The organism is Idiomarina xiamenensis 10-D-4, assembly GCF_000299895.1.
GTDB classification, from domain to species: domain Bacteria; phylum Pseudomonadota; class Gammaproteobacteria; order Enterobacterales; family Alteromonadaceae; genus Idiomarina; species Idiomarina xiamenensis.
In genome coordinates this window covers 57,336-115,006 of sequence record NZ_AMRG01000003.1, presented here as the reverse complement: position 1 = coordinate 115,006, position 57,671 = coordinate 57,336, and the positions used below count along the sequence as shown (strand labels likewise).

Sequence of the window (57,671 nt, the reverse complement as noted above, 5' to 3'; positions counted from 1 at the left end):
GAACGGGCAATGGGTTATGCTGGGTGATATCGCCGATATTGCTGTTAACAGTGGAGCCACCTTAATTAAAAGTGAAAACGCACAACCGGTGACGTATGTCTACATTGAGCCGCAAGCGGACATGACGGTGGCGGCTTATCAGGAGTTAGTACAACACCGCTTAGCGCAAATCGCACCCAGTAGCGGCGTGCGCTGGCAGTGGGCTGGGCAATATCAATATTTGCAGCGAGTCAGTAGCGATTTACAGCAATTACTGCCACTTATTTTACTGAGTATTGTGATGTTACTTTATGCCATTTTCCGAAGTTTAACGCAGTCGTTAATGGTGTTGCTGAGCTTGCCATTAGCGCTAGCGGGTAGTCTTTGGTTTATCAGCCTGCTGGACTTTCACTTGTCGCTAGCGGTAGCGGTGGGGTTAATCGCCTTAGCCGGCATTGCTGCTGAATTTGGCGTGGTCATGATGGTGTACTTAAATAACGCTTGGCAGGAAACCCGCGAGCGGAACCTCAGTGGCTTAAAAGCAGCAGTGATGCGCGGAGCGGTGGCACGCTTACGGCCGAAAGTCATGACGGTGTTGACGGTGGTGTTAGGGCTGTTACCGATACTGATTGGTGGTGCCACAGCCGACGACGTTATGCAGCGTATCGCCGCGCCCGTGGTTGGTGGCATGATACTGGCACCGTTAGTATCGATGCTGGTGATCCCGGTGCTGTTTTACTGGCAACAAGCGCGTCGGTTAAGACATCGCTAAATAGCGTTGGGTTATCAGCGTAATAAAAAAGGCGGACAACGTGAGGTTAATCACGTGTCCGCCGAAATACTGTGACCAGTATGTGTGCGACGATTAGTCACTAACTAGTCTGTTGCAGTGCGATCGTTTTTTGGAGAATTTTCCACACGCATTACCATTGCGTACATTAACGGCACAATAAGCAGTGTTAACAGTGTGGCAAAACCTAAGCCAAACATGATCACCACCGCCATACTGGCAAAAAAGTCGTCAAATAGTAGCGGTAACATACCCAGAATGGTAGTGGCTGCTGCCATGCCCACCGGTCTGACGCGGCTAACAGCGGCATCGACCACCGCGCGGTAAGGAGCTTTGCCTGCTTCGCGCTCTACCGCAATTTGTTCGAGCAAAACAATGCCGTTTTTCAGCAGCATGCCGGACAAACTGAGAAAGCCTAACAAAGCCATAAAACCAAAGGGTTTATTCATCACTAGCAAGCCCAAGGTGACACCTATAATCGAGAGCGGTACCGCGGTCCATAAGACCACCGCTAAACGCGCCGAGTTAAATAGCAGCACGGTAATAATCACCATCGCTAATACGCCCAACGGAATCGCGCCAAAGACGGCTTTTTCGGCTTTGCCCGCCGCCTCATGCTCGCCGCCCCAAGTTAACTGATAACCGAGTGGCAATTCGATGGCTTCGATGGCGCCGTGAACACGATCAAATAATTGCGCGGCGGTTTCGTCGCCTAAGGCGTCTGGATCGGCCATAACCGTTAGCGTGCGCTTACGATCACGACGTAGGATCAGGTTGTTTTCCCAGCGCAAGTCAACGGCATTGACCACTTGTGTGAGTGGTACATAAGCGGCTAATACGTCGCTAAAAACCTGCAAATCTTGCCAGTTATCGATATCTGCGCGCTCGCTTAACGGCGCCCGCACGATGATCGGCAATAACTGTGTACCGTCCCGATAAATGCCCACCGAACGACCGACAAAATTGGTCTTCAGAACATCACTGACATCCTCACGACTAATACCTAAACGACGTCCGGCGGCTTCGTTATAGCGTGGCTGCAACAATTTGGTACGCTGGCGCCAGTCATCACGAATATTGGTCGCACCGGGATCGGCGCGTAACACCGCTTTGGCTTGTTCGGCAAGCTGTCGCAGTACTAATGGATCAGCACCACTAAAGCGCGCTTCAATTTTGGCTGGCGTGGAAGGGCCTATCTCCATGCGCAATAATTTGTCTTCTACTTGAGGGTGGTGCTGATAGATATAGCGGCGAATGCGCGGTAACAGTGCTTCCATTTGTTCGCGGTCGCGCGCCCGGATGATCAACTGCGCATAGCTCTCATACGACTTCTCCACCATATAGGTCAAGGTAAAGCGAGGTGCGCCGCGGCCAATGGTGGTTGCCACTTGCTTCACCTCGGGCTGCTTTAGCACAAATTGCTCAATACGTTTAACGTCGGCGCTGGTGGTACGAATATCGGTGCCCTGCGGGTACCATAAATCGACATAAAACATCGGCGTCGTAGACGGTGGAAAAAAGGCCTGTTTGACTTGCCCGAAGCCCGCTACAGCGACCACCAATAGTCCCAATAACACTAGTCCGGTTAAGCCGCGATGATGTAATAGCCACTGCAACACGCGTCGATAACGCTGGTAAAAACCGGCGCGGTATACGTCGTCATCGTCGCTGACCGCGGCGCTGGTATCTTGGCGATACAAATAATGCCCTAAAAATGGCGTTAGGGTGATAGCCGTGAACCAGCTTAATAGTAAGCTAATAAACAACACCCAAAACAGACTACCGGCAAATTCACCCGAGGCATCTTTAGATAAACCGATTGGAGCAAAGGCGATGATGGCGATAACGGTGGCGCCAAACAGCGGCCATTTGTTTTGCTCGACCACTTGGCTTGCTGCTTTCGCTTTACTCATGCCACGGCGCATGCCGACCAACATACCTTCGGCGACCACAATAGCGTTATCAACCAGCATACCGAGTGCAATGATCAAGGCACCCAAAGATACCCGTTGCAGGTTAATGCCCATCACATACATAAAAATAAAGGTGCCCAGCACGGTCAGTAATAACACCATGCCAATTAACAAGCCGCTACGCAGGCCCATGGTTAAAAGTAGTGCGACAATCACAATGACAACCGCTTCAACGAGGTTTAGCAGGAAATTGCTGACCGAACTTTCCACTTCTTGCGGTTGGTTGTAGATAGCGTCTAATTGCATGCCTACAGGTTTGGCGTAATCCAGTTCGGCGAGTCGTTGTTGCAGACGCTGACCGACATCGACGACATTGACGTCTTTGGCGAATGACAGGCCTAACCAAAGTGCCGGTTTACCATCAAAATGCACCAGATGATCGGGGATTTCTTGATAATCGCGGTAAACCCGAGCGACGTCACGTAAGTAAATTCTCTCTTTGGCGCCGGGATTACTGACCACCAGGTTAGCCAATTCATCGACTGAGGAAAACTCTCCCGAGGTGCTGATGCGTAGGCGCTCGTCGTCGATGCGCAGACGGCCGGCATCGGCAATGGCATTCTGCGTGGTCAGCAGCTGCGCGATACGATCGGGAGGAATACCGTAATTAGCCATCTTATTACGTGATGCCTCGACCACCACTTGCTCTTGCTGAGTGCCCTCTAACACGACCTTGCCAACACCCGGGATAAGTACCAGTTCGCGGCGCAGATATTTTGCGAAATCTTCCAAATCTTGATAACCGTAACCGGGGCCGGTTAATGCCAATAACACACCGTAAACATCAGCAAAATCATCCTTCACTATAGGCGCATTGACGCCAGGCGGTAACTGGCTCTGCACATCATTAACTTTGCGTCTCAGTTCATCCCATATTTGTGGTAAATCGCCGCTGCGGTAGGTCGACTGCATCTCTACTGTGATTTGCGATAAGCCCGGTTGCGAAATCGATTTGATGTTATCGATGTAACTTAACGCTTGAATCGCATTCTCGATACGATAGGTGACTTCTTCCTCGACTTCTTGTGCCGACGCGCCCGGATAACTGGTGATCACCATGGCTTGTTTGATGGTGAACTCGGGATCTTCCAAACGGCCTAAGTTGAGTAAGGCAAAACTACCACCGAGCAGCAGCACCAGTAATAAAATCCAGCTACTGGTTTTGCGTTCAATGCTATAACGTGCGATATCCATTACAGCCCCCGCTCGCGGGTCCACGGACGCACCAGTTGCCCATCTTGTAATTGATTAACTCCGGCACTGACCACTTGATCGCCGGACTTCAAGCCAGCGGTAATGGCAATGCCGGCATTACTGATATCGGCAACGCTGACTTTCACTTTTTCTACTTGTCCACGCTCGTTGTCACCTTGATAACGCCATACATAATGCGCATCGCTGTCGCCATTATCGGCTGGCGTAAATACCGCAGAAGCGGGTACAAACAGGGCATCGGCATCGTATTGAATCACCGCGCTGGTATCGACTACCACGGTCGCCGACATGCCGGGTAAAATATTGAGGTCTCGTGGTTTTGCCATAGTGAAAACCACTTCATAGGTATTGGTGGCTGCATCAGCCTGACTATCCCACTCTTTTAATGAGGCTTTAAAGGCGCGCTTGGGATCCGCTTCAAATATCACATCGGGTTGGTAGTCAACGCGGCGCTGCACCCGTGCAAACAAATTCTCCGGCACCGAGATACTGATATCTATGGCATCGTTCATTTGCAACGTGGCAATCGGTTGCTTGGCCTGGATGTTTTCGTAGTTTTCAACATACAAGTGAGCGACTACGCCCGCAAACGGGGCTCTTAGTTCGGTGTAGTTAAGGTTGGCCTGAGCCGTTTCAAGATTGGCTTTGGCGACCCGCATTTGTGAGGTGATCTCATCAAATTGAGACGCCGACATCAGTCCCTGCTCGACCAAGTTTTGGCTACGAGTGTATTGCGATTCAGCCAGTTCATAACGGGCTTTGGCCTCGTCGACCACCAGTTGATAATCGCTTGGGTCGAGCTTCGCAATTAAGTCGCCACGCGCCACGGTAACCCCTGGACGACCGGGTAATTGGCTTAACTCACCAGCCACCCGAAATGTGAGTTCAGCAACATTGGCGGCCTCTACCACCGCAGGAAACTGACGTAAACGTGGTTCATTTCCAGCGCTGACCGTGGTCAATTTAACCGGTCTGGGCTGCGTGTCGACAGCGTTAGTCGTCGGCTCTGAACAGGCACTCAAGCCCAGTGTCAGTAGTAAGGGCAGGGTAACTGCGGCGGGCAACAGGCGAGACATCATGGCAGATCCTTGTGAGCATGATAGATGGATAGGTTTTGCACAGTGTAATTCAAGTCTAAATCCAGTAATATTTCAAAAAATAAGAAAACTTGTTCAATTTTACTGAATGGGTGGCGAGTGACCATACAGCAGCTGGAAATATTTTTAGCGATCGTCGAAAGTGGCAGTTTGCACGGTGCGGCGCGCCGACTTCACCGGACCCAATCGGCGTTAAGTATGGCGATAAAAAAGCTCGAGCAACATGCCGGTTTTGCGTTATTCGATCGACACCAATATCGTTTACGGTTAACACCGAAAGGGCAGTCGTTTTTACGCCAAGCCGAGGAGGTACTGCGGCAACAACAACGTCTGTTATCGTTGAGTGAACGGCTGCAGCATGGTGCCGAAGTGACGTTGCGTATTGATTACGACCGCACCTGTAACTTCAATGTGTTGGTGCCGGTGCTCAGGCGCTTACAGCAGCAGTTCCCGGCGACTGAATTAGTGGTAGGCTCTAATAGTCAGTTACGCACACTGCGTCGTATTATCGACGGCGACAGTGATGTTGGCTTATGTCCGTGGCTACCGACCTTTCATCAACATGCCGATGTCGAAACGTTGCCGGTGGCCGAATTGACCCTAGCTATTGTCGCCAGTCGCGATCTGCTGAACGAGTACGGCGGCATGCCGCGTAACCGTACTGAGTTGCTCAATCTGCCGTTACTACTGCCGCAAGATATGGACATTGGTATCAACTTCGACAGCATTTTACGCTTACCCAGTAGCCGCCGCATTCGTATGGACGATATTGCCGCCCAGCGAGATATGCTGGTTGCCGGATTAGGTTGGGGGATCATTCCTGAACATTTGGTTGCTGCCGAACTAGCCAGTGGTGTGTTACAAAATTTGTCGATAGCTGGGGTGGTGCATGCCGAGCGTATTCCTATTCATTTAGTGCGTGCTAGCCAGCGTATGCCGGGCGTAGCCGCTGCTGCGCTATGGCAGTCATTTTTATAATCGTTAATGCTGATGGGGACCGCTGACATAAACTTTTACAAGCTAAATCCCAACTTTTTCGAGTTTAGGCGTATCTTTAATGCTATCCGGTTCCCAACCCGCCGATGATAGTTATGAGTGCGCTATCGTCGGCTTTTTTCTCATTCACCAAATTTATGACAGCTATAGCGCCCGGTTAGCCCAGTAGCATAGGAATCCGATGCTAAAACCCTTATAATTGCGCGACTTTTATTTACCCCCCAGTCTTGTACCAAAAAGGCGCTTGGGGTCAACGCAATCATGAGGTATCCATAGTGCTACAAGCATACCGTAAGCATGTAGAAGAACGTGCCGCAGAAGGCATCCCACCGAAGCCGTTAACTGCCGAACAAGTTGCTGACTTGGTCGAGCTATTGAAAAATCCGCCGGCCGGCGAAGAAGCATTTTTGCTGAACCTGATTGCCAACCGCGTACCACCGGGCGTGGATGAGGCGGCTTACGTTAAAGCTGGCTTTTTAGCCGCTTTAGTACAAGGCGAAGCCAGTTCTCCCATTATTAGCAAAGCCGACGCGGTCAAGTTGCTGGGTAACATGCACGGTGGCTATAACATTGCCACGTTGATCGAACTGCTGGATGACGCTGAACTGGGTGCTCTGGCTGCGACCGAATTAAAACATACCCTGTTGATGTTTGACGCCTTCCACGACGTCGAAGAGAAAATGAAAGCAGGTAATGCCTTAGCTAAAGAAGTGATTGAATCTTGGGCGAATGCTGAGTGGTTTACCGCGCGCGACCAAATGCCTGAACAAATCAAAGCCTCGGTATTTAAAGTCACCGGCGAAACTAATACCGATGACTTATCACCAGCACCTGATGCTTGGTCACGTCCTGATATTCCATTACACGCTAAAGCCATGTACAAAATGCCGCGTGAGGGTGTAACCGATGCTGCGGCACAAATTGCCGAACTGAAAGAGCGTGGCCATCCGGTGGCGTTTGTTGGTGATGTTGTGGGTACGGGCTCGTCACGTAAGTCAGCAACTAACTCGGTATTGTGGTTCATCGGTGAAGATATGCCGGGTACGCCGAATAAGCGTGCGGGTGGTATTTGTATCGGTGGTAAAGTGGCACCGATCTTCTTTAATACCATGAAAGATGCCGGTGCTTTGGTGTTTGAAGCCGATGTTGAAAAAATGGACATGGGCGACGTCATCACCATTTATCCGTATCAGGGCAAAATTGAAAACCAAGCGGGCGAGATTATCGCCGAGTATGACTACGCCTCTCGCGTGATCCTTGATGAAGTGCGTGCGGGTGGTCGTATTAACCTGATCATCGGTCGTGGTTTGACTGAAAAGGCGCGTGAAGCATTGGGCTTGGCACCATCGGAAATGTTCTTAAAACCTGAGCAACCGACCGATACCGGTAAAGGTTATACGCTGGCGCAGAAAATGGTGGGTCGTGCTTGTGGTATCGATGGCGTGCGTCCTGGCACCTATTGTGAACCGAAGATGACTACGGTTGGTTCGCAAGATACTACCGGGCCAATGACTCGTGACGAGCTAAAAGATCTGGCGTGTTTAGGTTTTACCGCCGATTTAACCATGCAGTCGTTCTGCCACACTGCCGCTTATCCGAAGCCGGTTGACGTCGAAACTCAGCATACCTTGCCTGATTTCATTATGAACCGTGGTGGCGTCAGCTTACGTCCTGGCGACGGCATTATTCATAGCTGGTTAAACCGTATGTTGTTACCCGATACCGTCGGCACCGGTGGCGATTCTCATACACGCTTTCCGTTAGGTATTTCATTCCCAGCGGGTTCTGGTCTGGTGGCATTCGCCGCTGCTACCGGTGTTATGCCGCTAGATATGCCAGAGTCGGTGTTAGTGCGCTTTAAGGGTGAGATGCAGCCAGGCGTGACACTGCGTGATTTAGTACATGCTATCCCGTTGTTCGCGATCAAAGCTGGTTTATTGACGGTTGAAAAGCGCGGCAAGAAAAACGCCTTCTCGGGCCGTATTCTTGAAATCGAGGGCTTAGAAAACCTAACCGTCGAACAAGCATTTGAATTGTCAGATGCCTCGGCAGAGCGCTCGGCGGCAGGTTGTACCATCAAGCTGTCAGAGCAATCGATTGCCGAGTATCTGCGGTCTAACATCACCATGTTACGTTGGATGATCAACGAAGGTTATGGCGACGCGCGTACCCTTGAGCGCCGAGCCCGCAAGATGGAAGAGTGGTTGGCTAAACCTGAGTTGATGCAAGCCGATGCCGATGCCGAATACGCCGAAGTTATCGAAATCGACCTGAACGACATCAAAGAGCCGATCGTCTGCTGTCCAAATGATCCTGATGACGCGAAGTACTTAAGCGAAGTCGCTGGTGATAAGGTTGATGAAGTGTTCATCGGTTCGTGCATGACCAACATCGGTCACTTCCGTGCTGCGGGTAAGTTGTTGGAGAAAAACGCCGATCCGTTGAATACCCGGCTGTGGATTGCGCCACCGACCAAAATGGATCAGGCGCAGTTGCGTGAAGAGGGTTACTACGACATTTATGAACGCAATGGTGTTCGTACCGAAATGCCGGGTTGTTCATTATGTATGGGTAACCAAGCGCGAGTCGAAGCAAACAGTACCGTGTTGTCGACCTCGACGCGTAACTTCCCGAACCGCTTAGGTGACGGTGCTAATGTGTACTTAACCTCGGCAGAGCTTGCTGCTGTTGGCGCCATCGTCGGTAAATTACCGACGCCGGAAGAGTACTTAGCCTATGCCTCGGATATCAATGCGATGGCGGGTGAGGTTTATCAGTACTTAAACTTTGACCGTATGGATGATTTCCGTCAGGCCGAAGATGCCGCTAAGAAGAACATTATTCCGACCATTAATGTGGCGTGATCCTTGTTGTTAGAGCAAACATTAAAAAACCCCGTTATCATAACGGGGTTTTTTTTGCTTCACTCATCAGTGTGATACGCGTTAAACCGCAGTTTGTGCTTTAATCCACTGTCGGATTTGTTGCTCTAACACATCTAATGGAACGCTACCGTTTTTCAGTACGGCATCATGAAATTCGCGTAAGTCAAAATCGGCACCTAGCGCTGTTTCCGCCTCTTGACGTAGACGCTTGATGGTTAACTCGCCCAGTTTGTATGACAAGGCTTGCGCTGGCCAAGTAATATAGCGATCGATTTCGGTGGTGACGTTGTGCAGTGATAGCGCGGTGTTGCTAGCCATAAAGTCGATAGCTTGTTGACGGCTCCAACCCATCGCGTGCATACCGGTATCGACCACTAGCCGTGCAGCACGCCACATTTCATAACTAAGTCGACCAAATTCACTGTATGGGTCTTGGTAAAAGCCGGCTTCGATACCAAGGTACTCGGCATATAGCCCCCAGCCTTCGCCGAATGCCGAAATATAGGTGCTCCGGCGGTATTCCGGTAAATCATCCATTTCGTTGGCTAAGGCAATTTGCAAATGGTGGCCGGGTACGGCTTCGTGTAAGGTCAACGCTTCCATTTGATACAGAGGGCGGCGATCTAGGGCATAAGTGTTTACCCAATAGAATCCCGCTTGGTCATCACGACTTGAGCCAGAGTAACGGCCGGTTGTGTATTTCGGCGCAATCTCTGCTGGTACTGGTGCTACGCCGTATGGTTTACGTGGCAAAGTCTTAAACAAACCCGGTAATTTACCGTCCATTTTTTTGGCGATGAATGAGGCATAACGTAGCAGCTCATCCGCGCTTTTGGGATAAAACTGTGGGTCGTTACGAAGAAAGTCGGTGAATTCACTAAAACTACCGTCAAAACCGGTTTTAGCGATAACCGCATCCATTTCTGCGCGAATACGCTTAACCTCGGTTAAACCGAGCTCATGAATTTGCGCGGCGGTCATGTCGGTCGTGGTGTAGTGCTTGATGCGGTTGTTATAAAAAGCCTCACCATTAGGTAGCTCGCTGGCGCCTACGCTATCACGCGCATTAGGCAAATAACGGGTAACCATAAACTCAAAATAGTTTTGGTAAGCTGGCATCACTGCATCGTCAATCACGTTAGCCGCCTGTTGCTGCAGATTCGCCCATTCATCGGCACCGATAAACTCTGGCTTTTTCTGGAAAGGACGGTAATAAACGCTGTCTTCAGGTTGCTGTACAATATAGGCGTAAATACTCTCCTCAAAGCCGGCCATCGCGGCTGCCGGTTGCGTGTAACCCTCGCTCATGGCTTTGCGTAGCCAATCGGTTTGCTGCTCCATGTAGGTCGGAATGGCCGCTAGTCGGTCAAGATATGACTGATAGTCAGCTTTATCGCGAAATGGGTGGTAACTGGGTAAAAATGCGAGCGAGCTATGAAAACTACCCTCGGCCGTTAACGGCATGTAATGCGCGTTAAAGCGGTACTCGTCGACATCGTTTTTAATCCCGTAGACGAGCATGGCATGGTTAATCTGGTTTTGTTCATTTAACTGGCTAACGTCGACGGCTTGCAGTTGTTCCAGCCAGCCTTTTTGCTTTTCGTAGCGAGCTTTTACCGCTGCCGGTGACATGTCTTGTAGTTGCCCATCAAATTCGCGGTGATCGCGAGCCGATGCCGATACCGGGTTGAGTAATACTTGTTGCTGCCAAATATTATCTGCTAATTGTGTAAAGCGGCTATCGGCGTTGTTTTGTTGACGCTGCTGAGTTGCTGACGTAGTCGAGTTTGATGGCGTCGCGCAGCCTGTTAGTAGTGCGACAGCGACAAAAGCGATGAAAAGACGCATAGTCACTCCTGAATTCTATGTTAAATTATTGCAATCATTTTAAAGCGCAATCAAGGTTGCGCAATAAAAACACGATAACTCAACTGTTTACTGCGCTATTTGGTCCTCTAATTGATGAAGCAATAGACGACAGGCGCGAAACACCAAAAGCTGGCCATGAGCTGAATTAAGGACTGCAAGCGATGCAACAGCCGCAAACGGGTGTGTGTGCTGAACCCAATTTACACGGTCTGACCTTATTTTTAAACGTGATGACCGATGATACCGAGATGATGCGCCGCAAGCTGGCGCAGGTGCCGGCTATTTTACGTGAGCTTGATGAACGTTTTTCAGAGGCCATGCTGAATGGCTTTGTGGCGGTTGGTAACGATTACTGGGATATTGTTTATAACAAGTATCGGCCACTGCAGTTACAACCCTTTCCTGATTTACAAGACGGTGACCGTTATGCCCCGCGGCAACCCGTTGACTTGTTGCTGAGTGTGCGCTCAGACCGTTTTGACGCCAATTACTTAGCGGTGCGCGCGTTGATGGAATGGTTTGGACACGATGTTGAGTTGGTCGAACAAATCCGCACCTTCCGTTATTTAGACGGACGCGACTTGAATGGCTTTATTGAGGCACCGGATAACCCGCGCGCCATGCGCAAGCGCGCAGCGGCGCTGATAGATGACGAACAAGACAGCCGTTTCGCCGCCGGTAGCTACCTATTTTTGCAAAAGTTTAGACATGATTTAAGGCGCTGGGAGCTATTACCGAGTGAACAACAAGAACAGCTAATGGGGCGTCGTAAAGTCTCTGGAGAACGTTTGCCCGAGGCAGAAATACAACAAATCACTCACGCTGCTAAAGCGCGATTGTTTGACGCGCAAGAGCAGCCGCTATTGTTTTTACGGCAAAATATGCCATGGGGTGATTTGCGTGAACAAGGACTCTTAGCGTGCTACTTCAGTCAGCGACCGCGACAAGTGACTGAGTGGCTAAAGCAGCGCTACTACGCCGATGTCGAGGGCGATTACGACCCTTGGTTGGACTATACCCAAGCGCTCAGTAATGCGGCCTTTTTTGTGCCCTCAATCGACTTTTTAGAAAACAGCATTTAGGTTCTGCGCTTAGGCATTTTCAAATAGTTGTCGTACTTTATTTAGCGTAAAGTCGATATCAGCCACTTTGAGTGGCGCAATAAAAATCGTATCGTCGCCGGCGATAGTACCCAGCACGCCTTCTTGTTTACCAACAGAATCCAATAAGCGTGCGATCAATTGAGCGGCACCCGGGCTGGTGCGAATGATCACCATCACATCATTGTGCTGAATATCCAAAACAAGTTGTTTTAATGGCGCTCGGGTCGATGGGATACCCAATTCGGCCGGTAAACAGTACACCATTTCTTGTTTAGCATTTCGGGTACGCACCGCACCATACTTGCTTAACATGCGCGACACTTTAGACTGACTGATGTTGTCGAAGCCCTTATCTTTCAAGGCGTCGACGATAGCGCCTTGAGAACCGTAGCGTTCCTCATTAAGGAGTGCTTTGAACGCTTCTAACAGTGCATCTTGTTTTTGTTGTGCCATACTTTTCTGCATGCTTAATGGGACTGTGCTGGCAGTGTAACCGAAATGCGTCAGTGCGCCTAGCCATGCTGCGCTCAGTTGTAATTTAGGGTCTTATAGAGTAGAGTTTGAGCGCGTAAATTAACCCATCTGGTGTCTTTCTGACGCTATCCAAATGTAATGGAGTTCAAGATGAAAGTTGCTGTTTTAGGTGCTGCTGGCGGTATCGGTCAGGCGCTATCGTTGTTGCTGAAAACCCAACTACCAGCCGGTTCAGAATTGTCTTTATATGACGTTGCCCCCGTCGTTCCTGGTGTGGCAGTAGACTTAAGTCACATCCCAACCGACGTCAAAATTGCCGGTTTTGGTAAAGACGACCTAGCGGCAGCGTTAGTCGGTAGTGACGTTGTCTTGATCCCGGCAGGCGTACCGCGCAAGCCAGGTATGGATCGTTCAGATCTGTTCAACATGAATGCCGGTATCGTAAAAAATCTTGTCGAAGCGATTGCTGACAACTGTCCGGATGCTTGCGTGGGCATTATTACTAACCCGGTCAATACAACGGTCGCAATTGCCGCTGAAGTACTGAAAGCTAAAGGTGTATATAACAAGCACAAATTATTTGGTGTGACGACCTTAGACGTTATTCGTTCAGAGGCTTTCATTGCTGAATTACGTGGCTTGAACCCGGCTAATATCGACGTGCCAGTTATCGGTGGCCATAGCGGTACCACCATCTTGCCATTGTTATCTCAGGTTAAGGGTGTGAGCTTTAGCGACGACGAAATCAAATCGTTAACTCACCGTATTCAGAACGCCGGTACCGAAGTGGTCGAGGCGAAAGCGGGCGGTGGTTCAGCAACCTTGTCGATGGGCCAAGCCGCAGCACGCTTCTGTTTATCGTTGGTCAAAGCGCTGAATGGCGAGCACGTAACCGAGTATGCCTATGTCGAAGGCGACGGTAGCGATGCGCAGTTCTTCGCGCAAGCGGTTCGCTTAGGTCAGCAGGGCATCGAAGAGATCCTGCCCTATGGCGAGCTGAGTGCTTTTGAGCAACAGTGTAAAGCTGAAATGCTTGACGGCTTGAAGGGCGATATCCAAAAAGGTATTGACTTCGTTAAGGGCTAATGGCCAAAGTAGTAGCCCAATCAGGTATTGGGCTACTACCACTTCATGAAGCTAGCATATTATCGTCGCTTGACGGCGGCCCTATTAGAGGGCAATGGTCAGCATACGCTGCCCGGTAAAATCATCAATTACGCGCTAATGGCGCTGATATTTCTTAATGTCGCGGCTGTAATGGCCGAGTCTGTTGCCTCGATTTATCAAAGTTATCGCCACGCTTTTCAATTATTTGAAACCTTTTCCATCATCGTTTTTAGCATCGAATACGCTTTAAGAGTTTGGTCGATTGTAGAAATTCGTCGTTATCGACAGCAACCGCGCTGGCGCGCTCGCTTGCAATACGCGCTGTCGCCGATGGCGTTAGTTGACTTGTTTGCCATTTTACCTGGCTGGCTAAACATGGTGGTCACTATTGATTTACGCTTCCTGCGCGTACTGCGTTTGCTGCGACTCTTTAAGTTTACTCGCTATTCGCGAGCGTTCCGGATGTTACTGGCTGTTTTACACGATGAGCGTAAAAATTTATTCGCGGCTTTTAGTGTGTTGTTTGTGCTGATGATTTTAGCCTCTAGCGGCATCTATATTATTGAGTCTGATGTGCAACCCGATAAGTTTGCCAGTATTCCGGCGGCAATGTGGTGGGCAGTGACGACGCTAACTACCGTAGGGTATGGCGATGTCACACCGATTACGCCATTAGGACGTTTGTTTGGCGGCATGATCACCTTGATTGGTATGGGGATGGTGGCGTTACCGGCGGGTATTTTGGCGTCCGGTTTTTCTGAGCAATTAGCGCGCCGGCGTTCGCATTTCAAAATTCTAGCCGAGCATATACTGGCCGACGGTCAGTTTGATGCGGAAGATGCGGAAACTATGGAGCAATTGCGGCGCGCGCTGGATATCGATCGCCATACTGCAAGTTTGATCATTCGTCAGTTGATTAAGCATCAGCGTAACGACAATACGTGATCATCGTCAGCAGAATTAACTTAAGCGACGCGCTCGACCGCCTGTGCGGTTAATGTCAGCAGTGCTTGTTTATAATCAGAGTCGTCTAGAAAGTCGATAGCGGCGCGTGCTTTAGCGGCCTCTTCGAGCGCTTTCTCGCGAGTATAGTCAAGCGCGCCGGTACGCTGCATGACGTCGACAATACTGTCCAATTGGCCACGACCATCGCCGTTTTCTATGGCACTGGCAATTAGCTGACGTTCGTTATCGTCACCATGCCACATGGCATACAACAGCGGCAACGTTGGTTTACCCTCGGCCAGATCGTCGCCGGCTTGCTTACCCATGACATCACTGTCTGCGGTGTAATCCAGCAAGTCATCGACTAACTGAAAGGCGGTGCCTAAGTGACGGCCATAAGTCGCTAATTGTTGTTCGCTATGTGCGTCAACCTCGCTGAGTAAGCCACCTAGCTGGGTGGCGGCCTCGAACAGGCGAGCGGTTTTGCTATATATCACCGAAAAATAGCGTTCTTCGGTGGTGCTAGGGTCGTTGCAGTTCATTAACTGCATGACTTCGCCCTCGGCAATCACATTGGTGGCATCGGCCAGTATTTGCATGACCCGCATCGAGTCTAACGTCACCATTAACTGAAACGCGCGGGTATACAGAAAATCACCAACTAACACGCTAGCTTGATTACCAAAAACCGCATTGGCGGTTTCTCGGCCACGGCGTAGTTGGGACTCATCAACCACATCGTCATGCAGTAATGTGGCAGTGTGAATGAACTCAACGATGGTGGCTAGCGTCCAATGTTTATCACCTTGATAACCACAAGCGCGTGCAGCCAAAATGGCTAATAATGGACGTAAGCGTTTACCACCGCTATTCACAATGTATAAACCTAACTGATTGATCAACGCGACATCGGATTGAAGTTGCTTACTAATCAGTCGATCAACGCCCTGCATATCATTGGCGGTAAGCGTTTTTATGGTTTGCATGTCCATCATAGTGATTGCAAATTTTGCTGCATAGTTAACAAAGTGTAAGTGAGCGGATTGTACCTGACGGACTAGCTAGATGCCAGTTGCGTCACGACAAACTGCCGCCTTTCTTCGGTTAGTTAAAGAGACCATTTAAACGCTGTTAACGATCATTGCGATCAATCGGTTTTTCTACTTGCTTTTGGCGTCGTGCTTGAGTAAAATTCGCGCCCTGAATTAAAAATACGGCACCCGCTTGAGGGTAATTGGAGAATCCTATGTACGCAGTATTCCAAAGTGGCGGTAAGCAGCACCGTGTGACTGAAGGCCAAATCGTCCGCCTGGAAAAGCTGGAAGCGGCCACTGGTGATGTGGTTGAATTCGACCAGGTTTTAATGATTTCTAACGGTGATGATGTGCAAATTGGTGCGCCTCTGATTTCAGGTGGCAGCGTCAAAGCCGAAGTGGTTAACCACGGCCGCGGCGATAAAGTAACTATCGTTAAGTTCCGTCGTCGTAAGCACTCGCGCAAGCAGCAAGGTCATCGTCAGTGGTTCACTGAAGTGAAAATCACTGGTATTAACGGTTAATAAGGAGTAACGACACATGGCTCACAAAAAGGCAGGTGGTTCAACTCGTAACGGTCGTGACTCAGAAAGTAAACGTCTGGGTGTTAAGCGTTTCGGTGGCGAGTCAGTATTGGCAGGTAACATCTTAGTTCGTCAACGTGGTACACGTTTCCACGCTGGTGATAACGTTGGTGTTGGCCGCGATCACACCTTATTCGCAATGGCGGATGGTAAAGTATCTTTCGAAGTGAAAGGTCCTAAGAACCGTAAATTCATCAGTGTTGTTGCTGACTAATTAGCTGTCACACTGAATTGAATATAAAGCCCCGCCTTTTACGGCGGGGCTTTTTGTTTATAAGTACGTTGTTTATAAGTACGTTGTTCATAAGTACGTTGTTTATGCGTTTTGCCTAGGCTTGCGCGCGGCGGGGTATCGCTCTGATACTTGGCGCTTCTGTGCTACTATGCAAACAGCGATAGTCAAAAAGATGGTTAAGTGAATAGGGCACCATGAAATTTGTCGATGAAGTAGAAATCCGCGTAGAGGCGGGTGATGGTGGAAATGGTTGCGTCAGTTTTCGCCGTGAAAAATATATTCCTAAAGGTGGTCCCGACGGTGGTGATGGTGGCGACGGCGGCGACGTTTGGTTAGAGGCCGACGAAAACCTGAATACCCTGATTGACTATCGTTTTGAACGCTTTCACCGTGCCGAGCGCGGGCAAAACGGTATGGGCAAAAACTGTACCGGTAAACGTGGTAGTGATTTAACCCTGAAAGTGCCGGTCGGCACTCGGGCCACCGACACCGAAACCGCCGAAGTGATTGGTGATTTGACCAAACATGGCACGCGCTTATTGGTTGCTAAGGGTGGCTTTCATGGGTTAGGTAACACCCGTTTTAAAAGCAGTGTCAATCGCACACCTCGGCAAAAGACTAACGGTACCCCGGGTGAAATCCGCACCCTGCAATTAGAGCTAATGCTGTTAGCCGACGTTGGTTTATTGGGCATGCCTAACGCTGGTAAGTCGACTTTTATTCGGTCGGTATCGGCGGCTCGCCCTAAAGTGGCTGATTATCCGTTTACCACACTGGTGCCGAATTTGGGCGTGGTTCGTCCTGCTGCACATAGTAGCTTTGTCATCGCCGACATTCCCGGCTTGATCGAGGGCGCTGCCGATGGCGCCGGGTTGGGTATTCGCTTTCTTAAACACCTTGAACGCTGCGGTTTATTGCTGCACTTGGTGGATATTGCGCCGTTCGATGGAAGCGACCCTGCCGAACAAGCAAAAATCATCATTGACGAGCTGCATCAGTACAGCCCCAAATTAGCCGAAAAGCCGCGTTGGTTGGTGCTCAACAAAATTGATATGGTGCTGGAAGAAGAACTGCAAGAGCGAGCTCAGGCGGTCATCGATGCGCTGCAGTGGGAAGGGCCGGTGTTTCATTTAGCGGCGTTAGAAAAGCGTGGCACGCAAGAACTTTGTTTAGCCATTATGGAATACTTGGAAAACTTACCAAAAGTGGCTGACAACGATGTTGAAGAACAGCCTGAAGAAGTGTCCTTCAAGTGGGATAACTACCACCAACAACAGTTGCAACAACAGTCTGACGATGACTTTGAATACGGCGTTGAAGAAGACGAGGACGACGATGACGACGACTTCGATGACGACGATTATGATGTCGAAGTGATCTATCGCAAATAATTGTCTCGCTATCGGCGTTATGCTGTGCAGCGATAAGGATGAAAATGCGTATTTCAATGATAGCGGCAATGGCCAATCAGCGAGTTATTGGTCAGCAGAATAAAATGCCTTGGCATCTGCCAGCTGAGTTACAGTATTTTAAAAAAATGACCATGAATAAGCCAATTGTTATGGGGCGTAAGACCTTTGATTCAATTGGCCGTCCGTTACCCGGACGTCGTAACATCGTGGTTAGCCGCCAGCCCGATTATCAGCGTCAAGACGTGATTTGGGCGGCGGGCGTTGAACAAGCGATTGCTGCTGCAGGGCCAGTGGAAGAACTGATGATCATCGGTGGCGAAAAAATTTATGAACTTTTTTTGCCGCGTGCTGACAGACTCTATTTGACCCTCATCGATTTAGATGTTGACGGCGATGCACATTTTCCCGACTACCAGAAAAGTGCCAAATGGCGCCAGCTAGAGCGGCAATATCATGCCGCCGACGAGGCTAACTCGTTGGCTTTCGAGACCCTGATATACGATAGAGCAGGTTAACGATTTGTTGTTAAAATCAGCTACTTAAGTGATTTTTAAGCAATTGATTCCGATGCCGATAGGTTGTATTATACTGTTGCTTTTTTAATCAGGCAGTCGGGAGTCATCCATGAAAACAGCTATTATCAGCGCATTAGCCGCAACTATTGCGTTGGGTGGCGTTACGTTAAGTAAGCCAGCGCAAGCCAACGAACTCGCATTGAGCTTGTGCACCTATGTCCAAGGCGACGACACCATGCGTATGCGTAAAAAATTACGTGATTCGCGTGTACGTATCCGTGATGTATACGGCAGCGTGCGTTGCAATGGTCAAACCTTATTACAATTTGCGATGGAGCACGGTGCTAATGACATCGGTACCTTCATCGTTGGTCGTCTAGCGGTTGAAGATATCACCGGTTCTGGTGATTACGAGTGGGCTCAGGCTAACGGCCATGCAGACTCACCCGTGGCAGCAGCCATGAAAGAGCGTGCTGGCCTGTAAGTATCAACAGCAATTACTAACGACAATCATAAAGCTGTAGGGTGATACATCATCAGATAACTTCACTTTTATGACCGTTAGCTAGCGATAAAAGTTATAAAACCGCAATCCATTTTGGCTTGCGGTTTTTTTATTGTTAAAGCGCTTCTTTACGTTTTCTTTGCACTTATCGCCGTATTGCTAGGATTGATGCGCTTGTTATTTTGTAAAAATAAGGTAACACTGAGCACTGTTTTTTATCACGTATTTGAGAACAGCTAATGAAAGCAGCAAGCAAAGGATTACTGCTGGCGACATTTATCATTGGCGTGCTGGGTTACAACCAGAATACGCTTGCCCAAACAGCGTCTACGCCGTCGACGGCGTGTTTTGTCGACGGTATCAGCGACCGTGTGCGTTGCGGCGACATTGATGTTCCAGAAAATTATCAGCTACCTAACGGTAAGTTAATCAATATTCACTATGTGGTCTTGCCTGCGCAGAGTCGCGCAAAACAGGCCGATCCGTTATTGATTTTGGCCGGTGGTCCGGGCCAAGCGGCGACAGAATTAGCGCCCATGATCAATCGTATTTTTGCTGCCATACGCCGCGACCGCGACATCGTTCTTATCGACCAGCGTGGCACTGGCCAGTCGCATCCATTGCGCTGTGACATCGACCGTCCTGACGAACTGACTCGCAGCGATGAGAACCAACAACTCGACCAGATCGCCAGAGCTTGTTTGGCGCAATATCCCGATACCGACATGCTGCAATACCATACCGTCAATGCGGTACGTGATTTCGAACGAGTCAGACAACACTTAGGCATCGCGCAATGGAATTTATACGGGGGTTCGTATGGCACGCGGGTGGGGTTAACCTACCTACGCGAAGCGCCTGAAGCAGTGCGTACCGCGACTCTCGATTCAGTCGCGCCTAACCAAGTGGTCATTGGTCCGTTTGGTCGCCATGGTGCCGATTCATTCCGGTTATTATTGGAAGATTGTCGCGCCAGCAGTGATTGTCGTGAACGTTTTCCTCATTTAGCCGAAACCTATCAACGCCTAATGGACGAGCTTGCGTTGGCGCCAGTGCCAGTGGTGGTGAAAGATCCACAAACCAATCAGGCCGAAGACTTATTAGTGACTGCCAATCGTTTCTCGTCAATTGCGCGGATGGCGTTGTACAGCCCGTTTACGCGACAAATGTTACCCTATATGATCGACCAGACAGCACAAGGTAACTATCAACCATTGGTGGGTTTGATGGGCTCTAACCGCAAACAAAATCCGATGTATGTCGGCTTGACCCTGTCGGTACTTTGCAGCGAGGATATGGCAAGAGCCAGTCAACCCTTGTTACAAGAGGACGGCAACAATGGTTTTATCGGTAGCCGCACCGCCGATGCCTTTATTGAGTTGTGCAGCGAATGGCCGGTGCAAATGATTGACGCCAGTTGGTCGGCTCCGGTCAGTAGCGACAAGCCGGTGTTGTTATTAGCTGGGCGCTGGGACCCAGTCACTCCGCCAGCATGGGCAGAATTGGCAGCGCAGACACTCACTCATAGCAAAGTTTTAGTGGCAAAATACGGTGCTCACACGATTGTCACCCATACTTGTGCGAATGAGATTGTGGCTGATTTTATTGCGGCGGGAGAGTTGTCAGCGGTATCAGGTGAATGTTTACAAGAGGGCTATATTCCCGCTTTTATCACCAATAGTAATGGCGCAGGTTTATAACAACAATAATGATAGAAACCGTTCAATTAAAGAAACAATTTAAAGAAGTACAGGCGTTATCCGGTTTATCCTTTCAGGCTAACGATGGCCAGATCACCGGTCTACTTGGCCCTAATGGTGCCGGTAAAACCACCTGCTTACGTATCATTTATGGGTTGCTGCAGGCCGATGCCGGACAAGCACTGATTGCCGGCATCGATGCTAGTCAGAAGCCGCTAGCAGCGCGTCAGGAAATTGGTATTTTCCCCGATAAGTTTGGTTTATACGAGCGCTTAACCGTACGTGAGCAAGTGCAATATTTCGCCTGTTTGCAGGGCTTAAGCCTCAATCAGGCCGAACAGGCCACGCAACAGGTTATCGATGAGCTCGATATGCAAGCCTTGGCCGATCGTCGTAGCGCCGGCTTTTCACAAGGTCAACGCATGAAGGTCGCATTAGCGCAAGCGATCGTGCATCGCCCGGGTCATTTAATTCTAGACGAGCCAAGCCGTGGTTTAGACGTGATGAGTACGCGTATTTTGCGAGGCTTATTGCGTGAACTGAAACAGCAAGGTACCTGCATTTTATTTTCTAGTCATGTCATGCAAGAGGTCGCTGCGCTCTGCGATAATGTGGTGGTGATGGCCAACGGCCAAGTCGCCGCACAGGGTACTCCCGAGCAATTGTGCCAGCTCACCGGTGAAGCTGCGCTGGAAGATGCTTTTGTGAAGATCATCGGTAGCGACGAGGGCATTGCCGCATGAGCCGCGCCATAGTGACCGTTTGGAAAAAAGAAATGCGCGACGCCATGCGCGACCGTCGCTCATTCATGGCGGCGATGGGCTATGCTTTTTTTGGCCCGATATTAATGGCGATAGCGTTCTTTTTTTTAATCGAACAGTTAAGCGATAGAAGCGCGGTTGCCATTGATATTGAGGGAGCTGAGTCGGCGCCTAATTTTGCGCAGTTTCTGACCTCGCAGGATATTATTCAGCGCCAACAAGCATGGCCGCAAGGCCAACAACCCATTACCTTAAGTATTCCCGAAACTTGGCAAAGCGCGATGGCTGACGGCGAGTCAGTCGAGGTGATTTTACGCGCCGATTTTTCCGCGCAGAAACAGCGCAGCGATATTGAGCGTGTGCAACGGGCGGTGCAGGCTTACAGTACGCAAGTCGCAAGTATGCGATTACTTATGCGAGGTATCGAGCCGCAGCTCGTGTCGCCACTTACCCTACAAAAGCAAGACTTAGCGACGGCCGGTTCTCGCGCTGCGATGATCATGGGCAGTGTCTTGGTGTTTATTATTTTATCGGTGTTTTGGTCGGGCATGAATGTCGCCATCGATATCAGTGCTGGTGAACGCGAGCGCCATTCTTTAGAGTTTTTATTGGCGCAGCCGCTTAGTAGCCAAGCGCTAGTTTGGGGAAAGGCCTTGACTGCGAGTACCTTCGCACTGTTCGGCGCGCTGTTAAGTTTGACCATCATTCCGATCGTCTTTTCGTTTGTACCCTTGGCACAGATAGGTATCAGTATGACCTTAACGGCGCCGATGTTGCTATCGATGTTTTTACAACTGATACCCTTGGCGCTATTAGCCACGGCGCTGCAGTTGTTTGTGTCTTTTCGAGCGAAAAACTTTAAGGAAGCGCAAACCTACATTAGCTTTTTACTGATGGTACCCATGTTGGCGGTATTTGGCGTCGAGTTTGCTCGTATTAAAAGTACTGTGCTGGCTTATTTACCGTTGACCGGACAGCATCAGGCCTTTCTTAGCTTGATCCGTGGCGAAGCGCTCAATACGGTGGGGGTATTAGTCAGCGCATTGCTGACCTTGGTGCTCAGTGTTGGTTTGCTAAGCTATATCGGACGTATGCTGAAAAGTGAAAAAACCGTATTTGGTTTATAATGGCGACTAGTGCCAGTCGCCATCTTGCCAGCGGCCGTAATGGTAGTACAGCCATTGCCCCAGGCGCCGCGCACGGGCAAAAGGAAAGCGTCGTAGCGGGGTTCGATAAAACGGTAACGCGGGCAGTTTATCGCCAGCCGCCAGTTGCGCCAGCCGTTGTCCGGCTAAATGGCTAAAACTCACACCAGCGCCGCAATACCCCATGCTCACAAAAACATTATTGTCGGCCTCAAATACGCGCGGATAATCGTCTAAAGACACGCTGACCCAGCCGCTCCAAAAGTGTTCGATGGCGGTCTGCTGTAAGCACGGAAAAACACGGTTTAGGGCATGTTTTAAGCGCTCGGCATAACGGCTTTTATCAGCATCTTTACCTTTAATGGCACCGCGTCCACCAAATAGTAAACGGCCATCGGGTAGCAGCCGGTAATAATATTTCAGCGAACGGGTATCCATGATCAAGTGTTCTGGGCTGAGGCCAATAGTCGCTTGTTGTTGCGCGTTTAACGGCGCGGTGACGATGACGCTCGACAGTACCGGTAAGCTACGCGCATATAAGCTGGGGTGTAGCCGATTGGCGCTGTAGGCGTTGCTGGTGATCAATAATTGACGAGCATCTATGGCGCCGACATTGGTGGCTAAACGTAAGCCATCCCCCTGTTGCTGCCAGCCCTGCAATTGCACACCGGTGACTAAGTTGACGCCAGCCGCAGCGCAGGCGCGAGCATCAGCAGCCGCCAATTGTAGCGGATTAATGCCGACACAATCGCGAAAATGCAGACCGGCATGAGCCTGTTGACTACATAGCACCCGCTGTATAGCGTTGCCATCTAACCATGCAACATCGGCTTGTTGTTGCGCTAAAGACTGATATTGCTGTCGTAGCCCGGCGACCGCTTGCGGGCGGTGCGCCACTTTAATATAGCCACCATATTGCACACTACACTGGTCGGGGCTGGCGTGAATGCGCTGCAGTAGTTGCTCATGAGCCCGTTGATACTCGCTTTGAACCGCTTTTGCGATGCTCAAATCAAAGCGTTGTTGCCACTGTTGAAAACCCAACCGCCCGGTACTTTTCATGACAAAGCCGGCGTTGCGTGATGAACAGCCCCAAGCCAATTGGTTCATATCAATTAAGGTGACTTGCCGCTGATAGCGTCGCGCCAGTGTTTCGGCGGCACTAAAGCCGGTATAACCCGCGCCCACGACAACGATATCCTGTTGCGTCGCTAGGGTAGCCGTCGTCGACGGCCAAAAGTCGGCGTCTTGACGGGTATGGGCAAACCAATAGTTGTCACAGTAAGCGGCATTAACTATCGTATGTTTGTCCAACAACGGATCATACATGACGCTACAGCGCTCCTTAATCGTCGTCAGATTGCTCGGGGACGTTATCAAACGACAATAGCATTTCACCGGCACTGCAATAACAAACGCCGTCGCAGACTGGGCAATGATAGCCATCGCTGATGGATAAGTCGTACCAACGATTAGCGTGCTCGTTGATCATCACACCACCGCATCGACTAAAGTACTCATAGGCACTGTTGCCTGGACTTTGTAGCCAGATATGCGCAAGGCCACCTAAACAGCCTAGTTGTTTGGCACTGTCGATAGAGCGTAGCAAGAGACCTTTGCCGATACCCAAACCGCGATATCGCGCGTCCACTGCTGAGCATTTGAAGTAGCATAATTGCTGCGCTTTGAACGGCCATTTTTGCGGACTACAATCGCCATCGACGGGCCAAGTACCCGGCGCGAAGGTCAGCCGAATACCGGCCAGCTGGCCATCGACAAACGCTAACCAGTTAAGGTTAACGTCGCCACTTTGCGCGCGACGTTGATACTCGGTTAAGTTCTCAGGTGTTAGGTAATTGTCGCCATGGACTTGATTACCCAAAAAATCTGCAGCCGTTAAAGGTTGATAAGTGACGTTGTGTTGCATTAGTAGCGATACTCGTCAGTCTTGAATGGGCCTTCTGCAGACACGTCAATGTAATCTGCCTGCTGCTGAGTTAAGCGTGTAATAACGCCGCCAAAGCCTTGTACCATATAACGCGCGACTTCCTCGTCGAGTTGCTTAGGTAAGACTTCAACACGCAAATATTCTGCTTGTTCAGCGTCACTCATATCGGCAAATTTCTGCTCAAATAAGTGAATTTGTGCCAGTACTTGGTTCGAGAACGAGCCATCCATAATACGGCTAGGGTGGCCAGTGGCGTTACCTAAGTTGACCAGTCGTCCTTCCGCTAATAGCAAGATGTAGTCTTGTTCATCGTCGCTACGGAAAACCTGATGTACTTGCGGTTTAACCGTTTCCCAGCGCCAGTTTTTGCGCATATAGGCGGTATCGATTTCGTTATCAAAGTGACCGATATTGCAGACTACCGCTGTGTTTTTCAGCGCCGCCAGCATGTAACGATCACAGACATTGACGTTACCCGTGGTGGTGACTAATAAATCGGTGTTGGCTAACAGCGCGGTGTTTAGATTGCTACCATCGCCGTTGTTGTCGCCATTCAAGTAAGGCGAGACCACCTCAAAACCATCCATGCACGCTTGCATGGCGCAAATCGGATCGATTTCAGAAACCTTGACGATCATGCCTTCCTGGCGCAAGCTCGCTGCCGAGCCTTTACCGACATCACCATAGCCGATGACCAGTGCTTTTTTACCCGACAGCAGGTGGTCGGTCGCGCGCTTAAGTGGCGGCAGCCGTACTTGTTGTCATTCTTTGACTTAGTGACGGCGTCGTTAACGTTAATTGCGGGTACCTTCAAGGTGCCTTTTTTCAACATGTCTAACAGGCGATGCACACCGGTGGTGGTTTCTTCGGTAATACCGTGAATATGATCCAGCATTTGCGGGTATTTTTCATGGATCAGCAGCGTAAGGTCGCCGCCGTCGTCCAAAATCATGTTGGCATGCCAAAGCTCACCGTCTTTTTTACAGGTTTGCTCTAAACACCACTCATATTCATCTTCGGTTTCGCCTTTCCAAGCGAAAACTGGAACCCCTGAAGCAGCAATAGCGGCGGCAGCGTGATCCTGGGTAGAAAAAATATTACATGACGACCAACGTACTTCGGCACCTAATTCAATTAGAGTTTCAATCAGTACCGCGGTTTGAATCGTCATGTGAATGCAACCGATAATACGAGCGCCTGCCAAGGGTTTGCTGGCTGCATATTTACGGCGAATGGCCATCAATGCAGGCATTTCTGATTCGGCAATGGCGATTTCTTTACGGCCCCAGTCGGCTAGACTGATATCGGCGACTTTATAGTCGCTGGCAGGAGTATTTGCTGTCATAAAAAGCCTCTATCGATTATGCGGGTTGCTTATTGACTAAGCGTTGCAAAATAAGTTGTTGCTGCTCACGCGATGTGCGTGGGCCAAATTCGGTAACAATATGAGCCGATGCGTGACTTGCTAATGAGCCGGCATCCACCAATGACATGCCGTGAGTTAAGCCATATAGCATGGCCCCAGCGAACATATCACCTGCACCATTGCTGTCGATGGCATCCACTCGAACGCCCGGAATAGCGACTTGGCGTTGGCCGTCACCCAGCAACGCACCGCGCTTGCCTAGGGTGATAGCGACCGTACTGGCATGCTGCTGTAATTGCTGCATGGCAGCTTGGGCGTCACTTTCGCCGGTGAGTAAATGCGCCTCTTCTTCGTTACAAAAAAGCACATCTACGCCGCCCTCTAAAATGGTGTCGATACCGCTACGGAAATATTTCACCATGGCCGGATCGGAGCAAGTAACGGCGATACGGGTTTGATTCTCACGGGCTACGCGCTTGGCGTGCCTAATTGCATCTAAGGCAATTGGTGAGGTGACCAAGTAACCCTCGATATACAGATAGTCTGCATTGGCAATCGCGTCGTCGTCTAGTTCAGCCACCGACAAGTCGGCGGTGATGCCCAAGTGGGTACGCATGGTACGCTCGGCGTCGGGTGTCACCATCACCAAGCAACGACCGGTCTTGCCGTCGTTATTTTGCTGTTGGATGGTGGTACGAATGCCAACCGCTTCTAGATCATCGCAGTAAAACTGTCCGGCACTGTCGTTGGCGACTTTGCAGCAATAAAAGGCGTTGCCGCCAAATTGTGCGAAGGCCACCAGTGTATTGGCGGCAGAACCACCACCGGATTGCTTTTTCAGTTCGCCTTTTGCAGACAACTGTCGAATCAGCTCATCTTGGTCGGCTTCTTCAATCAGGGTCATGACCCCTTTTTCTATATTATGACTGGCAAGAAAGGCGTCGGTGACTTCAAACTCTTGATCCACCAGTGCGTTGCCAATGCCTACAACCTGTAACGATTTCATACTCTTTCAGTGCTACGTTATTAAGGCGCGTAGTATATACGAAGCTGACAGAGGGGTCGACGTTATCACCATGGCTTTTGGTTATAAACTAGACTGAAAATGAGTAATAAAGTGATAACCAGTGTTGCAGCACGCCCTAAATACATCAGCATTTTTCGTTCTTGCCGCAATAGTTGGCGGTCGGCTTGGCGACCAGCGTTGAATCGCGCACGACTATAGCGCTGTTGCCGGTAACGCAGAGGGCCGCCTAGCGAGCTGCGCGTGCGTTGCGCTAACAACTGTTGTTGCCGCGCTTGCGCAAGCCACCAACCATGACTGTCGGCGACAGCCCAACGCGAGTCGCGATGAGTTAACCATAGTAATAGGTTAACTGTTTGGTAGGGCAGCCACATTAACCACTGAGTTAACATCGCTGGCGCTTGTCCAAAGTGACGGTAACGAGGGATATAACGCGGCCATAAGTGATGAAGTTGCACCAGCACGCGCACCACCAAGAGCAATGCAATGCCGCCCAACAGCCAAGCCAAGATGGGCGCCAAGCGATAATTCAGCGCATAATACCAGCGTAACTCGACCCAACTTTTGACTAAGCCTGGCTCACTTAACGATTCGCAATCGCGCGCAGTTAAACGACTCATTAAAGCTCGGGCTCGACGCTTATGACCGCGCTCGATCGCTACTGCGGCTGTCGCTAACCAGTGACGGTATGGCTGATACAGTAATGCCACATAAAGTAGTAATAAATCGACTAACTGTGGTAAATCGGCCGCCCAGCGAAAAATCAATAATGGCACTAATACCAGAATGAGTAATAGTACACAGCTTAATAAGCCCGCTAAGGTCTGTTGTTGCACGTTGTCACGATTGACCTTAGCACTCATATAAGTCGCTAACAGATTGAATAAGGTTAACGGGTGCCAATGAAGTGGAAGTGTGAAGTAGCGCTCACCAAGCAAGGCTATCATCAATAGTAACAGCGAGTTATTGCTTAACAGGGTGAGAATTTCGTTGACGCTATGCATAGGGCTGGGTGTATTTAATAAGCATACACCCAGCTTAACATAAAGCCAGCAAACGGTAGCTGGAGTTAATTAAGCGGCAGCGCTTTGCCGAGTTTTTTGGCTCAATTGGCGGCTTGCTGGCAGGCTATTCGACAATTGCTCGTTCCGTGCACTGCTGAGTTCTTCGCTAAAAGCGGGCTGTTCACCTTTAACCTTTTTCGGGCGCGGCACCGCGGCGCGAATATGTTCAGCCTGCATAATTTTGCCATTAATATAGTCGCGCAAGTCGGCTACCCGATAGCCGGGCTGAGCTTTAAAGCGCAAAAACGGTAAGCCAGCCGCCGCTAACGCATTCTTTAAGAACCAGTTGCGTTGTGCTTGTTTTGTTTGAGTGGCGACCGGCTCCAATTCAATTGCGGCTTTAATGGTCATATCTTGCTTATCGCAAAGTACAAAATCGATGACACGTTGGCTGGCTTTTTGATTGGCATCTTTTGCAGCGGTGCGAGATAAACCTGTACGAATGGTCACTACATCGCTTAAACGAACTTTACTAAAGATGCGATAGTCGTCGCCAACAGCTTTTTCTAACAGGGTTAGAAACTGGCCTTCGGCAGCACTGCATAGGGTCAGATTCTTACGTTTATAAGGAAACGGCGTATAAGTCTCCGATAATCGGCTTGCCATCACGGCGACGCCAATCAGCACCAAAATGAATAGAATCAGTAACAGTTCCATAACCACCTCATCAACATGAACAATGCGCGTAGCGCGCCAAGCCGTTGTGAACGGGTTTTTGACGCTAAGCGATACTCCCTATGATTAAGCAGGAACTGTGCCAAAAAAAACGCCGCGAGCATGTGCTAGCGGCGTAATGTAATTAATAGCGGATGTTACAGCGGTTAAGCTTTAAAACCACCCTCGACGCCCTTGGTAGCGATGCTTACCGCATCGTGTGCGTGTAGCGATTCGTAATGGTTCACGCGAACCCAAAAGTCGGTAAACTGTGGTTGCTGCGATAAGGCATACTTCAAGCGTCGTGATGCGTCTTCGCAGAACATCAAATTTTGCCCATTTAAGCGCGCAAATTCCTGCTCGTCTTCACGTTTAACCGCCGCTTGTACGGGGGTTTTCAGGGCGTTTTCAACCAAGTCGATTAAGGCCACGATGGGGAATTCTGTCAGCTCTTCACTTAAGGCAACTTTCAACTCCGCCACCGAGCGCTGGCTGTGCGGCGTGGCAACGATACCGTCTGTGCTACCCAACCATTCATGCACGGTGCTGGCATCGATTTGCGCTTGATTAGCAAAGCGCTCGCTGAAAGCCTCTTGAATCAATTGACGGGCTAGTGCTGCAGAACAAGGGCAGGTCGACGAGTAAGGAACATTCACGCCTAGCTCTAGCGATAGTTGACCGTTGTTATAGCGACCAGTCAGCGTGACTGGATAGGCTTTCCAACCTTGCTTTTTGCTGATCAACGATTTGCGACGTAATAAATAGTCGAAAGAGAACTTCACAAACGCTTGATCGCTTAAACCTTGATGACTGGTAATAAAATCATTCAGCAATTGCTTTAAGCTGGCATGACTTAACTCACCCTCTGTCGACAGTTGGTCCAGCAGCAGATACAAGCGCGACATATGAATGCCTTTTGCTTTAGGGTCAGGCAAGTTAACGAAAGTCTCCACTTTCGCGCTGACGGTCTGTTCTGGTACTTCCGAGGCGGCTACCACCAAGGGTACTTCAATATTGCTCATACCTACCCAGTCTAAGGTTCCTTCCGTTTGAGCTTGGCTGGTATTGGCTACATCTGGCATTGTTGTCGGCATTCGCTTACTGCTCCGAACCATGTAATAACGTGTTAGCGAGCGCTAACAAAAAGCTAGCAACTGGCTAAATAAAGTCGGCCATTATACCGTAAATACGATAAAATTTTTACCAAGGATGATAGTTTTTTAGACAAAAATATCATGACTCAGATTCAAGTGTTTGGTTGGCCTGATGACGTAACACTTTTACTTTCTGGTCGACCTCGGTAAGCTAAGTCATTACGCAAAATCTGGCGGAGTGGTTCATGAGTGACGTATTAGATACCGAATTATTGCAACAATATCTGGATGCGCTGGGTAGTGAAGGCTTACAACAAACGGTTGTGACTTTCGAAAAAGTTATCGGCGAGTATGTCAATTTAATGGCCGGTGAATTGAATGCGCAAAATGAAGAAGGATTGCGCCGGCAAGCGCATAAGGTGAAAGGCGCTTGCAGTTCGTTGGGATTATTAGTGCTAATGGACGATATGAAGCATCTGGAAAAAGCCGAGTGGCAGTGGCCAGAGGCTTACGAGCTATTACAGCAATGGCCGCAAAAAGTACCAGAACATTTAGCCATTTTAAAACAGTGGATAGCAAAACAGGGCTGAGCAACGCTCAACCCTGTTTATCAATAATAGCGCTCGTTTCGGTTTAGTTTTGCTCGACGTTTACGTCGCCGACAAAGCGATAACCTTCGCCGTGAATCGTGGTAATTAAATTAGGCGTTTGCGGGTGTGACTCAAAATGCCGGCGAATACGACGAATTGCTACATCCACAGTACGGTCATTTGGACGCAATTCGCGATCTAACATGCGCTTCACTAATGTCTCGCGGTCCAAGATGCGACCTGGGTTAGATAAAAATAACTCCAACGCGCGGTATTCACTTTTTGGTAGTCGGAACATTTGTCCGTCTGGCGAGAATAGGCAGCGGCTATCGCCGTCTAAGCGCCAGCCCGAGAAATGGAACTGCTGACTACCGGTGGCCAACGCTTGTGGCGTTTTGCTCGCTTCGATGCGACGGTACAGGTTACGTACGCGAATGGTTAATTCTTTCGGGTTGTAAGGTTTGCTGAGATAGTCATCGGCGCCTAACTCTAAAGCCAATAGGCGATCATCTTCGCTATCACGGCCAGTCAAAAACACCAAGCCAATGTTGTCTCGTTCGCGCAACGACTCTGCCAATTCAAGGCCATTTTTACCGGGTAAGTTGACATCCATGATGACTAAGTCAACCGGTTGCTGCTGCATGATATTTTCCATCTGCAAACCATCGGCCGCGTCATAGACCTCATAGCCTTCCTGTTGGAATAAGCGAGTTAGGGTTTGACGAGTTACGACCTCATCTTCCACGATTAATAATTTGGCAGTCATATCAATTATCCAGTAGCGCGAATGAAAATCTCATAACAACGTCATTTTACAACATTATTACGGCAATCAGTAGACTATAACTTTTGTACCAACGTTGGCAATAGAGACAACGTTAAAGCGCGCTTTTGAGTCGGTAAGCGCGCTAAATTTTCAACTTAGGGCGTAAATGGTGACGATTTAGCATCTTTTAAAGGCCTAAGTTTTAATTTTTACAGGAAAACGAATTACAAATTCTACACCATAATGTTCTTCACTAAAAAAGTGAATGCTGCCGTTCAACACTTGAGTCACCAAGTTATAAACCAAGTGCATACCCAGACCGCTGCCGCCAGCACCGCGTTTAGTCGTGACAAAGGGATCAAAAATACGACGTCGAATATCAATAGGTACGCCACAACCATCATCACGATAAGTAATTTCTAATTCGTTACTATCGGTAAGGCAGTAGGAAATATCGATAGTTCCAGTATGCTTTCCTTCAAAGCCATGCAACATCGAGTTTTGTATCAAATTCATCAACACTTGGTTTAGCGGGCCGGGTTTGGTCACCACGACTAAACTCTCATCGCAATGTACATTGATTGGAAACTGTTCTGGATCGCGCAATTTAGGTTTCATTGACAACAATACATCATCCATAAACTGCCGTACCGGAATTTCACGGTCAATTTCGGAGGTTTGGTCTACCGCGACTTGTTTAAAGCTGGTTATCAGCTCGGCGGCGCGCTGCAAATTGCGATAAATGATATCGAGATTTTGTTCGCTATCACTTAAAAAGCGCGTAAAGTCGCTGGTTGATACTTGTTTGTTATCAAATTTCTGCTGCATCACTTGCAGCTTGTCCTGCAATAGGGTTGAAGCCGTCACCGACAAGCCAATTGGGGTATTAACCTCGTGCGCAATACCCGCCACCATGTCGCCTAACGATGCCATTTTTTCCGACTCGACTAACTGGCTTTGATACTGATGTAGTTGTTCCAGTGTCTTTAATAACTCTTGGTTCGCTTCTTTCAGCGCTTGCGTACGCTCGCTAACTTGTTTTTCCAATTCGGCGTTGAGTGTACTGGCTTCATGCTCAGCTTGTTTTTGTCGGCTAATATGCTTCTGAATACGACCCAGCATAGTATTTACCGCATGACTGATGCTATCGAGTTCGCGCAAATTCGATTGCGGTAGACGTAAGGAGTAATCTTTGTCACGCGCGATTTGCTGGATCACCGATACCACATCGTCGATTGGGCGGGTAATATTTTTGAGTAGCTGAATGGTTAGCAATGCACTACAAATGAGGGTCAACACAAAAACGGCCAGCGACAGCAATACCGAGCGCGTCATAAAGGAATTCAGTTCATCCAAGGAACCGCGTAAATAAATATAACCGACGACATTGCTGTCCAGTAAAATAGGCTCGGATATTTCGATATAACTATCGCTGACCTTTGGCGTTTGCAGCGCTTCTACTTGTGAGAACTTAGCCGGAATCGGTGTGAGTCCACGTTTGTTGTAACTGGCAAAAAACGTTAGCTCACCCGATACATCGTCGTAACGATAGACATGCACGTATTCAATAAAACGGCTACTACGTAGTGCTTGCAAGCGCTGGCTTTCGGTCTCACTGTCATCGAATACGATAGTCGATAACGCGTTAAAAGCACTCAGCTCGGCATAGGCTTGTGAACGTTCTAACAGAGATTGGCGGTAATTGTCGGCTTGGTTGACGATGTTAACGGAAAAAGCTACCAACAGCGCGATTGCAGTGACTAAAACTACAATAATTAACAAGCTTCGCTTAATCGAACTGAATTGAATCACCGAGTCATCGATCCTTTTACTGGTGAGTAGCCGCTTGACGACTGATCCACTGCTTAATGATGTCAGTGTAAGATAATCTCAAAAACATCGCTGTACGCCATTTATAATAGCTGAATCCCCCAACATTAACGACGAATACCGCGATATACAGCAAAGCGGCTGTCAGCGGCGAGGGTTTCACAGTGACCAAAGTGTTGTTCAATGTGTTTTGGCCAAGGCAAAAAGCGGTTTGCGACAATGAACAATTGGCCGCCTCGATGAAGATGTTGATGACTTTCGCTGATAAATTGTTCCGCAATACTGTAATCGGTAGCTAAGCCACGGTGAAAGGGCGGGTTACTGACGATAACGTTAAAGCGTTCTGTGTGCGCGACTTCTCGCAGGCCATCGCTGAGATAAAATTTGCTGTTGCCGGTGTCGCTCGCGTTACATCTCGCAGCCGCTATGGCGAGTGGGCTGACATCCAAAAAACTGACTTGTGTCACCGCTGTTTGGCGTTGCGCAAAGCAACCGATGATGCCTGTACCGCAAGCGAAATCGAGCACGCTACCTTGTAACGGCGGCAACTGCTGGAGTAACAACCGAGTTGCTGCATCAACACCCGTTTGGCTGAACACGCCTGGCAGGCTGCGTAGCGTCAGCGCTGGTTCAATACCATCATAAGTGAGTGTCAACCAATCCTGTTCGAGTGGATAGCGGCTTGGCTGCAAGCTGGCGCTGGCTAATACACAATGATTACCTACCGCCGTTTTTTGCAGGTCAGATAGGATTGTTGGGGGCTGTTTCAACAGGCGTTGAATACCACTGCGTTTTTCGCCGACAAGCCAGATACGAGTAGGCTCTTCGGCCAGCATTGCCAATTGCCGTAGTAAGTAAGCTAACAGCGCTTTTTCTTTGGGCACATAGAGCAACACTTGTTTGCAAGGAAGCCGTTGCCAATGCTCAGATAAACGTGCGCAGCATACTCCATTAGCCCATGATGTTTGAAATCCTGCATGCAACAACCAAGCTGAGTTATCGGTGGTGGCTAAATCATTGTCGGCGGGGTTGACCACCAAGGTGGCTTGATCGCGCCAGGGTTGCTGTGGTTGGCGTTGTAATAAGCGGCTGGTATCGGCAATAGTCATGCGGTGCTAGTTAACTCAAGGAGCAAACCGTTATTGTACTGGTTCAAACGCCACAGCCCAAGCACATTTGCGTACTCATGGGATGGCGATTAACTGTAACTATCAACGCGCAATTCGCGACCATCTAACAACAGCACGGTAGGTCCACGAGCTTCACGCAAGCGTAACCGCTCTTGTAGATATTCTGCTTGTACATTGGGATAAGCATGCTTAGTCGCAACGGCCTTTAATTGCGGTCGTGGCGGTTCTATAGCCAGCAATTCCTTGATGCGGGCTTGCACCTCATGTAAACGCGCCTGACTGGCGGGTAACTCTTGTTGCAGTTTACGGCGAAATTGTACTTGACGGTCACTGGCTTCCATTGTCTGAATGTTGTGGCTAAGTACCGATAGCTTGCGCAGATGCGAGACAATGTTAGCCAACTCGGTACGTAGAGAGCCCAACTCTATTTCTTCAGGGCTAGCGATATTTGGAACCAGAAATAGAATACGTGTTTTAGCTCCAGCGGGAGCGCCCATTTGTCCACAATACAAATCGGAGGTCGTTTCTACTAAGCCACCAACTAACTTACCTTTAGCGGCTTTACCCTCGCCGCCAAAACAGACGGTGCCTTGGCTAACAATATGGCAGTGGGTGGTTTGTTTATCGACGATCACGCCGCTGTGTCCGACCAACTTGGCATATTGAGCATAAGACACCCAGACCGAGCCGGCCGCAACCACATTGGTGCTCAACGTCGCGACGCTGTCGTCATCTTCATGTTCAGCTAAAATACTCTCGTGCTCATCCAGCTGCTTACCGATCACGCCCTTACTGACAGTTATGCTGCCGTCAGCGTGTAATTCGGCAGCATCAACATAACCGGCAATGGTAATATCGCCACCAGCCTTAACTCGCATACCTTCAGCGACATTACCGCTAACAATGACACTGCCGGTAAAATCAATATGCCCGGTGCTCACGTCAACATTGGTCAGCGATAGCACTTCATCAACGTTGGCACTGTTGTCGTTAAAGGTGGGAATACCAACGCGGTCGGCTAATAGTCGCAAATTGTTTTCTGGATCGACGACCACACCGTTGCCCGCGCTGAGCTCACGATCTTGGCCATCGCTAGCTTCTAACTTTTGTCCTTTCACGGTAAAGCCGTGTTGGCCTTTGGTTGGTGGTAGTTTTTCTAGAATGGCTTGGCCTTCGTTTACCGAAACCAATTTACCCAAATCGCGCATATCGACGCGACCACCCTCGCGCTCTTGGGGTCTTAGGACACGCTTACGAGCATCATCGACAAGCGGTTTGAAGCGGGCATCTAAACCATTAATCGGGCGCTTGCCCTTAGCGATAACAATCGATAGCGGTTCATGGCAATTTTCGCCTTGGCTATGTGCTAATAGTTGGTCTATCGCAGGGCGTTGAATACCGGAGGTTACGCCGGCGTTGCGCAGTGCTTGTAGCACTTGGCTTTTGCTGAGTGAAAGTCCACCCTCTCCTTGTGAAAAGCGGGCTTCGGCCGACATGCCGTCGTCTGCTACTTTAATTTCAACGCGGGCATCTGAATCTTCAGCGATAACATACTTAAAGGCTATTTTGGGTTTTGGGGTGCTGTTAAAATAGCGCTGCATTTCGCTGTAACAGTCATGGAAAATGGCCGCACTGCGACGCCGGCTTCGAGCGTAATCCGATGCCGTAAAGAGTTGCTCCAGCGCCTCTACCGTGACGTTTTCTATCGCGGTAGATGGTTCTGCCTGCAAGTAAATACTCTTATCCTCGCGCGCGAGGCTGATGCCTGCAACCATGCCGAATCCATGCGAAGTACATTATTATTGTTATCGACGCTTACACGGTAAACTGAAGCCAAGCTAAAGGCTGATGTTAGATAAGCGCTTATTTATTGCGCAGTTTAACAGAAGAAATGCTATAGCAGAAGTTGTTTTGACGTTAATTGACGTCGGCGTAAACTGAAGCTTTGTTAGGGTGATTGTCGCGGTGAATAGTACGACAATCACCGCAACCCGGTTACAACGGTTTACCGTCGTAGGTTTCGCTAAATACGTCGACGCTCTCGGCGGCATCGTCGACCACCTCGGCATCAAATTGAGCGATATTGAATAAGGCTTCACCCTCATTAGCCACTGGAATATTGGTGATACCAATAAGAATGCCATTCACTAACGATTTAATCGGATAGGTTTCCTCACCATGTGGGTTAACGGTTTGTGCGATGACTTGGCCTTTGTTAATCACTTGTCCCAATTCTACCTTAGGAATAACCAAGCCATCGCGCTCAGCACGCACCCAAGTTGAGCGGTAGGCAACCACCGGAGTGACCCGTTTACGGCGCCGGCCTTTGATCATTTTTAACAGCCGCATAACGTTTTCGACACCGTTAACACCAGCATTTATGGCGGCATAATCAAAGCGCAGGGCTTCGCCGGCTTCGTATAAAATCAATGGAATACCGAGCTCATTGGCTAATGAACGCAGCGAACCATCGCGGTCGCGGGAATGCAATACAACCGGCGAGCCAAATGCTTCTGCCATTGCCAAGGCGGCTTCGTTTTCGGTGTTCACGCGAATTTGCGGAAGATTACTGCGGTGAATAGCGCCGGTGTGTAAATCGATAATATGGGTAGCACTCTTAACCAGTGTTTCACTGAATAAATACGCTAAACGGCTACCTAAAGCGCCGCGTTCAGAGCCGGGAAAACAGCGATTGAGGTCGCGGCGATCAGGTAAATAACGAGACTGCTGAATGAATCCAAAAACGTTGACTACCGGTACGATGATCAGCGTGCCGTGTAAGGTCTTTGGATCGACTTGGCTCAGTAATCGCCGGCAAACCTCCACACCGTTCAATTCATCGCCGTGAATAGCGGCGCAGACTAGCAGCGTTGGGCCTTCTTTAATGCCATGAAATACTTCAGCATGCAGATCCATCGGTGTGTCATTATATAAACGTGCAGCAGGAATGCTGACGCTATGCCTTGAGCCAGGGGCTATGCGCTGGTCCGCCAGCTGGAACGCTTTCATCTCGGTCAGCCTCGTCCTTTCGTGCGGGTGCGGTTGGCTTTCGCATTTTTCTCAATAAAGCCAATAATTTGTTTGGCCACATCTTTACTGGTCGCCGATTCAATACCCTCTAAGCCCGGCGAAGAGTTGACTTCCATCACCAGTGGTCCGTGATTAGAACGCAGAATATCCACCCCGGCAACGTTTAAACCCATGGTCTTGGCCGCTTTAATCGCGGTCGCGCGCTCGGCGGGTGTAAGCTTGACCAGTGAGGCACTGCCGCCACGGTGCAAGTTAGAGCGGAACTCGCCTTCTTTGGCTTGCCGCTTCATTGCTGCGATGACCTTATCGCCAATGACAAAGCAGCGAATATCGGCGCCACCCGCTTCGCGAATATATTCTTGCACCATGATGTTCGCGCGCATACCCATAAACGCTTCTATCACCGATTCGGCTGCCTGCCGGGTTTCAGCTAATACCACGCCAATACCTTGTGTGCCTTCAAGTAGCTTAATCACTAGCGGCGCGCCACCGACCATATCAATTAAGTCTGGAATATCTTGTGGCTTATTGGCAAAGCCGGTGGTCGGCAAACCAATGCCTTTGCGCGATAACAATTGCAGCGAGCGCAATTTATCGCGGCTGCGTGAAATGGCTACTGACTCATTCAACGGGTAAACACCCATCATTTCAAACTGACGTAAAACCGCGGTGCCGTAAAACGTAACCGACGCGCCAATACGCGGAATCACGGCATCATAAGCGGGTAACTCGCTGCCCTTCATGTGAATCGACGATTCACGCGCGTTGATATTCATGTAACAACTTAGCGGGTCAAGGACGTCGACTTCGTGGCCCGATTGCTGTGCCGCTTCAACTAAACGACGGGTCGAGTATAAGCGTTTATCGCGTGATAAAATGGCAATTCTCATGCTTATTCTCCTAATAAATATGATGCCGCTGGGTCGACGCAAAAGCGACCACGCATGGCCTCGCGGCCCAACAACATACGGAATTTCATGGTGTCACGGTTGCTTAAAGTGACCTGAATAGGGCCGTCAAAGTCGCCCAGTTGTAGTCGCGTTTGAATGACATAACGCAATTCGATATGGCCGCCCGAATCGGTGACCTCTCGTTGATCAAAAACGCGCGCCTCAAATACGTGCTCACGATCGCTGTCTTGCTCTGGGTGAATCCAAACTTTTAACCAGTTTTCGCCATCGAGACTAAAAGGTTCGATGGCGAAAGCATGTAAACACGAGGTCTTCGCGCCGCTATCGACTTTCATATTGATGGCATCAATCGCTAATTCGGGTAATTTACCCCATTCTCGCCAACCGAGTGTTTGCATGTAAAAAATCTCCGTTACCGCTTTGACTATGGATAGGGTATGCGCGTTGTGCTGGACTCTTGTGGTAGTGCCACTTGAGTTTGCACGATGTTGATTTGGTGCTCCCGCAGAATTGCTAACACGGCATCGATGAGTCGCGCTTTAGATTCAAAAAAATCGATGCTGCGAACCCATACCGAGAATTGCGTTTCAACGCCCACTAAGCTAATACCATTACGAAAAAACTGTGGTTCTGGTTCGCGTAACACATCACGTTGGCTCGCCGCCAACTGCATGAGTAATTCATGCACCTGAGCAAGCTCCGTGGTGGGCGCGAAGTTTAAATATAAATCGACGCGACGGATAGCAAATTTTGAGTAATTAACAACATTACCTTTAATTAATGACTCGTTAGGAACCCGAACGTATAGGTTATCGAAGGTGCGTAGCTTAATCGACAGCCAGTCAATGGCAATAATCTCTCCACGGATGCCGTCAATACGGATAACGTCGCCGATTTTTAGACTGCGTTCGCTGAGTAAAAACAAACCGCTGATCAAATTGGACGCCGAGGTTTGTGAGGCAAAACCAATGGCTACCGATAAAATACCGGCCGCACCTAGCAAAATCTTACTTTCAAAGCCGAGTTCTGATAGCGCCGTTAACGAGAAAATAAAAATAATGCCGTAGGATACCGCACGTTGATAAAGAATATTTTTGTGCGTATTCGCCTGGCTATCCATGTAGCGCCGCATCGCACTGAGTAAAATTGAACGCAGTAGTAAGCCGGCGATTATCCAACCGCAGGCTTTCATCCAAGTCCAGCTGTCGGCTCGCGAAACCGAATCAACCACTTGGTCAACAACATCGACGGCAGAAATCATCCTATGATCGCCTCCAACGCGCGGAAAAAGGTACGTGAGTCAGATTTCAAACGCGCTTCGCCGACCAGCTTCGGGTTATCGGCTTTGCGACCGATGGTGCGCGCGTAATTAAGCTTTAAGGCATCGCTGTGACGCTCATTAATAATGGTAACCGTGGGCGACCAGTACTGTTGGTTGGATAACTGATAAATGGGCAAGTACATGACCGGAATGTTGAGCTTGTCGATGCGCAAAGTGCGGCTTTCTTTATTCACTACCCGCAACTCCATTAACACATGATGAGCGGCGACATCGAGCAGTTCTGGCGATAACCGTAAGTAATCAGCCGAAGCAAAGCAGACTTCACCCTCGCGGGTATTGAGTCCAAACCATGTTTGTTGCAGCGGCTCGGTTGCCATTTCGTATACCGGTTCTGGCTCGCTGTGAGGCATGGCGGGATTAATAAATAACTGCAGCGACATCGGTATGGCGGTATAAAACTGGGCTCGACTATTCCCCGGAATGGCGATGCCGCGAGTGGGTTTGACCACCACCGGTAGATGCGGTAAAACAGGTTTTATGTGGAGTTGGTGTTGCTGTTTACCCGGCACCCAGCGCAGCATATCGTCAAACTGCTCAGGTTCGCTGTCGGCTGGCAAAATGGCTAGATGTTCAACGCAAACGGTGGGGGCGTTGCTACTATAAAACAGCCACTCGTTATCCGAGCGCAATACCACCGTTTCGCTGTGACGAGTGACTACACGTAAACCTTCGCGCGGTTTTAACGTGTGCGTGTCGATAAATTCTTGCAGGGTAATAGACATCTTTGCTTGTAGGCCATTGATCCGCTTGTGGCTCTTGACTCGTTAGAATAGGCGTTCAACAATTTGACAGCAAGCTTTCGCGAATAAAAAGGAAAATCCTATGCCAGGATGTGGCCCATGCACTTGCCAACAGCGTCTTCCGTTTGACATTAAAATGGCAATGCAAGCCATTGTCGACTTGAATGCCGGGCAAATTTTTGCTCATGAAGCGCTGGTGCGTGGTAGTCAGGGCGAGGGCGCCGGCTTTGTACTAAGCCAAGTGGATGACGATAACCGCTATAGCTTTGACCAGCGCTGTCGGGTCAAAGCCATCGAGACGGCGGCGCAACTCCAGTTGCCGGCACGGCTGAGTATTAATTTCATGCCAAATGCGATTTACGAGCCAGAAACTTGCCTCGCCACCACACTAAAAGCAGCCGGACGCTATCAGTTTCCGCATCAACGTATTATTTTCGAAGTTACCGAACAGGAGTCGGTGGTTGACCGGGCCTTTCTGATCGATGTTTTTCAAGCTTATCGCGAGCATGGCTTTATGACCGCCATCGATGATTTTGGTGCGGGTTACGCGGGTCTTGGACTTCTCGCTGATTTTCAGCCCGACATCATTAAAATTGATATGAAACTGTTGCGCGATATTCATTTGCACAACGCCAAGCAAGCCATTGTTCGAGGTATCTGCCAGATTGCTAATGAGCTAGGCATCGCCATTATTGCTGAGGGTATCGAGAGCCAAGAAGAGTTGCAGTTCGTGCGTGAATTGGGGGTGTATTTAGTACAAGGTTATTTGTTTCATAAACCGCAGTTGGGGCGGCTTGATGCGCCAGCGGGTTTAAGCTAGCCAAAGCTTAGCTTAAATACTGATTCTTACTTTGCTGTAACTGCCTTAAATAATCTCTAAATTCGAACAAGTCACGATCTAACGCATTCGCGCTAATATAAAAATCATAGCCCAATAACTCGCGTAACTGCGCGGTACGAGTAGCAAATACCGCCATCACACCGCGGTATTGTTGACCGTTCGGGCTGATATAGCGCTCTGGAATATCAAAGTAGTCGCTGTAGTCATGTGCGTCAGGCAGTTGATGACGTAGCGCCATGATCAGCAGTTGCCGTTGCTCAAAGACCAAATGGTTAGCAAGACGCGGTGAAATATCAGCTAGCGCGCGGTCAATGTTGTCGACGCGAAAGGCAATATAAGGTAAATCCTCGAGCGCAAAGGGGCGCTGCACGCGTGGAATATCAAATCGTACAATGTTGTCCCAATGTAACCGCCAAGTACCTTTACGGTGTACATAATCAATCGTTTCTGGGGTGATTTTAAGGGAGTAGTCAGGCTCAAAATATTTGCCTGCCGCGAGTAATAGACTGACGCTACTAAGCAACCATAAACACAGCCAAATTAGTGTCGGCAGCGGGATTTCGGCTAACCAACAGAACGCCATAAAGACTAAGCAAAACACGCCTAATGCCGCGACCGTTAGCGCGTTTCGTTTTGTCAGCGCGGTAACATATTGCTCGGGCAAGTTCATCAATGACTGTACCAAATAAAGAATAACCACATCAGCAAGGCCCAGATGAGCATCGCTCGGATACGTTTACAAATCGGACAGTCGCGCTTAAATCGCATGTTCGATACCTAATCTTGAGGTTCTGCAAAGGCGCGTTGTAATAGCCGGCGGGTGAAGTCCTTCTTTAAGTAAAAGCCACGTGGCAGCGCCTTGATAGGCTGGCCATCGGCACCAACGGCGTCGGTTAGCACGCGACCATTTGCGGCTTTTGGCCGGAGCTGCAAGTAAACCCCATGATGGGCACTGATGGTTTCTACTTCGCCTAAACTAATTTTGTCCATATGCTCCTCCCAGTCGGCTTGTAATTGGGCATCCTCAAGTTGGTTCGGACGCCATAAAAAAGCGCTGCCGACCACCCGCTCGGCAAGCGGCACTTGGCGGCGTCCATCAATGGGTAACCATAAGACGCATTGTAGCTTATTGCGGACATTGCTGTTGAGCCAACTCAGCCCAGCGGTCGCCATCAGCGGTGCCGAACAGACAAAGGTGGTTTCCAACGGATTGCCGAGTTCATCAATCGGTAGCGTTTTTAATTCTACGCCAAGCTCGGGAAAGTCTTGCTGCGGTGTAGAGCCAGCGCTGGCACCCAAATAACGTTCAATGAGTTGACCTACCCAGCCTTTATCGCGGCGTAAGTCGGCAGGCATCACGAGTTGTGCCTGTTGCGCTAAATCGGCAAACCGATAGCCAGCCAGACTGGCGGCACGGTCAAATAATTGATCAAGCGTTTGTGGCGGATCGGGATTGGCGTCCAACATGTCAAAACGGTCTCTTTAAATTAGCATTAAGCGTTGGCTTGATAGTGCTATTGTGCAACGGGCAAGGTAAGCGACGCAAAGTTTATTGCTAACAACGCAAAGAGTTATTTGCCCAGTGCCCAGCTTTGTGGAAAAATCAAAGGCAGAATCCGAGAAAATGAGGATGCTCGCGTGATAGATGCTGATGGATTCCGCCCTAATGTTGGAATCGTCATCTGTAACGAGCAAGGACAAGTCTTTTGGGCACGTCGTTTTGGTCAACATAGCTGGCAGTTTCCACAAGGTGGTATCGATGATGGCGAAACACCTGAACAAGCCATGTATCGTGAACTGTGGGAAGAAGTAGGGTTACAACCTGAACAAGTTGAAATTGTCGCCAGCAGCCGTGGTTGGTTGCGCTATCGCTTACCGCGGCGCTTGGTGCGACGTGATCAACGGCCGATGTGTATCGGCCAAAAGCAGCGTTGGTTCTTGTTGCGTTTGACCTGTGCCGAACAGGATGTGAATGTGCTGAGTTCCAGCCACCCAGAGTTTGATCATTGGCGTTGGGTGAGCTACTGGTATCCGGTGCGTCAGGTGGTGTCGTTTAAGCGTGATGTATATCGCCGCGTAATGAAAGAATTTGCACCCAGTGCGATGCCACATCCACATAAGCCCGCACAGCCCTACAAACGTCAAGGCGGCGTTCATGCGCACAAGCAAACGGCGCGCCCGCAACGACGGAAACGGTAAGTTATGATAATCACTTTGCAACGTATCGTTGAAGCTGTTAATCAGGCCCCCGATTTTTCACGGGCGCTGGTGACCATGGTACAGCAGGTCAAAACGGCGTTAGCAACCGATTGTTGCAGTGTATTTATTGCCGACCATACGCAGCGCCAATTTGTGATGTTGGCTAGCGATGGCTTCCAAGTCGCAGAAAACCAGCACATCCGAGTCAATTTTGGCGAGGGTATCATTAGCTTAGCGGCGCAGCGCGAAGAGCCATTAAATATCGCTGATGCCAGTTTGCATCCGGCCTTCAAAAAACTACAGAACGTTGGCGAAGAGCGCTATCGGGCGATGCTTGCGGCGCCGGTGATTCACCGTCGTAAAGTGCTCGGCGTGTTGGTCATTCAGCAGCAAAATTCACGTGCGTTTAGTGCCGATGAAGAAGCCTTTTTGGTAACGCTAGCGGCACAATTAGCGGTGGTCATTGCGCACGCCGAGGCGAAAGGTTTATTGCGCACCGAACAGTCGCATTGGGTCCATAGCCTACGCGGTCAGCCCGGCTCGCCAGGGGTGGCTATTGGTCCATCGTTCGTTGCCCGGCCCGAAGCTAGGCTTGACGAAGTCACCGCTAAACGCACCGACAAACCCACGCAAGAAATTCGTAAATTCCGTAACGCGGTGGCGCGTACTCGACAGGATCTAAAAGAATTGTCGGCGCGCATGCAAGATACGCTGCCTGCCGACACCTTGGCGATTTTTGATGTTTACCAGAGCATGCTCGATGCCGCCAGTTTAGGTGATGCGGTCGAGCAAGCCATTAGCGAAGGCTGGCGCGCACAAACGGCATTAAAGCAAGTTGTCGAGAACTTTGTCGCGCAATTTGAAGACGTTGACGACCCGTATATTCGTGAGCGTGCGGCTGATGTGCGTGACATCGGCCAACGTGTGTTAATGCATTTACAGGCTCGTCAAAACCGCTTTGCCGAGGTGCCCCAACAGTGCATCTTGGTGGCCGACGAAGTGACCGCCTCGATGTTGGCGGAACTGCCGGTAACCGACATCATCGGTATTATTTCGATCCGCGGCTCTAGTAACTCGCATGCCGCAATCATGGCTCGTAGCATGGGGATCCCAGCGGTACTGGGCTTAGACGACGTCAAGCTGCATTATTTTGCTGAGCAAACGCTGATTGTCGACGGCTATACCGGCGATATTTACGTCAACCCGCCTGCGCATGTGCACAAAGAGTATCAGCAGTTAGCGCGGGAAGAAGATGAGTTAAGAGAGACCGTCGCCACCTCGCGTGGGCAAGTGGCAGAAACCGAAGACGGTCAGCGCATTAGCCTGCAATTAAACGTCGGTTTACATGTCGAGCAAGATTGGCTGCGCGATATCGGTATTGATGGTGTCGGCCTATTTCGTAGTGAAATTCCATTTATGATGCGTGAACGGTTGCCTACCGAGCAGGAACAAGTCGAGATGTATCGGCAGGTGCTGGCGCAGTTCCCGCAGCGTCCAGTGGTCATGCGGACGCTAGACGTAGGTGGTGATAAACCGCTACCGTATTTACGCTTAAGCGAGGATAATCCATTCTTAGGTTGGCGCGGTATTCGCTTGACGCTTGACCACCCGGAGATTTTCTTGATCCAGGTACGTGCCATGCTGCGCGCTAGCATCGGTTACGACAATCTTCGCATCTTGTTACCGATGGTCACCAGTTGTAGCGAAGTTGATGAAGCGGCGCGACTACTGCGGCAAGCTTACTACGAAGTCTCCGAAGAGCTGGGCTGCGATGATGGTCAGCAACTGTATCAGCCGCAATTGGGCGTGATGATCGAAGTACCGGCAATGGTCTATCAGTTAGAAGCGATAGCCAGTAAGGTAGACTTTTTTAGCGTCGGCAGCAACGACTTAACCCAGTACGTATTGGCCGTCGACCGTAATAATCCGCGTGTTGCCTCGCTTTACGATGCCTTCCATCCGGCCGTATTGGCCTGTTTAGATGATATCGCTAAGCGTTGCCAGCAATTGAACAAGCCGGTCAGCGTGTGTGGTGAACTGGCGGGTGAACCCGGCGGTGCTTTGTTGTTGGTCGCGATGGGTTATCGTACCTTGAGTATGAACAGCTATAACATCGACCGTATTCGTTGGATCTTACGCCATGTGCGCTCATCTACGTTGCAAGTGATGCTAGCAAAGGCCCTGCAATCACGTCATCCAGAACAGATCCGCAAGATGATCAAGGTCAAAATGGAAAGTTTGGGCTTGGGTGGTTTTGTGCGCGCCGGCAAGTAAGGAAGTCTCATGTTAATAGCGGGATGGTTATGGTGTCTGGCGGGTGGAACCTTAGCGGGCTTGTTAGCTGGTTTATTGGGTATCGGCGGTGGCTTGGTGGTGGTGCCATTGTTAGTGTTTTTACTGCCCATGTTGGGCGTTAGTGCCGAACTGGTGATGCCAACGGCGATTGCGACCAGCTTGGCGACCATTTGTATGACCACGCTCAGTGCGTCACGCGCTCATGCAAAGCATGGTCAGGTAGATAGTTTTTGGGTTAAACGGTTAATCCCTGGGTTGGTATTGGGGGCTGCCGCGGGCGCATTATTAGCGACGGTGATCGACCCGATTTGGTTAAAACGCATTTTCGCCGCGGTGATGATTTTACTCTCGATTCGTATGTTAATGCCGTCGCGTGAGGGCGAGCCGCTGGTCAATGCACCTTATGTCGTGGTTGCTTCGGGTGGCACAGCCATTGGCCTGCTATCAGCATTGGTGGGTATTGGCGGAGGTGCGTTAACGGTGCCATTTTTACAGCGCTTGCAGCTGCCGGTACGGCGCGCTATCGCGGTGTCGTCGGTGGCTAGCTTAACCATCGCTATCAGTGCGGTGTTGATGTTTTTGCTGCTTGGACAGTTGCATCTACGCGAACAACCCAGTGCAATCTTGGGTTATATCAATTTGCAAGCGTGGCTGGGTATCAGCATTGCATCGGTGTTAGTGGCGCCGTTAGGTGCGCGCTTAACACAACGCTTGCCAGTGCGTCGCTTACAACAAATCTTTGCCGGCTTTTTAGTCATTGTCGGTGTTCACTTATTACAGGGATAATGTCGTGATACAGCAACAGGCGTGGGTACTCCCGCAGATCGATCCAGTCATTGTTAGCCTTGGCCCGGTTGATATTCGTTGGTACGGACTCATGTACCTTTTAGGGTTAGCGTTCGCCTTTTGGTATGGCAACCGTCAGGTTAAGCGCGACCCCAACTGGACCAGTGAACAATTTAGCGATTTGCTGTTCTGGTGTTTTTTAGGCGTGGTTATCGGCGGTCGCGTCGGTTATGTGCTGTTTTACCAGTTTCCACGCTTTCTCGAGAATCCGCTGTATTTATTCGATATCACCAGTGGTGGTATGTCGTTCCACGGCGGCTTACTAGGCGTGATTGCCACCATCATCATTTTTGCCCGGGTCAAAGCTAAAGCGATACTCGCGGTCGGCGATTTTATCGCGCCTTTAGTACCGGTAGGGTTAGGCTTAGGCCGTATCGGTAACTTTATTAACGGCGAATTGTGGGGGCGTCCGGCCGATGTGCCATGGGCAATGGTGTTTCCCTCAGGTGGTCCGGTTGCAAGGCATCCATCACAGCTATACGAAGCGGGTTTAGAAGGGCTGCTGTTATTCTTCGTGCTCTGGCTATTTACACGCAAGCCGCGCCCTACCGGCGCCGTGGGTGGTTTGTTTTTGATCGGTTATGGCGCGGCGCGTTTTACCGTCGAGTTTTTCCGTGAACCCGACGAGCACCTAGGCCTGTTATCGCTGGGTATGTCGATGGGACAGTGGTTAACCGTGCCGATGATACTGGTCGGGGTGGTGCTGATGGTGTTAGCCTATCAAGGTCGTTTTCAAAGCAAAGTTAAGGTCAAATGAAAGCTTATCTAGCGTTATGTCAGCGCATCGTTGACGAGGGAATATGGGTCGAAAACCAACGCACCGGCATTCGTTGTCTGACGGTGATCAATGCCGACTTAACCTATGATGTGGGCAACAACCAGTTTCCCTTGATCACCACCCGTAAAAGCTTTTATAAATCGGCTATCGCCGAGTTATTAGGCTATTTGCGTGGTTACTCAAGTGCCGCCCAGTTCCGTGCTATCGGTTGTAATACTTGGAATGCCAACGCCAACCAAAACCAAGCTTGGTTGCAGAATCCGAATCGCCGCGGCGAAGACGACATGGGGCGGGTTTATGGTGTCCAAGGACGTGCTTGGCAACGCCCCGACGGCAGTCATTTAGACCAACTGCGTAAAGTAGTCGATAACCTCAGTCGTGGCATCGATGACCGCGCTGAAATTATGACCTTTTATAATCCCGGTGAATTTGAGTTAGGGTGTTTGCGCCCGTGTATGCACACGCACACCTTTTCATTACTCGGCGATACCCTGCACCTGACTTCATATCAGCGTAGCTGTGATGTGCCGCTAGGCCTCAACTTTAATCAAATTCAATGCTTTGTGCTGCTCGCTTTAGTCGCCCAAATCACGGGGCATAAAGCGGGCTTTGCGTATCACAAAATCGTCAACGCACATATTTACGAGAATCAATTGCCGTTGATGCGTGACGTGCAGCTTAAGCGAGAGCCATACCCGTCGCCACAGTTGAGTATCAATCCCGACATTAAGACGTTAGAAGACCTTGAAACTTGGGTCAGTACCGACGACTTTAGCGTTAGTGGATATCGTCATCATGAACCGATTAAATACCCGTTTGCGGTGTAGTTTAACGAGCTTGTGCAAGGTATTGCGTAACTGCACTGAGGCTCACATGAGGGTCGAGTCGCGGCGCATGAATACGCCAACCGCTGCTATCTTCGTGTAAGCGGAATACGATGCGTTTACTCTTGCTTTCACTAAAACGTTGCAGTTGATTGTCACTGAGTATACCGATGACCCAATAATCCACCGCAACCTCGGCGTAGCCGGCGTCGTTGCTTAACGGCACCACCGCAAAGCGGTCGATGACTAGATGCCGGGTTGCTACGGCTGGCGCTGCAGGCCAACTGACTAAGTTGTCAAATTTGGGCTGTTGTTCGGCGTCAAAGCGAGCGCCGATAAATTCTAATTCGCAATAACGACTGACCACTTGTTGTGGCGATACGGTAACATCGGCGTAGGCAGAGCGGTTAAGGCTTAACAGCAGGCCGAGCATTATTAAGGTAAAGTGGACAAATTTCCGTATTTGTTGACTTTTCATACATTCCATAACTGGTTAGAATCGCAGCCCCGCGGTTTAGCATCCGCTAAACTGTAGTGGAAAAGGCGTGAATAAATCGATTAGACACGCCCAAGCGTATAAGCAATACGCTGAATGACCCTGATTCGTTCATTTTCAGCCGCCAGCGCAGCCTCATGCCAAGCGCCAAAGCAACCAAGGTATAACGCATGTTAACAATCACCATTTGCGATGACTCGACCATGGCGCGTAAGCAGTTACAGCGCAGCTTGCCTGCTGATTGGGATGCCATCATCCATTATGCTGAGGACGGTGAACAGGGTTTGAAACGGGTACGTGCGGGGCAGGCCGAGGTGCTATTCTTAGACCTTAATATGCCCGTCATGGATGGCTATCAAACCTTAGCGGCGATTCAACAGGAACAATTAGATTGTTTTGTCATTGTGGTGTCGGGTGATATCCAGCCGCAAGCACAGCAGCGCGTGCAGCAACTGGGTGCCATGGCTTTTATTAAGAAGCCGATGGCAGCGGCTGAGCTACGCCAGCTATTACGTCGATTCGGTTTATACCAAGCGGCGGCAGGGCAGCTGCAGAGCGCCACTGAAGATACGGCGTTGTCCGCACGCGATACTTATCAGGAAGTTGCCAACGTCGCCATGGGGCGAGCCGGTGATCTGCTGGCGCGTGTTTTCAAGCGTTTTATTAACTTGCCCGTACCGACAGTCAATATCATTGCACCGAGCGAATTACATATGGCGTTGACCGCCATTGATACCCGAGCGACGGTATCGGCAGTCAGCCAGGGCTTTGCCGGCAGCGGAGTTAACGGCGAAGCATTGGTGATCTTTAACGATACCGCGATTGCCGATTTAACCGAACTGTTGGGTTATCAAAGCACGTTATCACCAGCACAAACGCAGTTAGAAGCGGTGATGGATACTGCCAGCATCATTAGCAGCGCCTGCCTACAGGGGCTGTCGGAACAGTTACATGTGCAATTTTCGCCCAGTCAACCGGTACTGTTGGCGCGTGATAGTCATATTAGCGACTTGCTGAGTCGTCACCAAGAGCGTTGGCAGCGAGTACTGGCCATTGAAATTGGTTACAGTATGGCTGACAGTCAAGTCAGCTTTGACTTGCTGTTATTATTTCCTCAAGTCGCGTTACCCGCGTTAGATCGCTTATTGACGCATCTGTTGGAGTCTAGCTCATGAGTAATCAAGCCTTAGATGAACTGGCGCAACTCGAAGAACTGCATTGGCAACTGAGTATCCTTGGCGCGATAGACGTTGGCATTGTGGTCGTCGATAACGCTTTTCAAATTCAAGTGTGGAACGCCTTTATGGAAAACCACAGCGGTTTGCGACCAAGTCAGGTACGCGGTAAGTCGTTATTTAGCTGTTGTTCTGAAATCGACGAAAGCTGGCTACGGCGAAAAACCGATGTGGTTTGGCAACTGGGCTCCCGAGCATTTATTACCTGGCAACAGCGACCATACCTGTTCCGCTTTCGGCATTACCGCCCGGTCACCGGTAACAGTGATTGGATGTACCAGAACGTTACCCTGTTACCGCTGACTTCAACCCGTGGTGATGTCACTCATTTATGTTTTATTATCTATGACGTTAGCGAGCAGGCGTGTAGTCAGCTTGCGCTGCAACAGCAAGAGTCGTGATCTGATGAATGATTATCAAAGCCGCTTTGCCGGTATTGGACGTGTTTATGGGCAAGCGTTTAGCGATTATTTGCAACATTGCCACATCGTTGTTGCCGGGCTCGGCGGCGTCGGTTCTTGGGCCGTAGAAGCGTTAGCGCGCAGTGGTGTAGGTCGGCTCACACTGATCGACTTGGATGATATCGCGCTGAGCAACAGCAATCGTCAATTACCCGCCACGCAAAGTACTATAGGGCGTTTAAAGGGCGACGTTTTAGCGGCTCGAGTGGTCGATATCAATCCTGCTTGCCAAGTGCGTTTCATCGACGATTTCTTGTTACCAGAGAACTTTGAAGACTATCTTTCGGACGCTGTTGATGGGGTCATTGATGCCATTGATAGTGTTAGCAGTAAAGCGGCATTAATGGCCTGGTGCAAGCGGCGTAAGTTAGCGTTAGTCAGTTGTGGCGGAGCCGGTGGTCAAATCGACCCGACCCAAATTAGCGTTGCTGATATTACGCGGGCGCAACAAGATCCGCTGTTAGCCAAAGTACGCAGCTTATTAAGGCGCGATTACCAGTTTTCTAAAAATCCGCAGCGCAAGTTTGGTATTGATGTGGTTTACTCTACCGAACAATTGCGTTATCCCGTTGCCAATGGCGACATTAGTCATGCTAAACCCGGTGCCGGCAGTATGCGCATGGATTGCCAAAGTGGCTTTGGTGCGGCAATGGTCGTCACCAATACCTTCGCGATGTTTGCGGTGGCGACCTTGTTTAAGCGTTTGCAGCGGCGTATGCCGCCGCCCGCTGCTGTAACTGACGAGTCACCTGAAACACGCCGTTATTGCGCGAAGGGCTAAGAAAACGCTGTAAGCCAATTTTTGCAAAGTACGCGTTTACGTCAAAATTGACGATCTGCGCGGCGGTGGCGCCGTCCAGCGCTTGCTGCAGTACCCCCAGCGTGCCTTTTACCAAGCGTGACTCACTATCCAGTCGCAATCTGACATGACCATTGGCTTGCCATTCGGTGTGCATCCATACTTGCGCTTCGCAGCCACTGACGGCATTTTCGGCGTTACGCCAAGCGGCTTCAAAGTTTGGCATGTTACGGGCGATCGATACCAGTTCACGCAAACTTTGTTCGCGTTGCTGAAAGATTGGTGCGGCAGACTCGTTGCTCATGATGTGTGCGCCATAAAGCTCCAAAAACGGGCTTCAACAGTAACTAATGAAGATAACGGTATTATAACCGAACGACATCGTAACAAAAATGATAGTAACAAGACCGGCTAGGCGTCTAGTCAAGTTTACGTTTACGTCAAGGTCATAACTTGTGCTATCTTGTACCCGTTACTGCAAAACATGATAATGCAGCAAATTACATTAAAGCGGTTATCCGAGAAAGGAACAACAACATGAAAGTACTTGTCGCGGTAAAACGTGTCATTGACTACAACGTCAAAGTACGCGTCAAACCAGATCAGTCAGACGTCGATCTCGCCAACGTAAAAATGGCGTTGAATCCATTCTGCGAAATCGCCGTTGAAGAAGCGGTGCGATTAAAAGAGCAAGGCATCGCCGATGAAGTGGTGGTGGTGAGTATAGGTCCGAAAGCGGTGCAGGAACAGTTACGTACGGCATTAGCGTTAGGTGCCGACCGGGCTATCCATGTCGAGCATGATAGCATGCCTGACTCCTTAAGCGTCGCTAAGCTGTTAAAGGGTGTGGTCGAAAAAGAGCAACCACAGTTGGTTATTCTGGGTAAACAGTCTATTGACTCAGATAATAACCAAGCAGGGCAAATGCTAGGTGCACTGACCGATATGCCGCAGGGCACATTTGCATCTAAGGTAAGCCTGGCTGACGGTAGTGTCGAAGTGACTCGTGAAGTCGACGGCGGCTTACAAACCGTGAAGCTACAGCTGCCTGCAATTGTCACTACCGATTTACGCTTGAACGAACCGCGTTACGCCAAGCTACCCGATATTATGAAAGCTAAACGTAAGCCGTTGGAGACGCTGAGCGCCGATGACTTAGGCGTCACCATAAGCAGTAACATTAAGCTGCTGAAAGTTGAGCCACCTGCCGAACGTAGTGCTGGTGTGAAAGTCGCCGATGTCGATGAACTGATCGATAAACTTAAAAATGAGGCAAAAGTATTATGAGCATTTTAGTTATCGCAGAACATGATAATCAGGCATTAAACCCTGCCACACTGAAAACCTTGGCGGCGGCAGAGCAAATCGGTAGCGATATTACGTTGTTGGTTGCCGGTGAAAGCTGTCAGTCAGTCGCCGATGAAGCGGCTAACGTGGCAGTCGTTAAACGAGTTCTATTAGCTGACAACGCCGCTTACGGCCATCAATTAGCAGAAAATCTTGGCGCCTTAGTTGCGCAATTGGCGAAGCAAGGTGATTACAGTCACATTTTAGCGCCAGCCACTACCACCGGTAAAAACTTCATGCCACGCGTAGCGGCGTTGTTAGATGTCGGTCAGGTATCGGATATCATTACGGTAGAAAGCGAAGATACTTTTAAACGCCCAATTTATGCCGGTAATGCCATCGCCACGGTACAGTCTGGTGATGCCATTAAAGTGATTACCGTTCGTGCTACGGCCTTTGACGCTGTGGCTGCACAAGGCGGAAGTGCCGCTGTTGACGCCGTCGACGCGGTACAAAGTAGCGACAAGTCGAGCTTTGTGGGTGAGCAGTTAGCGGCTTCTGAGCGGCCGGAGTTAACCGCTGCCGAAGTGGTGATTTCCGGTGGTCGAGGCATGCAAAATGGCGATAACTTTAAGTTATTAGAGGCTGTTGCAGATAAGCTCGGTGCTGCGGTGGGCGCTTCTCGCGCAGCGGTTGATGCGGGCTTTGTACCGAATGACATGCAAGTCGGTCAGACCGGTAAAATTGTTGCACCGCAACTTTACATTGCCGTGGGCATCAGTGGTGCTATTCAACATTTGGCCGGTATGAAAGACTCAAAAGTCATCGTTGCCATTAATAAAGACGAAGACGCGCCAATTTTCCAAGTCGCCGATTATGGCTTAGTGGCCGACTTATTTGACGTGCTACCCGCCCTAGAATCTAAGCTTTAAGAAAAAAGGAGCACCAGCAAACTTGCTGGTGTTCCCAACCCGATCTAATCTTTTCCTACCAACTACTTGCATATTTCAAACTCATCGGACATGATTCGCATATCGCCAGAAGTAGCTGCTAGGACGTAACAAAGGTTGGAATGTTGTTACGCAGGATGTGACCTAGCCAAGGCACTGAGGATTAGGTGGCTAACCATGAAAAGAAGAACAACTATGTTAAAAAAACTACCCCTGGCGTCAGCAATCGCGCTGACTCTCGCCGCAACATCGCAAGCACAAGCTGCAGAATTTGAAGTCGGAGACTTTAACGTTCGTTTCGATTCGATTCTTTCTTATGGCGCTGCTTGGCGTATTCAAGACCCATCGGCTCGCTTGTATCACCCCGGTAACCGCGAAGGTGGTTTAGGGCAATCAAGCGTTGGTGATGATGGCAACCTGAACTATGACAAGGGTGACTTAGTGTCATCGGTATTCAAGGGTGTTCACGATTTGAGTATCGACGGTGGCAACTACGGCGCTTTTGTCCGTTTTAAGTATTGGTATGACTATGTCATTTCTGAACAAGAAGTGGCACACGGTCATCCGGGTACCAATTATTACCCCGATGTTAAATTAAATGACTCGGGCTTTGATGACTACTCGCAAGGATCTGGCTTTGAATTGCTAGACGCTTTCGTTTATGCCGACTTTAACCTAGGTGACATGCCGGTTAACGTACGTGCTGGTCGTCAGGTATTGAGTTGGGGTGAAAGTACCTTCATCTTCAACGGTATCAACTCAATCAACCCCATCGACGTCAACGCCGTGCGTCGTCCTGGTGCGGAAATCAAAGAAGCGTTGTTACCTGTGGGTATGGTTACCGCTAACTTTGGTTTGACCGATAACTTAAGCTTAGAAGCGTTTTACCAGTATGAGTGGGACAATACCAAACTAGACGGTTGCGGTACCTACTTCTCAAGTGTTGATATTGTCGGTGGCTTTGGCTGTGACAAAGTGACGCTGAACCCCGAGTTAACTCCTGGTAACTTTCTGAGTGACCGTGAGTCGGTGGAAAACGGCGTATATTTAGATCGTCGTCCCGATATTAAGCCCGATGATGATGGTCAGTACGGTGCCAGCATGCGCTACTATTCGGTCGGTTTAGATACCGAGTTTGGTGTGTATTTTATGAATATTCACACGAATACGCCGATTATCTCTGCTTATAACTGGCGCGTTGACCCATTCGAAATCGGTTTTTCACCAACCAATAGTTATGTCATCGACGGTCCGGATTTTGTCATCGAGTACCCTGAAGACCAAAAAATTCTTGGCGCGAGCTTTAGCACCAATGTCGGTCTTTGGTCGGTAGCGGGTGAGTACAGCATGCGTAAAGACATGCCGGTGCAAATCAACACCACCGAAATTTTGACCTCGGGCTTACGGCCTACCGTACCCAGTACCTTCTCTGAGCGTTTCTTGAGTGCCGAGCTGAGCGAAAAAGCCCAAGGCTATGACCGCTTTGACGTACAACAAGCGCAATTAAGCTTTATTCGCTTTGTTGATCGTCTGTGGGGTTCTGACCGCATGACCTTTATCGGTGAAGTGGCGATGAACCGCGTCAACGGTTTGCCTGACTTAGATACGCAGCGTTATGGTCGTCTGCCCATCTATGGCAAATGCTTAACCGTGGCTGACCAGCAAGCACTGGGAAATGCCGCCGCCAGCGCTGATCAGAACTGTGAAGGTTTTGTCACCAGTACGTCTTGGGGCTATCGCACACGCTTTGTCTTTGAATATTCAAACGTCATTGCGGGTTGGAGTTTAAATCCAACAGTGGCTTTTGGTCATGACGTTAGTGGTTATTCGCCTAACAGCAACTTTATCGAGGGTCGTAAGACCATCGGTTTAAGTGTGGATGCCAACTATTTAAGCAAATACCGTATCAGCTTAGGTGTAACCAGCTTTACCGGTGGCGATTACGATGCTAACACCGATCGTGATTTCGCCTCGGTCAGCTTCTCGTATGCCTTCTAAATAACTCGTTTAGTCGTTAACAAGCCGCTTCATTGACTGAAGCGGCTTTTTTTATGTCGTTTAGCCGTCAAGGTGAGTGCTGGTTGTTCGTCGCTTTTGCTGGTGGCTGAACGGTTTTGTCGTTGGCATCAGGGTCAACATTCGGTTAACTTGTTGGAAACAACAGGGAGATAACCATGATGAAAAAGTGGCTCATAGCTTGTACGGCGGTCGTCACACTGCCGACCTTTGCTGCCGACAATAACTTGCAGTTGGAAGATATTTTTAACTTAGAATATGCAGCGCAACCGACCATTCATCCTGATGGTGATGAAATTGTCTTCGTACGTCAGTACATGGATATTCAAACTGACCGTAAGAACGGTAATCTGTGGACCGTCAGCCGGCAGGGCGAGCTACGGCCATTAACCAACGGCCAGTATCACGAGTACGCGCCAGTATGGTCGCCTAAGGGCGATAAGTTGGCGTTTGTGTCAGACCGTACCGGTAGCTCGCAAATTCATCTGTATTGGCGTGACAATGGTCAACAGGCGGCTATTACGCGTTTAACTGGTTCGCCGAGCAACCTTAGTTGGTCACCCGACGGGCGCTATCTAGCGTTTACACAATTTACCCCAGTCAAACAAGCACCTCCAGTATCGTTACCGGGTAAGCCGGCCGGTGCCGAATGGGCAGAGCCGGCCATTTATATCGACAAAGGCAACTATCGCTTTGATGGTGGCGGTTATGCACGCGACGGTTATCAGCAAATTTATGTGGTGCCGGTCAGTGGTGGCAGTGCACGTCAGCTAACGCATGACGAGTTCAATCATAGCGGACAACTGAGTTGGTCAGCCGATGGGCAGTCAATTTTCTTCTCGGCTAACTTACGTGATGATGCCTTTCAAAACCCAGCCAATAGCGAAATTTACCGATTGTCGGTCGGCAGCGGTGATATTCAGCAAATCACCGACCGTAATGGTCCCGACAGCGCCCCCTTGGTGTCACCTAATGGCAAAAAAATAGCCTATGTCGGTTACGACGACGAAAAGCTGAGCTACCAAATCAGTCGACTGTATGTGATGAACAGCGATGGCAGTGACCGTCAGCTATTAACTGCGGATTTAGACCGCAGTGTTACCGGTGTCGCTTGGGCGGCTGATAGTGACAGCTTATTTATTAGTTATGACGACAACGGCGTTGGTCAGTTGGCCGAAGTCGATTTAGACGGCGATCGTGAACACTTGGTGAGTAAAGTCGGCGGATTGTCATACAGCCGTCCCTACGGTGGTGGCGACTTTAGTGTCAGCAACAATGGCCGTATTGCATACACGCAATCGAACCCCTTACGTCCCGCCGAAATCGCGTTGTTAGATAAAGGAAAGAGCAAGCTATTAACGCAATTGAATGAAGATGCGCTGGCGCATAAGTCGCTTGCGCAAATTGAAGAGATTCGGTACCAGTCATCGGTCGACGGTCGAGATCTGCAAGGTTGGATTGCCTACCCACCGGGTTTTGATAAAAGCCAGTCATATCCACTGTTATTAGAGATTCATGGCGGGCCGCATACTAACTACGGTCCACGCTTTGCCGCCGAAATTCAGCTATATGCTGCACAGGGCTATGTGGTGTTGTATACCAACCCACGCGGCAGCACCAGTTATGGTCAGGAGTTCGCTAACCTGATCCACCACAATTACCCCAGCCAAGATTATAACGACCTGATGGATGGCGTCGATGCGGTTATCGATAAAGGGTTTATTGATGAGCAAAACTTGTTCGTCACTGGCGGTAGTGGCGGTGGTGTCTTGACTGCTTGGATTGTCGGTCATACCGATCGCTTTCAGGCGGCGGTAGTAGCGAAGCCGGTGATCAATTGGTACAGCTTTGTGTTAACTGCTGATATGTACAACTTTTTCTATCAGTATTGGTTCCCCGGTCTGCCTTGGGAGAACATGGAGCACTACATGAAGCGTTCTCCAATTTCGTATGTAGGTAATGTGACAACACCGACCATGCTGTTGGTCGGCGCCGATGATTACCGTACGCCAGTCTCAGAAACCGAACAGTTTTACCAAGCGTTAAAGCTGACCGGTGTTGAGACGGCAATGGTACGTATTCCGGGTTCGGGCCACAGCATCTACAGCCGACCTAGTAACTTAATGAGCAAAGTCGCTTACATCTTGTATTGGTTTGAGCAACATAAGCACGCCGACCAATAATTATTGCAGCCGCCGCAACCGTTTTACGCGTGGCGGCTCCTTGTGCTAGCTGAGTTGGTTTATAAAAAGCTGCCGATAACGTTCATTCATCAGCTCTTTGCTGTGTTCTTGCAAGGCCCGTTGTCGCGCAGCGGCCGCCATAGTCGACGCTTGCTCGGGCTGATCGAGTAGTTGCCGTAAGGCTGTAAACCAAGCATCGCTATCATTTTCGCCGCAGAGTAAGCCAGTGCTGCCATCGATGAGCACTTCGCGCACGCCAGGGACATCGCTGGCGACCACACTACAGCCAGCCGCCATGCCTTCTAGCAAGGATAACGGCATGCCTTCGTAGTGGGTACAAAGTACGGCGATTTTACTTTGCTTTAATAGCTCAGGTACGTGGTCGCAAAAACCAAGGAAATCGACCCACTCGGTTGTTCCAAGTTGCTCACTCAACTGTTGCATGTTGCCCATCAGCTTGCCTTGTCCGGCAAAGGTCAGCTTGACTAGATAACCCGCCGCCAGGAGCTGGGCGTGAGCTTTCAGTAGGGTGGCGTGGTCTTTCTGCTTACTAAAACGCGACACCATGACAATGTTATCGGCACGTTGATGGTAGGGGTATGCTTGCGCATCACTAAACGGCTGCAGGTTGATACCGTTTGGAATCGC

The 57,671-nt window shown here is 49.7% G+C and carries 55 protein-coding genes (2 of these 55 cut by a window edge); 28 read left to right on the top strand and 27 right to left on the bottom strand.

Features of this window, described 5'->3' with window-relative positions; all coding sequences use genetic code 11:
• A protein-coding gene (locus A10D4_RS03090; protein ID WP_008487669.1) for an efflux RND transporter permease subunit crosses the window boundary here: on the top strand, window positions 1–751 show its end. The gene continues 2,372 nt to the left of window position 1, outside the view; only the last 751 of its 3,123 coding nucleotides appear in the window; its start codon lies beyond the left edge, outside the window; the stop codon is at window positions 749–751.
• Window positions 752–855: 104 nt separating this feature from the next.
• Here A10D4_RS03090 and A10D4_RS03085 read toward each other — a convergent pair whose 3' ends face one another.
• Window positions 856–3,936 carry an efflux RND transporter permease subunit gene (locus A10D4_RS03085; protein ID WP_008487668.1) on the bottom strand — a complete coding sequence of 1,027 codons (3,081 nt, stop codon included), beginning with the start codon at window positions 3,934–3,936 and terminating at the stop codon, window positions 856–858.
• Window positions 3,936–5,036 (bottom strand): efflux RND transporter periplasmic adaptor subunit, encoded by a 1,101-nt coding sequence (locus A10D4_RS03080; protein ID WP_237738520.1) that lies wholly within the window; start codon window positions 5,034–5,036, stop codon window positions 3,936–3,938. Before A10D4_RS03080 ends, A10D4_RS03085 begins: the two co-directional genes overlap by 1 nt.
• A 117-nt stretch (window positions 5,037–5,153) precedes the next feature.
• On the opposite strand from A10D4_RS03080, the gene A10D4_RS03075 reads away from it, so the two are divergent.
• Together A10D4_RS03075 and acnB are read left to right on the top strand one after the other, a co-directional pair.
• Window positions 5,154–6,032, top strand: coding sequence for a LysR family transcriptional regulator (locus tag A10D4_RS03075; protein WP_008487666.1), 879 nt, complete (start codon window positions 5,154–5,156; stop codon window positions 6,030–6,032).
• Between the two features lie 293 nt (window positions 6,033–6,325).
• On the top strand, window positions 6,326–8,914 hold the full coding sequence (acnB, locus tag A10D4_RS03070) for a bifunctional aconitate hydratase 2/2-methylisocitrate dehydratase (protein ID WP_008487665.1): 2,589 nt from the start codon (window positions 6,326–6,328) through the stop codon (window positions 8,912–8,914).
• Between the two features lie 81 nt (window positions 8,915–8,995).
• On the opposite strand, the gene A10D4_RS03065 is transcribed toward acnB, so the two are convergent.
• Complete coding sequence (locus A10D4_RS03065; RefSeq protein ID WP_008487663.1) at window positions 8,996–10,783, bottom strand: DUF885 domain-containing protein; 1,788 nt, start codon at window positions 10,781–10,783, stop codon at window positions 8,996–8,998.
• A gap of 182 nt (window positions 10,784–10,965) precedes the next feature.
• Between A10D4_RS03065 and A10D4_RS03060 the strand changes: the two genes are divergently transcribed.
• Window positions 10,966–11,886, top strand: coding sequence for a Dyp-type peroxidase (locus A10D4_RS03060; RefSeq protein ID WP_008487662.1), 921 nt, complete (start codon window positions 10,966–10,968; stop codon window positions 11,884–11,886).
• A gap of 9 nt (window positions 11,887–11,895) precedes the next feature.
• Here A10D4_RS03060 and argR read toward each other — a convergent pair whose 3' ends face one another.
• Entirely contained in the window at window positions 11,896–12,360 is a 465-nt protein-coding gene (gene argR, locus A10D4_RS03055; protein ID WP_008487661.1) for a transcriptional regulator ArgR, read from the bottom strand.
• Window positions 12,361–12,531: 171 nt separating this feature from the next.
• On the opposite strand from argR, the gene mdh reads away from it, so the two are divergent.
• On the top strand, window positions 12,532–13,467 hold the full coding sequence (gene mdh, locus A10D4_RS03050) for a malate dehydrogenase (protein ID WP_008487660.1): 936 nt from the start codon (window positions 12,532–12,534) through the stop codon (window positions 13,465–13,467).
• Window positions 13,468–13,512: 45 nt separating this feature from the next.
• Window positions 13,513–14,433: an ion transporter gene (locus tag A10D4_RS03045; RefSeq protein ID WP_008487659.1), complete on the top strand. Its 921-nt coding sequence runs from the start codon at window positions 13,513–13,515 to the stop codon at window positions 14,431–14,433.
• A gap of 20 nt (window positions 14,434–14,453) precedes the next feature.
• Here the strand turns inward: A10D4_RS03045 and ispB are convergent, their stop codons facing one another.
• A complete protein-coding gene (gene ispB / locus A10D4_RS03040; protein ID WP_008487658.1) occupies window positions 14,454–15,425 on the bottom strand; it encodes an octaprenyl diphosphate synthase in 972 nt (323 codons plus the stop codon).
• A 254-nt stretch (window positions 15,426–15,679) separates the two neighbouring features.
• Between ispB and rplU the strand changes: the two genes are divergently transcribed.
• The 8 genes from rplU to A10D4_RS03000 all read left to right on the top strand — a co-directional run bounded on the left by rplU (window position 15,680) and on the right by A10D4_RS03000 (window position 22,306).
• A complete protein-coding gene (gene rplU, locus A10D4_RS03035; protein ID WP_008487657.1) occupies window positions 15,680–15,991 on the top strand; it encodes a 50S ribosomal protein L21 in 312 nt (103 codons plus the stop codon).
• Window positions 15,992–16,007: 16 nt separating this feature from the next.
• On the top strand, window positions 16,008–16,265 hold the full coding sequence (rpmA, locus tag A10D4_RS03030) for a 50S ribosomal protein L27 (RefSeq protein WP_008487655.1): 258 nt from the start codon (window positions 16,008–16,010) through the stop codon (window positions 16,263–16,265).
• A gap of 215 nt (window positions 16,266–16,480) precedes the next feature.
• Window positions 16,481–17,677 (top strand): Obg family GTPase CgtA, encoded by a 1,197-nt coding sequence (gene cgtA / locus A10D4_RS03025; RefSeq protein ID WP_008487654.1) that lies wholly within the window; start codon window positions 16,481–16,483, stop codon window positions 17,675–17,677.
• Window positions 17,678–17,721: 44 nt separating this feature from the next.
• Window positions 17,722–18,213 (top strand): type 3 dihydrofolate reductase, encoded by a 492-nt coding sequence (folA, locus tag A10D4_RS03020; protein ID WP_008487653.1) that lies wholly within the window; start codon window positions 17,722–17,724, stop codon window positions 18,211–18,213.
• Window positions 18,214–18,322: 109 nt separating this feature from the next.
• The gene (locus A10D4_RS03015; protein WP_008487652.1) at window positions 18,323–18,697 is read left to right on the top strand and encodes a DUF3718 domain-containing protein; all 375 of its coding nucleotides are present in this window, start codon (window positions 18,323–18,325) and stop codon (window positions 18,695–18,697) included.
• 260 nt (window positions 18,698–18,957) lie between these two features.
• Window positions 18,958–20,418, top strand: coding sequence for an alpha/beta hydrolase (locus A10D4_RS03010; protein ID WP_008487651.1), 1,461 nt, complete (start codon window positions 18,958–18,960; stop codon window positions 20,416–20,418).
• Window positions 20,419–20,426: 8 nt separating this feature from the next.
• Window positions 20,427–21,161, top strand: coding sequence for an ABC transporter ATP-binding protein (locus A10D4_RS03005; protein ID WP_008487650.1), 735 nt, complete (start codon window positions 20,427–20,429; stop codon window positions 21,159–21,161).
• Window positions 21,158–22,306, top strand: coding sequence for an ABC transporter permease (locus A10D4_RS03000; protein WP_008487649.1), 1,149 nt, complete (start codon window positions 21,158–21,160; stop codon window positions 22,304–22,306). Before A10D4_RS03005 ends, A10D4_RS03000 begins: the two co-directional genes overlap by 4 nt.
• 6 nt (window positions 22,307–22,312) lie before the next feature.
• On the opposite strand, the gene A10D4_RS02995 is transcribed toward A10D4_RS03000, so the two are convergent.
• The 8 genes from A10D4_RS02995 to folE2 form a co-directional block, all read right to left on the bottom strand.
• Window positions 22,313–23,653 carry an NAD(P)/FAD-dependent oxidoreductase gene (locus tag A10D4_RS02995; protein WP_008487647.1) on the bottom strand — a complete coding sequence of 447 codons (1,341 nt, stop codon included), beginning with the start codon at window positions 23,651–23,653 and terminating at the stop codon, window positions 22,313–22,315.
• Between the two features lie 16 nt (window positions 23,654–23,669).
• The gene (locus A10D4_RS02990; RefSeq protein WP_008487646.1) at window positions 23,670–24,251 is read right to left on the bottom strand and encodes a GNAT family N-acetyltransferase; all 582 of its coding nucleotides are present in this window, start codon (window positions 24,249–24,251) and stop codon (window positions 23,670–23,672) included.
• Window positions 24,251–24,964, bottom strand: a complete 714-nt coding sequence (locus A10D4_RS14515; protein WP_337467858.1) for an adenosylhomocysteinase — start codon at window positions 24,962–24,964, stop codon at window positions 24,251–24,253. The genes A10D4_RS02990 and A10D4_RS14515 overlap by 1 nt, the downstream gene beginning before the upstream one ends.
• The gene (locus tag A10D4_RS14510; protein WP_008487644.1) at window positions 24,907–25,617 is read right to left on the bottom strand and encodes an adenosylhomocysteinase; all 711 of its coding nucleotides are present in this window, start codon (window positions 25,615–25,617) and stop codon (window positions 24,907–24,909) included. Before A10D4_RS14510 ends, A10D4_RS14515 begins: the two co-directional genes overlap by 58 nt.
• A gap of 16 nt (window positions 25,618–25,633) precedes the next feature.
• Complete coding sequence (locus A10D4_RS02980; protein WP_008487643.1) at window positions 25,634–26,644, bottom strand: adenosine kinase; 1,011 nt, start codon at window positions 26,642–26,644, stop codon at window positions 25,634–25,636.
• Window positions 26,645–26,709: 65 nt separating this feature from the next.
• On the bottom strand, window positions 26,710–27,666 hold the full coding sequence (locus A10D4_RS02975) for a cobalamin biosynthesis protein (protein ID WP_008487642.1): 957 nt from the start codon (window positions 27,664–27,666) through the stop codon (window positions 26,710–26,712).
• 69 nt (window positions 27,667–27,735) lie between these two features.
• A complete protein-coding gene (locus A10D4_RS02970) occupies window positions 27,736–28,383 on the bottom strand; it encodes a DUF2726 domain-containing protein (protein ID WP_008487640.1) in 648 nt (215 codons plus the stop codon).
• Window positions 28,384–28,547: 164 nt separating this feature from the next.
• Entirely contained in the window at window positions 28,548–29,474 is a 927-nt protein-coding gene (gene folE2, locus A10D4_RS02965; RefSeq protein ID WP_040502351.1) for a GTP cyclohydrolase FolE2, read from the bottom strand.
• Between the two features lie 245 nt (window positions 29,475–29,719).
• Between folE2 and A10D4_RS02960 the strand changes: the two genes are divergently transcribed.
• Complete coding sequence (locus A10D4_RS02960; RefSeq protein WP_008487638.1) at window positions 29,720–30,064, top strand: Hpt domain-containing protein; 345 nt, start codon at window positions 29,720–29,722, stop codon at window positions 30,062–30,064.
• Window positions 30,065–30,107: 43 nt separating this feature from the next.
• Here A10D4_RS02960 and arcA read toward each other — a convergent pair whose 3' ends face one another.
• The 9 genes from arcA to A10D4_RS02915 form a co-directional block, all read right to left on the bottom strand.
• Window positions 30,108–30,830, bottom strand: a complete 723-nt coding sequence (gene arcA / locus A10D4_RS02955; RefSeq protein WP_008487637.1) for a two-component system response regulator ArcA — start codon at window positions 30,828–30,830, stop codon at window positions 30,108–30,110.
• A 195-nt stretch (window positions 30,831–31,025) separates the two neighbouring features.
• A complete protein-coding gene (locus A10D4_RS02950; RefSeq protein ID WP_237738519.1) occupies window positions 31,026–32,612 on the bottom strand; it encodes an ATP-binding protein in 1,587 nt (528 codons plus the stop codon).
• 155 nt (window positions 32,613–32,767) lie between these two features.
• Entirely contained in the window at window positions 32,768–33,769 is a 1,002-nt protein-coding gene (locus A10D4_RS02945) for a class I SAM-dependent methyltransferase (RefSeq protein WP_008487635.1), read from the bottom strand.
• 89 nt (window positions 33,770–33,858) lie between these two features.
• Window positions 33,859–35,565 (bottom strand): DUF342 domain-containing protein, encoded by a 1,707-nt coding sequence (locus A10D4_RS02940; RefSeq protein WP_008487634.1) that lies wholly within the window; start codon window positions 35,563–35,565, stop codon window positions 33,859–33,861.
• 220 nt (window positions 35,566–35,785) lie between these two features.
• Window positions 35,786–36,799: a succinylglutamate desuccinylase/aspartoacylase family protein gene (locus A10D4_RS02935; RefSeq protein WP_008487632.1), complete on the bottom strand. Its 1,014-nt coding sequence runs from the start codon at window positions 36,797–36,799 to the stop codon at window positions 35,786–35,788.
• Between the two features lie 5 nt (window positions 36,800–36,804).
• Entirely contained in the window at window positions 36,805–37,710 is a 906-nt protein-coding gene (rimK, locus tag A10D4_RS02930) for a 30S ribosomal protein S6--L-glutamate ligase (protein ID WP_008487630.1), read from the bottom strand.
• A 2-nt stretch (window positions 37,711–37,712) separates the two neighbouring features.
• Window positions 37,713–38,129 (bottom strand): ATP-dependent zinc protease family protein, encoded by a 417-nt coding sequence (locus A10D4_RS02925; RefSeq protein WP_008487629.1) that lies wholly within the window; start codon window positions 38,127–38,129, stop codon window positions 37,713–37,715.
• Window positions 38,130–38,155: 26 nt separating this feature from the next.
• Complete coding sequence (locus tag A10D4_RS02920; protein ID WP_008487628.1) at window positions 38,156–38,992, bottom strand: mechanosensitive ion channel family protein; 837 nt, start codon at window positions 38,990–38,992, stop codon at window positions 38,156–38,158.
• Window positions 38,989–39,795 (bottom strand): hypothetical protein, encoded by an 807-nt coding sequence (locus A10D4_RS02915; RefSeq protein WP_008487627.1) that lies wholly within the window; start codon window positions 39,793–39,795, stop codon window positions 38,989–38,991. The genes A10D4_RS02920 and A10D4_RS02915 overlap by 4 nt, the downstream gene beginning before the upstream one ends.
• Before the next feature lie 100 nt (window positions 39,796–39,895).
• On the opposite strand from A10D4_RS02915, the gene A10D4_RS02910 reads away from it, so the two are divergent.
• Window positions 39,896–40,633 (top strand): EAL domain-containing protein, encoded by a 738-nt coding sequence (locus A10D4_RS02910; protein ID WP_008487626.1) that lies wholly within the window; start codon window positions 39,896–39,898, stop codon window positions 40,631–40,633.
• A 7-nt stretch (window positions 40,634–40,640) separates the two neighbouring features.
• Here A10D4_RS02910 and A10D4_RS02905 read toward each other — a convergent pair whose 3' ends face one another.
• Window positions 40,641–41,354 carry a DUF2982 domain-containing protein gene (locus A10D4_RS02905; RefSeq protein ID WP_156812071.1) on the bottom strand — a complete coding sequence of 238 codons (714 nt, stop codon included), beginning with the start codon at window positions 41,352–41,354 and terminating at the stop codon, window positions 40,641–40,643.
• A gap of 77 nt (window positions 41,355–41,431) precedes the next feature.
• Window positions 41,432–42,121 (bottom strand): DNA mismatch repair endonuclease MutH, encoded by a 690-nt coding sequence (gene mutH / locus A10D4_RS02900; protein WP_008487624.1) that lies wholly within the window; start codon window positions 42,119–42,121, stop codon window positions 41,432–41,434.
• A 171-nt stretch (window positions 42,122–42,292) separates the two neighbouring features.
• Between mutH and rppH the strand changes: the two genes are divergently transcribed.
• The 5 genes from rppH to A10D4_RS02875 are packed head-to-tail and all read left to right on the top strand — an operon-like array spanning window position 42,293 to window position 47,599.
• A complete protein-coding gene (gene rppH / locus A10D4_RS02895; protein WP_008487622.1) occupies window positions 42,293–42,853 on the top strand; it encodes an RNA pyrophosphohydrolase in 561 nt (186 codons plus the stop codon).
• 3 nt (window positions 42,854–42,856) lie between these two features.
• Window positions 42,857–45,127, top strand: coding sequence for a phosphoenolpyruvate--protein phosphotransferase (ptsP, locus tag A10D4_RS02890; protein WP_008487621.1), 2,271 nt, complete (start codon window positions 42,857–42,859; stop codon window positions 45,125–45,127).
• A gap of 9 nt (window positions 45,128–45,136) precedes the next feature.
• Complete coding sequence (locus A10D4_RS02885; protein WP_008487620.1) at window positions 45,137–45,934, top strand: sulfite exporter TauE/SafE family protein; 798 nt, start codon at window positions 45,137–45,139, stop codon at window positions 45,932–45,934.
• Window positions 45,935–45,941: 7 nt separating this feature from the next.
• The gene (lgt, locus tag A10D4_RS02880) at window positions 45,942–46,751 is read left to right on the top strand and encodes a prolipoprotein diacylglyceryl transferase (protein WP_040502382.1); all 810 of its coding nucleotides are present in this window, start codon (window positions 45,942–45,944) and stop codon (window positions 46,749–46,751) included.
• Window positions 46,748–47,599: a thymidylate synthase gene (locus A10D4_RS02875; protein ID WP_008487618.1), complete on the top strand. Its 852-nt coding sequence runs from the start codon at window positions 46,748–46,750 to the stop codon at window positions 47,597–47,599. Before lgt ends, A10D4_RS02875 begins: the two co-directional genes overlap by 4 nt.
• Window position 47,600: 1 nt before the next feature.
• Here A10D4_RS02875 and A10D4_RS02870 read toward each other — a convergent pair whose 3' ends face one another.
• Window positions 47,601–48,074, bottom strand: a complete 474-nt coding sequence (locus tag A10D4_RS02870) for a hypothetical protein (RefSeq protein WP_008487617.1) — start codon at window positions 48,072–48,074, stop codon at window positions 47,601–47,603.
• A 188-nt stretch (window positions 48,075–48,262) separates the two neighbouring features.
• On the opposite strand from A10D4_RS02870, the gene A10D4_RS02865 reads away from it, so the two are divergent.
• The 3 genes from A10D4_RS02865 to tcdA are packed head-to-tail and all read left to right on the top strand — an operon-like array spanning window position 48,263 to window position 50,569.
• A complete protein-coding gene (locus tag A10D4_RS02865; protein ID WP_008487615.1) occupies window positions 48,263–49,267 on the top strand; it encodes a response regulator in 1,005 nt (334 codons plus the stop codon).
• Window positions 49,264–49,728 carry a PAS domain-containing protein gene (locus tag A10D4_RS02860; RefSeq protein WP_008487614.1) on the top strand — a complete coding sequence of 155 codons (465 nt, stop codon included), beginning with the start codon at window positions 49,264–49,266 and terminating at the stop codon, window positions 49,726–49,728. The genes A10D4_RS02865 and A10D4_RS02860 overlap by 4 nt, the downstream gene beginning before the upstream one ends.
• Window positions 49,729–49,732: 4 nt before the next feature.
• Window positions 49,733–50,569 carry a tRNA cyclic N6-threonylcarbamoyladenosine(37) synthase TcdA gene (gene tcdA, locus A10D4_RS02855; protein ID WP_008487613.1) on the top strand — a complete coding sequence of 279 codons (837 nt, stop codon included), beginning with the start codon at window positions 49,733–49,735 and terminating at the stop codon, window positions 50,567–50,569.
• On the opposite strand, the gene A10D4_RS02850 is transcribed toward tcdA, so the two are convergent.
• The gene (locus tag A10D4_RS02850; protein ID WP_008487612.1) at window positions 50,484–50,891 is read right to left on the bottom strand and encodes a SufE family protein; all 408 of its coding nucleotides are present in this window, start codon (window positions 50,889–50,891) and stop codon (window positions 50,484–50,486) included. The genes tcdA and A10D4_RS02850 overlap by 86 nt on opposite strands.
• Window positions 50,892–51,124: 233 nt before the next feature.
• On the opposite strand from A10D4_RS02850, the gene A10D4_RS02845 reads away from it, so the two are divergent.
• From A10D4_RS02845 to A10D4_RS02830, 4 genes are all read left to right on the top strand, one after another.
• On the top strand, window positions 51,125–51,874 hold the full coding sequence (locus tag A10D4_RS02845; protein WP_008487611.1) for an electron transfer flavoprotein subunit beta/FixA family protein: 750 nt from the start codon (window positions 51,125–51,127) through the stop codon (window positions 51,872–51,874).
• On the top strand, window positions 51,871–52,806 hold the full coding sequence (locus A10D4_RS02840; RefSeq protein WP_008487610.1) for an electron transfer flavoprotein subunit alpha/FixB family protein: 936 nt from the start codon (window positions 51,871–51,873) through the stop codon (window positions 52,804–52,806). The genes A10D4_RS02845 and A10D4_RS02840 overlap by 4 nt, the downstream gene beginning before the upstream one ends.
• A 195-nt stretch (window positions 52,807–53,001) precedes the next feature.
• The gene (locus A10D4_RS02835) at window positions 53,002–54,822 is read left to right on the top strand and encodes a DUF1302 domain-containing protein (protein ID WP_237738518.1); all 1,821 of its coding nucleotides are present in this window, start codon (window positions 53,002–53,004) and stop codon (window positions 54,820–54,822) included.
• Between the two features lie 179 nt (window positions 54,823–55,001).
• The gene (locus A10D4_RS02830) at window positions 55,002–57,023 is read left to right on the top strand and encodes a S9 family peptidase (RefSeq protein WP_008487608.1); all 2,022 of its coding nucleotides are present in this window, start codon (window positions 55,002–55,004) and stop codon (window positions 57,021–57,023) included.
• 45 nt (window positions 57,024–57,068) lie between these two features.
• Here the strand turns inward: A10D4_RS02830 and A10D4_RS02825 are convergent, their stop codons facing one another.
• A protein-coding gene (locus A10D4_RS02825) for a glycosyltransferase (protein WP_008487607.1) crosses the window boundary here: on the bottom strand, window positions 57,069–57,671 show its 3' portion. It continues 495 nt past the right edge of the window; only the last 603 of its 1,098 coding nucleotides appear in the window; its start codon lies beyond the right edge, outside the window — the gene reads right to left on this strand; the stop codon is at window positions 57,069–57,071.

What these genes read in the sequence shown, in the direction of transcription:
- A10D4_RS03085 (WP_008487668.1), bottom strand. Translation starts at nt 3,936, where the DNA reads ATGGATATCGCACGTTATAGCATTGAACGCAAAACCAGTAGCTGGATT.
- A10D4_RS03080 (WP_237738520.1), bottom strand. Translation starts at nt 5,036, where the DNA reads ATGATGTCTCGCCTGTTGCCCGCCGCAGTTACCCTGCCCTTACTACTG.
- A10D4_RS03065 (WP_008487663.1), bottom strand. Translation starts at nt 10,783, where the DNA reads ATGCGTCTTTTCATCGCTTTTGTCGCTGTCGCACTACTAACAGGCTGC.
- A10D4_RS03060 (WP_008487662.1), top strand. Translation starts at nt 10,966, where the DNA reads ATGCAACAGCCGCAAACGGGTGTGTGTGCTGAACCCAATTTACACGGT.
- argR (WP_008487661.1), bottom strand. Translation starts at nt 12,360, where the DNA reads ATGGCACAACAAAAACAAGATGCACTGTTAGAAGCGTTCAAAGCACTC.
- mdh (WP_008487660.1), top strand. Translation starts at nt 12,532, where the DNA reads ATGAAAGTTGCTGTTTTAGGTGCTGCTGGCGGTATCGGTCAGGCGCTA.
- A10D4_RS03045 (WP_008487659.1), top strand. Translation starts at nt 13,513, where the DNA reads ATGAAGCTAGCATATTATCGTCGCTTGACGGCGGCCCTATTAGAGGGC.
- ispB (WP_008487658.1), bottom strand. Translation starts at nt 15,425, where the DNA reads ATGGACATGCAAACCATAAAAACGCTTACCGCCAATGATATGCAGGGC.
- rplU (WP_008487657.1), top strand. Translation starts at nt 15,680, where the DNA reads ATGTACGCAGTATTCCAAAGTGGCGGTAAGCAGCACCGTGTGACTGAA.
- rpmA (WP_008487655.1), top strand. Translation starts at nt 16,008, where the DNA reads ATGGCTCACAAAAAGGCAGGTGGTTCAACTCGTAACGGTCGTGACTCA.
- cgtA (WP_008487654.1), top strand. Translation starts at nt 16,481, where the DNA reads ATGAAATTTGTCGATGAAGTAGAAATCCGCGTAGAGGCGGGTGATGGT.
- folA (WP_008487653.1), top strand. Translation starts at nt 17,722, where the DNA reads ATGCGTATTTCAATGATAGCGGCAATGGCCAATCAGCGAGTTATTGGT.
- A10D4_RS03015 (WP_008487652.1), top strand. Translation starts at nt 18,323, where the DNA reads ATGAAAACAGCTATTATCAGCGCATTAGCCGCAACTATTGCGTTGGGT.
- A10D4_RS03010 (WP_008487651.1), top strand. Translation starts at nt 18,958, where the DNA reads ATGAAAGCAGCAAGCAAAGGATTACTGCTGGCGACATTTATCATTGGC.
- A10D4_RS03005 (WP_008487650.1), top strand. Translation starts at nt 20,427, where the DNA reads ATGATAGAAACCGTTCAATTAAAGAAACAATTTAAAGAAGTACAGGCG.
- A10D4_RS03000 (WP_008487649.1), top strand. Translation starts at nt 21,158, where the DNA reads ATGAGCCGCGCCATAGTGACCGTTTGGAAAAAAGAAATGCGCGACGCC.
- A10D4_RS02995 (WP_008487647.1), bottom strand. Translation starts at nt 23,653, where the DNA reads ATGTATGATCCGTTGTTGGACAAACATACGATAGTTAATGCCGCTTAC.
- A10D4_RS02990 (WP_008487646.1), bottom strand. Translation starts at nt 24,251, where the DNA reads ATGCAACACAACGTCACTTATCAACCTTTAACGGCTGCAGATTTTTTG.
- A10D4_RS14510 (WP_008487644.1), bottom strand. Translation starts at nt 25,617, where the DNA reads ATGACAGCAAATACTCCTGCCAGCGACTATAAAGTCGCCGATATCAGT.
- A10D4_RS02980 (WP_008487643.1), bottom strand. Translation starts at nt 26,644, where the DNA reads ATGAAATCGTTACAGGTTGTAGGCATTGGCAACGCACTGGTGGATCAA.
- A10D4_RS02975 (WP_008487642.1), bottom strand. Translation starts at nt 27,666, where the DNA reads ATGCATAGCGTCAACGAAATTCTCACCCTGTTAAGCAATAACTCGCTG.
- A10D4_RS02970 (WP_008487640.1), bottom strand. Translation starts at nt 28,383, where the DNA reads ATGGAACTGTTACTGATTCTATTCATTTTGGTGCTGATTGGCGTCGCC.
- folE2 (WP_040502351.1), bottom strand. Translation starts at nt 29,474, where the DNA reads ATGCCGACAACAATGCCAGATGTAGCCAATACCAGCCAAGCTCAAACG.
- A10D4_RS02960 (WP_008487638.1), top strand. Translation starts at nt 29,720, where the DNA reads ATGAGTGACGTATTAGATACCGAATTATTGCAACAATATCTGGATGCG.
- arcA (WP_008487637.1), bottom strand. Translation starts at nt 30,830, where the DNA reads ATGACTGCCAAATTATTAATCGTGGAAGATGAGGTCGTAACTCGTCAA.
- A10D4_RS02945 (WP_008487635.1), bottom strand. Translation starts at nt 33,769, where the DNA reads ATGACTATTGCCGATACCAGCCGCTTATTACAACGCCAACCACAGCAA.
- A10D4_RS02940 (WP_008487634.1), bottom strand. Translation starts at nt 35,565, where the DNA reads ATGGTTGCAGGCATCAGCCTCGCGCGCGAGGATAAGAGTATTTACTTG.
- A10D4_RS02935 (WP_008487632.1), bottom strand. Translation starts at nt 36,799, where the DNA reads ATGAAAGCGTTCCAGCTGGCGGACCAGCGCATAGCCCCTGGCTCAAGG.
- rimK (WP_008487630.1), bottom strand. Translation starts at nt 37,710, where the DNA reads ATGAGAATTGCCATTTTATCACGCGATAAACGCTTATACTCGACCCGT.
- A10D4_RS02925 (WP_008487629.1), bottom strand. Translation starts at nt 38,129, where the DNA reads ATGCAAACACTCGGTTGGCGAGAATGGGGTAAATTACCCGAATTAGCG.
- A10D4_RS02920 (WP_008487628.1), bottom strand. Translation starts at nt 38,992, where the DNA reads ATGATTTCTGCCGTCGATGTTGTTGACCAAGTGGTTGATTCGGTTTCG.
- A10D4_RS02915 (WP_008487627.1), bottom strand. Translation starts at nt 39,795, where the DNA reads ATGTCTATTACCCTGCAAGAATTTATCGACACGCACACGTTAAAACCG.
- A10D4_RS02910 (WP_008487626.1), top strand. Translation starts at nt 39,896, where the DNA reads ATGCCAGGATGTGGCCCATGCACTTGCCAACAGCGTCTTCCGTTTGAC.
- mutH (WP_008487624.1), bottom strand. Translation starts at nt 42,121, where the DNA reads ATGTTGGACGCCAATCCCGATCCGCCACAAACGCTTGATCAATTATTT.
- ptsP (WP_008487621.1), top strand. Translation starts at nt 42,857, where the DNA reads ATGATAATCACTTTGCAACGTATCGTTGAAGCTGTTAATCAGGCCCCC.
- A10D4_RS02885 (WP_008487620.1), top strand. Translation starts at nt 45,137, where the DNA reads ATGTTAATAGCGGGATGGTTATGGTGTCTGGCGGGTGGAACCTTAGCG.
- A10D4_RS02875 (WP_008487618.1), top strand. Translation starts at nt 46,748, where the DNA reads ATGAAAGCTTATCTAGCGTTATGTCAGCGCATCGTTGACGAGGGAATA.
- A10D4_RS02870 (WP_008487617.1), bottom strand. Translation starts at nt 48,074, where the DNA reads ATGAAAAGTCAACAAATACGGAAATTTGTCCACTTTACCTTAATAATG.
- A10D4_RS02865 (WP_008487615.1), top strand. Translation starts at nt 48,263, where the DNA reads ATGTTAACAATCACCATTTGCGATGACTCGACCATGGCGCGTAAGCAG.
- A10D4_RS02860 (WP_008487614.1), top strand. Translation starts at nt 49,264, where the DNA reads ATGAGTAATCAAGCCTTAGATGAACTGGCGCAACTCGAAGAACTGCAT.
- tcdA (WP_008487613.1), top strand. Translation starts at nt 49,733, where the DNA reads ATGAATGATTATCAAAGCCGCTTTGCCGGTATTGGACGTGTTTATGGG.
- A10D4_RS02850 (WP_008487612.1), bottom strand. Translation starts at nt 50,891, where the DNA reads ATGAGCAACGAGTCTGCCGCACCAATCTTTCAGCAACGCGAACAAAGT.
- A10D4_RS02845 (WP_008487611.1), top strand. Translation starts at nt 51,125, where the DNA reads ATGAAAGTACTTGTCGCGGTAAAACGTGTCATTGACTACAACGTCAAA.
- A10D4_RS02840 (WP_008487610.1), top strand. Translation starts at nt 51,871, where the DNA reads ATGAGCATTTTAGTTATCGCAGAACATGATAATCAGGCATTAAACCCT.
- A10D4_RS02835 (WP_237738518.1), top strand. Translation starts at nt 53,002, where the DNA reads ATGAAAAGAAGAACAACTATGTTAAAAAAACTACCCCTGGCGTCAGCA.
- A10D4_RS02830 (WP_008487608.1), top strand. Translation starts at nt 55,002, where the DNA reads ATGAAAAAGTGGCTCATAGCTTGTACGGCGGTCGTCACACTGCCGACC.